The following is a 57,425-nucleotide window of genomic DNA, read 5'->3' as shown; positions in this document are numbered from 1 at the left end:
TTTAAGTTTTTCTTTGACAATAGTTCTTCCGGTCATATCGGTAATGATGTAACTTACTGTATCCTGAATATTTCTCAGGTAAATGTTATCTTCTGCAGGATTAGGAAAGATTGCTGTTTCAGTGGCTGTCTCTTTTTCAGAAGTTGAAAGTGCCTGGTTACACAATCCATTGTAAACATCACCTGAGATAGTCCAGCCTTTATCATTGATTAAATAATTCCTTGCGGCTACTGCATCAGCATGAGAATAAATCAATGGTGCGGTACTTGATAAGTTAATATTAGTGGGTGTTAATGAGTTCTGGCTCCATCCGTAAAGTGTTTTATCATAATTCAGACAGCTCATGGCAGAATTGAGAAACATACTGGTAGCTGTTGTTAATGAACTTAGATTCCATCTTCCTATATTTTGGTTAAAAGCAGTGTTACGGAACATTTCGTTCATATTGGTGACACTTCCCGTATTCCAGTTTTGAATATCCTGGTTGAAGTTTCCTGAATCATGAAACATGTGCTCCATGGTAGTAACCTTAGCCGTGTTCCATTTACTTAAAGATTGGTTGAATCCTGTATAGTCAAACATGTAAGACATATCTGTAACATTCGAAGTATCCCAGTCTCCCAGGGGCTGGTTGAAGAAATAGTCATCCCCGAACATATAATACATATCTGTAATGGTAGAGGTATTCCATGTGTTGAAAGAGGCGTTTCCGATGAGTGAAATACATAAATAAAACATCTGACGCATACTGGTGACCATGCTGAGGTCTGGAACATCAGTGGCTGTTACATCCATATTATCACAATATACAAAAGCATTGTCAAAGCTTTTCCATTTTATATTTCCCCATTGGGTAATCTGGATGATTTTTGAGCGGTCTGAAGCATTATAAGTGGGAGTTAATGTATTGTCGAAGAATCTCACCTGATCAAAACTTCCGTTACCATCACTGATTTTGATCCTGTAGCTGGCCTGAGATGCTACAGGATGTAATGGTGCTCCTAAGTTGATGATGAATTCCGTAGTAGAAGTTACGCTATTCATTGTTCCATTGTGTTGAGGATATCCTACTTCTTCCCAATACACCTTAAAATTGGTTCCTCTTCCGGGAAACTTTATACTTTGGGTATTCTGGGTTTTCCAGATGGTGATAAACTCATTTTGTGCTTTTGCTATACCTATCAGCAAAAGGAAAATGAATACAGAGATTTTTTTAAAAATCATGTTTATTGTTTTATGGTATTAGTTTTTAAGTAAGAATAGAAATGTTTGTATTTTTTTAAATATATCTCTATTTTATGATATAAATATAATTAAATTTTAAATTATTAATAATATTTTTCATTATTGTTTTGAATATTGTTTATTTTAAACAAACAAAAAACTCTCCGTTTTGGAGAGTTTTACTTTATTCCTGAAGCATATTATCACGGGTATTTTTCTGGACTGCAATGGCTCCGAAGAGCGCGAGCAGAAAGGCAAAGGCATAAAACCCTTTTTCGCTTGGAAGGATGGTGGCATTCCAAAGTCCGATGGCCAGTAGTACAATAGATGATAAGGTGGCAAACCAGCAGATTCCATAATAAATATCTGTTACCTGGATGTTTTCCAACCTGTCACGTACTGCTTTCTGTAGCGAAACTACAGCAAATAAGCCATAAAGCAGGATAGTGAAATAATATCCCTTTTCATTCAGCAGCATTTCAGCTCTTGCAAGACCGACAATGAAGCCAATCATTCCAGCTCCCAATGCTACCCATGATGCAGCGACAAATGCATTTGATACTCTTTGTTTTTTCATAGATTACTGTTTTATTTAAGAGGGCTAAGATATTCATTTTTTAGAAATAGAGCTCTAGCAGAGGGAAAATATAGGTAAAACCCGGAGCAGATATATTATTGATTTAAGTTTGGGCTAAAGCCGGTGAATTTTTCCATTTTATAAAACGGACTAAAGTCCGTTCCTATTGAATCTTTACAAAGTGATCCGAAATTGACATTTTGTGATAGTCCATATCACTGCATAAAAAAATCCCACTATCTTAGAAATAGTGGGATAATATCATATTTAAAATCTTAGTATCTGTAGTATTCAGGCTTGAATGGCCCTTTTACGTCTACTCCGATATATTCAGCCTGCTCAGGAGAAAGAGTTTCAAGCTCTACGCTTAATTTCTTAAGGTGTAAAGCAGCTACTTTTTCATCTAAGTGCTTAGGAAGCATATATACTTCGTTTTTGTAAGCAGCAGAGTTGTTCCATAATTCGATCTGAGCCAGAGTCTGGTTAGAGAAAGAATTAGACATTACGAAACTTGGGTGACCTGTAGCACATCCTAAGTTTACCAATCTACCTTCTGCAAGGATGATTACTTCTTTTCCTTCAATAGTATAGATATCAACCTGAGGCTTCACTTCAGATTTAGTGTGACCATAGTTCTTGTTTAACCAAGCCATATCGATTTCGTTGTCGAAGTGACCGATGTTACAAACGATCGCTTTATCTTTCATTTTAAGGAAGTGCTCTCCTCTTACGATATTGAAGTTACCTGTTGTTGTGATGATGATATCAGCATTGTCAACTACTGTATCTAATCTTTTTACTTCGTAACCGTCCATAGCAGCCTGAAGCGCACAGATTGGGTCAATTTCCGTAACGGTAACGATAGAACCGGCTCCTCTGAATGAAGCGGCAGTACCTTTACCTACGTCTCCGTATCCGCAAACTACCACTCTTTTTCCGGCTAACATTACGTCTGTAGCTCTTCTTACCGCATCTACAGCAGATTCTTTACACCCGTATTTATTGTCGAATTTAGACTTAGTAACAGAATCATTTACATTGATTGCAGGCATTACCAAAGTTCCGTTCTTCATTCTTTCGTACAGTCTGTGTACGCCTGTAGTAGTTTCTTCAGAAAGACCTTTGATATCTTTTGTGAATTCAGGGTATTTATCAAAAACCATGTTTGTTAAATCTCCACCATCATCCAAAATCATGTTTAATGGCTTTCTGTCTTCACCAAAGAATAAAGTCTGCTCAATACACCAGTCAAATTCTTCTTCATTTAAACCTTTCCATGCGTACACCGGAATTCCTGCAGCAGCAATAGCAGCAGCAGCGTGGTCCTGTGTAGAGAAAATATTACAAGATGACCAGGTCACTTCAGCTCCTAAAGCTACCAGAGTCTCGATAAGCACAGCCGTCTGGATTGTCATGTGAAGACATCCTGCGATTCTTGCTCCTTTTAGTGGCTGAGACGGTCCGTATTCTTCACGGATAGCCATCAAACCAGGCATTTCTGCTTCTGCAAGGGTAATTTCTTTTCTACCCCATTCTGCAAGGGAGATATCCTTAACTTTATAAGGAACGTATTGTGTTGTAGTACTCATATGTAATGAATAATTTTTAAATTCAATTGATAACGAAAGGCAAAATTACGATTAATAATTAAGATATAAAAACGGCAGATCAAGTTCTGGTTTATGAGATTAAACATGACTTAATATTATTTAGTCTTAATATAAATAATTAATTTTAGCAGATAAATATATAATATGAATCAAACCCATACAGAAAAGAAAGCCAGACCAGTTGCTCCAAAAGTAAAAGAACTGATCAATGCTTCTAAAAGTATTATCCTGGCTACTGTAGATGCGGAAGGAAACCCGAATTCCAGTTATGCTCCTTTTATACAGGTAGATCACACATTTTATATTCTGGTGTCTTTCATGGCAAAACATACTAAAAATCTTGCTGACGGAAGAAAAACATCCATCATGTTTATTGAAGATGAGTCTGCCACCAAACAGATCTATGCCCGTGAACGTCTTACGATTGAAGCGGCCACTTCTCAGATTGAAAGAGATTCTGAAATCTGGACTTATGTTGTTGCCCAACTTAAAGAGGCTCACGGAAAAGTAGTAGATGTAATTGCTGAAATGGGAGATTTTATTTTAATTGCCTTACAGCCTGTGAAAGGATCTTATGTAAACGGATTCGGAAGCGCTTATTTCGTAGATTCGAATCTTGAAATTGTAGCGCACAGAAATGATGTGAACCATCAGGCTAAATAGATAAGCTGGAGGCTGGGAGCGGGAAGCCGGCGGTTTGTAAAGATTAAGGAAACAAAGAATCAGTTTTTTATAAACCATTTTTAATTTAATCTGAATTTGTTTTTATAACGAATAGTAACTTCCATCTTCCGGCTCCGAGCTTCCTTTCCTCATTCCTTTTTTCATCGACGCATTCTTCTAACTTTATTTATCTGTTGTTTTTATAACGAATAGTAACTTCCATCTTCCGGCTCCCAGCTTCCATCTTTTTGAAAATGGTTTCTTTTTAGTATTTTTGTCCAATAAAAAAACAATGCCCCTTTACCGAGATTTTTCAGATGATAATGCTACGATCCTTGTTTGGAAGTATGATGAAAGTGAAGAGCTGGATATCAATGAACTTCTGGAACCGGAAAATGCTGAGAAGGTAAAAGATTATCATCCTAAAAAATTACTGGAAGTCCTGATGGTTCGTAAGCTTCTGAAAGGATTAAAGCCAGGTTCTAAAATTTTGTATAAAGAAAGAGAACCTTTTCTTTCCCCCAACGATGCAGAAATTTCCATTACGCATTCTTTTCCCTTTGCTGCCATTGCTATTTCTAAAAATAAAATAGGAATTGATGTCGAAAAGTTCAATCCCAAAATTTTAAGGGTAATTGATAAATTCACCTATGAAAATGAGCGCGGATTTATTACTGAAGACAAAGCCGATACTTTTTATACTATTATATGGAGTGTAAAAGAAAGTATGTACAAAATCCATCACTCTAAATACTGGTCTTTAAAGAAAAATTATGAAGTGAAGCCTTTCGAGCTGAAGCATCTTCATAAAATAAGCTGCCGTGTGTATGACGAACAGTTTTCAGATGAGTTCAAAGCCCGGGTAGAGTTTTTCGACGACTACTGTTTTACGATTGTAGAGGAGTAGGGGCTGGCTCAGTTTCGCTTTTATACTTTTCAATCACTTTTCTCTGTTCTTTTGCTACATCATAGATCAGTTCCAGAATATCATGGATGTTTTTCAGCTCTGTCAGGTGTGATATCTTATCAGGATCTCTTCTGTCTACGATCTCATTTTCCTCAATCTCAGTTTTTCTCTTGAGGAGCATATCTTCAATGGAAGAATCTTCCGGTTCAAGGCGGCTTTCCATTTTCAAGGTTTCGTTTACATCATTTCCGTTGAGAAGGGCAGAGGTTTGCTGCATTTCAGCTTCAATTTTCCTGCTCCAGCTTTCTGCATCTATTTCAGGATATTGCTCATTACTCTTGGCGTATTGAGATAGAGAAGCGGTATATGCCGTAATCAGATGGGATGTAGCCACGAATTGGTGAACAACTTCCAGCTTTTTCTGCTGATTTTTAGGGTCAGAAATCATTCTCTGAAAATTATCGGAAAGATTGGCCAGAGAAATAATTGCATTTTTTCGCTTTACTTTATAATCTTCAAGGTCAAAATTTCCCTGTAAGAATTTTGAAATTACACTCTGGAAATAGATAAGATTGTCTGCTGCAGACTTTTTCATCAGATCCAGGTTTTGGGTATGTTCCCACACGGGCAGTACAATATATGAAACGCCAAAAGCAATGATTCCGGCAATGGCTGTATCAACAATTCTGTCTTTAAAAATAATATTGACTTTCCCGGGGTTTAAAAAATTAAAACTCAGGAAAACATAGATCGTCATGAATAATACCGCCCAGAAATACCGCCCTTTCAAAAAGCTGAAACACATAATCATACTGATAAGCAAAATCGAGAATAAAATCCCGTTAATGTGTACAAAATACAGAATGGCATACGCAATACTTGCCCCTGCAATCGTCCCATAGAGACGAAGAAGGTTTCTCTGCTTTGTAATAGAGTAGGCTGGTTTTAAAATGGCTGTAATGGTAATTAATATCCAATAGGTGTGTCCTAATCCCAGAAAATCGAACATTGAGAAAAGATAACCCAGCAATAAAGCTGTTGTAATTCTTATGGCATGGCGGAAATGGGAAGAGGATAAAGAAATATTATTCCTTAAAACTTTTGCATTAAGTTTAGGCTCATTAGGCATAAATTTTTTCAAATCTAATCCTGTGGATAAACTCTTTGCCAGTTTTATGTCCTGCGAAAATACTTTATAAATCTCATTAATCTCTTTAGTGATCTCATAGATACGCATCAGGATCTGCCGCAGGATCATGAAATTTTCAAGATTGTCGGAAGAGAGCTGTTTATTTCTGAGTTCGAAATAATTATAATTTAAGTTCTTTAATTCCTGTTCCAGGTTAAATATCGGTTTTGCTCTGGTACCGCTTTGAAGCGCAATTCCGATATTGGTGATCTCTTCTGCCAAAAGATTGAGATAATCATGAATGTTGACCAGGATCATACTGTCTTCAAAGCTCTGCTGCAGCTTTTGATAATCACTTTCAGAAGTCATTAGTTTCTCATGAAGGTCCATGGAATTCAGGAACATCAGCATCAATAAACGGCTGGTGGTTGTAGATTCATTGACGATCGTTCTCGTTTTAAAAACGGTTTCCCGGGTATCTTCCTGGAGGTTTTTTATTTCAATCTGTTTGGCAATAACATGAGTGGTCAGTTTATTAAAATCCGGATTTTTCTGATAATAATTGGCTTTAATCTTTAAAAATTCAGCCAGCTGAAGGTAGTTTTCTCCAATCATCTGGCTCGCCAGTTTATAGGGGCGAATTGTCGTTACAACAAGGAATATGAGTAAAAACCATATACAGCCGGAAGCAAAAATCAACAGACTTTTAAAGATATTGCTTCCCGTAAGATGGCCGTCGATAAAGATGGCGAGTACCACAAGTGATAATGAGCCTACAGCTGCTAACCGCTGACCGTAAACCCCAATCAGGGAAAAAAACATCCCGAAGACAATGATTTCCAGAAGGACCAGTACTTTGAAATTCATTACAAGACTTGCAATGAGCGCAACAAATACGAAGCAGCATATTGCAAAAGTAAGGGCATTTCTCCTTCGGATGAAAGGTCCCGGCTGATCTGTAAGCGCTACAAAGCTGGTGCCGAGAGGGAAAAGGAAATATTCCTTCAAAATCCCAAAATGGGCAAGGACTAAACAGGGCAGAACAGTAGCTAATGTAATTCTGATTGCAGAATATACATACTGACTGGTTACAAATTTTTTTAGCTCCGCCGAATAGTTCATATTACAAAAATAGCTATTGAATTTAAGAAAATCGCCATAAAAAAGAGACTTTTGTAAACTTAATATTATATTTTTTTAAAGTGAGCTGTTATACCATTTAAAACAAATCTATAAATGATCATGATTGACGAAAGACGATTCTCTTTTAACATTTTTCAAAGGTCAATAGTGAATTTTTGCTTCGCAAAGTGAATGGTGAGTGGTTGTCAGTTGTAATATGTAAAAATAAATTGACAAGCGAAGCAGATTGACTATTCACGAATCAAAAGTGAATTTTTACTTCGCAAAGTGAATGGTGAGTGGTTGTAATATGTAAAAATAAATTGACAAGCGAAGCGGATTGACGATTGACAATTGACATAAAAAAGCCTCAATACAATAATGTATGAGGCATTTTATATCGCTTTTTCTTTTATTAACGATCGTTGTTGGATGTTTCTTCTCCGATGTTCCAGGTAAGACCGAAACGAAGGGTATTATCCAAAGCACTGTTGATCTTAGACATATTGATCAGGTAAGAAAGATCAAGCCCGAAAGAACGGTATCTTAACCCAACACCCGCTGTAGCAAACTGTCTTGCGCCCTGCTCTTCACTTTCATGGAAGTAACCTCCTCTTACAGAAAATGCATTGTCATAAGAATATTCTAAAGCACCACTGTACATGATGCTGTTTTTATTTTTGAAAGATTTTCCGATACCAGCCATTGGTCCCACATTCGGGATCTGGTAAATAGGCTGTCTTGTATTCGGGTCTATTCCTGCATACTCAGATCCGGGAACTAAAAGTTTTGAACCTTCTACAGAAATTCCTACTCTGTTCATGTCATCCAGGTACATGTCATATCCAACCCCTAATCTTGCCATGGTAGGAAGATAAGATCTTGATTCTTCATTTCCTGTATAATCCAGTTTCGGACCTAAGTTCTGAATAGCCAAACCTGCATTGATCTTACCATCATATCCACCGATACTGGAGAATCTTGGAGAGGTATAGTATCCTGAAACGTCTACTGCAAAACTGTTGGCCGCTTTAAGTGTAGTATCTGTATTGAATCCTCCGGCTAAGTCTGAACGGATAAATCTACCGGTAACGGCTCCGGAGAATGAATCAGAAAGCTTCAAAGCGTAGGCAACGTCAATTGAGAATTCGTTTGGTTTTGATGTACCCATTGATGCAATTTCTGTACCTACCAGCTGAGTCAGGTCTACCTGCCCCATATTGAAATAATAGATACTTGCAGAGATTGTAGATCTTTCTTCCTGCCCCAGAAACTTATGGAACGAAGCATATAATAAGAATACATCATTGGTAAGTTTTCCCATGTAAGGCGTATAGTTAAGACCTACGGAAGAACTTGTCCTGCTGAAAGGGTATTTAGCCGCATTCCAGAATTGTGAAAATGCATCCGGAGAGGTTACCACCCCCTGGTCTCCCATACCTCCCGATCTTGCATCAGGTGCAATTCTTAAGAAAGGAGCTCCGGTAAGAACTGGGTTTACTTTACCTAAATCTTGCGAATAGCCTAAAAAACCAGCACTCAAACCAAATCCTAAAAGCAGTTTAGTAGTTAAATTCATATGTTGTCTTTTATATATTATCAGTTTTTTATTAATATTATTGTCTATGTTTTATTTTATTATTTCAAAAGTACCATTTTTTCTACAGCTGTAGCACTTCCTTTGCATTTTTCTTGATTTTGACTTTTTGCAAATATCTTAAAAATATACGTACCTTTTGCTACTGTAGACCCAAAATCATCTCTTCCGTCCCATTCTATTGCCTGACGTGGGGTTCTGAAGCCCTGTAGGAACGGTTCTGCAACCACTGGCTGCGATAAAGTCCTTACTAATCTTCCGGTTATCGTATAAATTTGTACGTTCACATCCAGAATATCATCACAATTGTGCTCAAACTGAATATAGGTTTTATTCGTAAATGGATTTGGCCAGTTCAGCGGGCGGTTAATCGTCAGGTGCTGGTCAGATTCATCTTTAACTTCAAAATTTAACGTAGCAGTTGTCGAATTATTGTTTATATCCCAAACTTTAAATGTTAATTGATGCTGCCCTACTGCCAGATTTCTGAAAGGATAGGTTACATTCCCTTTTTGATACTCGGCAAGGCTTGGATTTAAACATCCGTTTCCTTCTCCTGCGGCATAAAAATCATTCAAAACAACGGTATTGATAATCTGTCCGTCAAGATAGACTGTAATATCATGGCCCACCCCTGATCCTGTAGAGTTGATTCCTGTATCATCGGTAAGACAGGCAAGCAGCATAGGATTCTGATTGGTAATTCCGCCATCCGCAAAGTTGGTGTTATTCATATACAGCTTTACTTTTGGAGGTTGGTTGTCATTGATTCCGTTTGGATTGATATCACCTACCTGTACAGCCTGGTTGTTGAAAACATCCGTTGATTTATTGTCTGCATAAGCTAGTATCCTTCCTTGTCCAACAGCATAGTTAATGTCTTTAGGAACATAGAATTCAGCAGTGAAAACTCCGTTTACAGCAGTTCCGGCAGATTTTACAATAGCACTTCCTTCTTCAGTATAATCTAAAACGGGAGTTAAAACTCCACTGTTATTTAAGGTTTTCTTGTTTAATCTCTTATCAAAAATATTGATGCTGACTTTTCCGTTGAAGGTATTGTTCAATGTTCCGTTGGAATTATTGATGTGTCCCTTTATTTTTACAAAATCCAGCCCTCTGATCAGTCCCGGAACCGGAGTTTCGATATTATCAATGACCAGAAGTCTTTGTGGCCTGCTTAATTTCATAGCAGGATCACCCAGGAAGTTTACTTTTAGGTGGTTGTTGTTGGGGCCCTTTTGTTTCTTAGCAAGTAAGTGGGCATTTCCTAATGAATTAAAATCATCATTGGTTAGTTTAAAAATATTCTGTGTGAATGTATTGGTGAAATCACGTCCGTAATCTACTCCAATAGCACGGCTGGAAGTAATCATTGTTGAGGCTCCTCCCTGTTTCAGTTTAATAAACTGTTCCCCTACAGAATTGGTGGAAGGCTCATCCCATAATGTAAATTCACAGGTGATGGTAGATACAAAAGGGAATCTGCTGTATACATTTGAGAAGTTATTGGCATTCTGTACTTCGGTGCTTGTAAGAACTCTTTCCTGTGCCCAGCCATTGACTCCTCCGTGTCCGAAATAGAACAGATACAAACTGTTTCCGATGGCATTGGAAATAGCCTGATTTACCTGCGGGTATCTTCTCCCTCCAGATGTACTCTGAGCGGTAAAGGCATCCATGTATAATTTTTTAACATTATATTCTTTAAGCTCCAGCTGACCCGGCTGTTCAAATATACTGGCCAGAGAGCTGTTCATCACATCATGGAAAGGGCTTCCTCCTTCATTGTTATCATCCACTACAAAATCAAGCCGCATACGCCAGTCGCCGAAAGGAGTCGACTGCCCTTGAAGTGAATTATAATAAGCCAGCGTTTTATTAATCATATCCCCGGCTTCACTTGCATTGGCAGCAGGAATTCTTCCCACAGGAAGATCCGGTAAATTGTTTTCAATTAATAATGTATTCTGCGGTTTGGTCATTACAATATAATCATCCGTCACAAATGATGATACATAATCTGAAGACTGCTCACTCTGGTAGCTGGCAACAACGTTTGTATTATTCGGAACCCTGTTTTTATAATCATATGAGGCATCCCCGAGAATAAATACATACTGAAGTCTGCCCAGAGGAGTATTAAGCTTGGTAACGAAATCTCTTACCGCGGTAAGGTCTTTACTTCCGCTGCCATATTCCTCATAAACTTTATTGATGTCAACAATTTCTACCTTATAATTATGGTGGGTCTGATGATAGCTGGCAAGTCTCTGTGCCTGGCCCATCATCTCAGGTACGGTAAGGATAAGATAATCTACGTTTTGTATGGCAGAAAGATTCTGATTGGAAATTCTTCCTACAAACTGCGGGCTGAATGCTGCATCAGCACGGAAAGCCACAAATTCATTGTTGAAATTCTGATCAGCAGCAGTATAGGCAAAATTGAAAGATCCTGCTCCTGCTTTATTCACTCTCCTGTTGGCATTGGTAATATCCGTTACATCCCATACCTGTTCTATAGTAGCTGCATTACTGATGCTGAAGCCATAGTCTGTATTACTTCCGCTTACGATAGAATAATCCCTGAAATTCATCTGCGAACCATTGAATGCAAGATTTTCCTTGTACTGAACTTCCACATAATCAAAATAGAAAGTTCCGTTAGGATTCTTGGAAATATCAGGATTATAAACCATCGTAATCTGATTTCCTGTAAGGTTGGTAAGCGTTCCGGTGTACGTTACAGGATAGAAGGTATACTGATAGCTCGAAGTATCTGAAGGAATGGTCTGCAGCGGATGCGGATTTAAATTGTTAATCTTGAAGTCAATCGAATTCTGTTGGGAATTATATGCTACCACCTGAGTCCTGTACCGTATCACGTCATTAGCCTGTATAGGAGAATTGGTCGTAAGCGTTACTGTTTTTTCATTAGTAAAAGGAGTGTCTTCTACCCATGTTCTTCCTACTTTTAACAGGTTTTTCTGATCTTTGTTGATCACCTGGTAATTGTCATATCTTGTGATCAGCTGGGCAGGAAGATTTCCGTCAACCGTTGGAACTCTTTTTCCGGTACCTTTGTCAAAATTGATATAATAATAAGAGAAATCTTCGTATATATTTTTGACATTATTGCTTCTTTCACTGAATCGGGTATCGTGTCTTTTAAAACCATTTCCATTGGAAGTGTCATACAGGTTATACCCGTCTGGACCCTGCGCATAGAAAAGAGCATAATCATTATCATTCCATACACCGTCATCTTCACCTACCACCTGAATAGCATTCTCCTGCAACGCTCCGTATCTCGGATCCTGGTTGTACTCAGGAAGCATTACCCCTCCGTTTCCATAAATCCTGAAGTTTTTAGGATTTACAGAGCCCGGATTGATTCCGTTATCTTTCAAAAACTGTGAAGTAATTTTGAATACTCCGGATTTGTCTACCTTTATTTTATAAAAATTACCACTTGACAAAGGATTGGCAGTGGTTCCTATTTTGTTAACAGTTCCTGTCGTATTGACAAATGAAGCCGCTTCTGTAACATTAAATGAAGATAATCTCTGAACACGGCCTTTTACATTTTTAAACAGCGCAATACTGATACTGGCGTAGCTGTCCCCATCTAAAGTATAATATGAAACATCGGCTACATCATAATCCGGAAGCCTGCCTTTATCCAGTTCAAATAAATCCTGATTGGAAACGTTTTCCCAGACAAGGTCCGAGATTTTTAATTGCTTTTCTCCGATTTTTTGCTTGGTTACTATAAGAACATTATTTTGGCTGAAAGAAAAACCTTCATTTTTAAAATTGGGGAGATTTAATTTTGTGTCACCAAAATCCTGAATTTTAGAACCATTCCATTCAATGGTGTTTCTTTGGGCGTAAAGTGTTGATGCAAAAGCGATTAAGGATAAAAGCGTAATTTTTCGTCTCATGTTTACTATTGAAATTGCTAAATTACAAAATAAATGAAAATTTTAGAATTAAATTGTGATACAATAAAATTAATTTGTTAACGTTTTTTCAAAAAAATCAAATGTTTACTTGATTTATTGAATAATTTATTTTTTCTTTGTACTTTGAAAATATTTATATCGACTATGAAAAAACTAAAGTTGTTTTCATTAATAGCATTAAGTTCTACACTTGCATTAACCAGCTGTGGCGGATCGGGAACCAGCAAAGGTGGCGGTACCAAAAAATTTGTCAGCAAAACGGGTTGGAAACCAAACGAAAAACAGGGTTGGTTTTTTGCAGGAAAGCAACAGAAGCAGAAGGGTTGGCCTGGGATGGTATATGTAGAAGGTGGAACTTTTACAATGGGATTAGTGAAAGATGATGTTATGCATGATTGGAATAACACACCTCGCAGAATGCAGGTAAGTTCATTCTTTATCGGAGAAACAGAAATTACTAACTACGAATACCGCGAATACCTTACATGGTTGAAGTATGTATTCCCACCAAGTGACCCGAGTTTTAAGGAGATCTACAACGGTGCTTTACCGGATACCTTATTATGGGACAACAAATTATCTAGAAACGATTATAATGAAACGTATCTGCGTTCTCCGGAATTTGATTACTATCCGGTAGTAGGAGTTTCCTGGACTCAGGCAAACAGATACTGTGAATGGCTGACAGACAGAGCGAATGAAAAAGCTTTGATGCAGTCTGGTATTATTGCCAAAGATTTATATATCAACGAATCCAACAACCAGGGAGGAACTGCATTCAACATGGATAAATTCAAATCGAATGATCCTGAAATGCAGGGATATATCAATGAGAAAAGAATGCAGCAAAAAACAGGTATGAAAACTACCAACCAAAGATTGCTTGCTGCTAACAGAGCTCCTAATGCTGCAATGGTACAGAAGTTCAGACTTCCTACCGAAGTGGAGTGGGAATATGCAGCTCTTGGTATGGCAAAAACCAGAGAATATAACCAATACCTGGGTAAAAAACCTGAAATCGAAAGATTAAGAGGCAATAAAGGAAGAGACAGAGGAATGTTCCTTGAAAACTTTAAAATGGGTAAAGGTGACTATTCCGGTATTGCAGGATGGAAAAACGACGGGTCAGCACAAACTTCTGACGTAAGGCAATATCCATCTAACGACTTAGGAATCTATGGTATGTACGGAAACGTTTCTGAATGGACGGCTGATGTTTACAGACCAATCATTGATGAAGATTTCAGCGATTTCAACTACTATAGAGGAAACATGCCTCAGGCTATCGTAAGAAACGGTGACGGAACTTATAAAATGATCGACGAAGGCACTATCAAGTATGATACGTTAGCTGACGGAAGATTAGTTTACAAAGGACTTCCGGGACAGTTCGAAAGACAAACTATCGCTGACTACAGAAACTACAGAGATGGTGACAGACAGTCTTCTTTAGAATATTACAGAGCTTCTGATTCTGCTGCAGGATTTGATATGTACAACGCTCCTAAGAAAAGCTTTGTTGTAGATGCGAGCGGTAGAGTAAAACTACAGAAAGATACCAAAGACAGAACTTCCGGAATTTCTAATGAGGTTAGAGTTGTAAAAGGTGGTTCCTGGCAGGATACAGCATATTGGCTGGATCCGGGACAAAGAAGATATAAAAACCAAAATAAAGCTTATGGTTGGGTTGGGTTCCGTGTTGCACAGGATGCCAGAACTAACGATAAGAGTAGAACTAGAAGATAATATTTATCAAAAAATACTTATACAAAACCTTCCGGATTTTCGGAAGGTTTTTTTATTTTTGAACTATGAAATCGCTTTAGCTGAAAAGTCCTGGAAACACTTGTATAAATTTGGTGATTGCATATGACTTCTAAAAAAAAATAGATATTTCCACATGAATATAGAACAGTTTTATCCTTTATTTCTGCAGGCCGCAAAAGTGACCATTGACAGCAGAAAAATAGCAGAGAATGATATTTTCTTTGCATTTTCCGGTGAAAATTTCAACGCGGCTACCCTGGCAGAAAAAGCCATTGATGACGGAGCACTGGCAGTGATTGTTGAACTTCCGGAATTTGAAAACAGAGATAAAAATATTTTCTATGTTCCATCTACCCTTGAGTTTTTACAACAGCTGGCACTTTATCACAGGAGTAAGCTTGCCGTTCCTTTTATAGGACTTACAGGCAGTAACGGAAAGACAACGACAAAAGAGCTTATTCATGCTGTGCTTTCAGAAAAGTTTAATGTTCAGTATACTTCCGGGAATTTGAATAACCATATTGGCGTTCCATTGACAATTCTTTCTATTAAGCCGGAACATGAAATGGCGGTGATTGAAATGGGAGCCAACCATCAGAAAGAAATTGAATTTCTATGTACCATTTCGCAGCCTGACCTCGGATATATTACCAATTTTGGGAAAGCCCACTTAGAAGGGTTCGGAGGTTTTGAAGGAGTGATTAAAGGAAAGTCTGAGCTGTATGATTATCTTAAAAATAATAACAGGATTATTGTTGTTAATGAAAATGATCCTATTCAGGTAGTGAAAACTGAAAATTATTCCCCTAAAATTACTTTTGGAACAGAATCTTCCGATTACAATTTTGAATCTTTTTCAGAAGAACATTTTGTAGGATTGGCTTATCAGGGAGTAAAAGCTGTTTCAAAACTGACAGGAGAGTATAATTTTACCAATCTTTGTGCAGCTGCAAGCTTAGGACTTCATTTTGGAATCAGCTTTGAAAAAATAAAGCATGCGCTGGAACTGTATACACCTACCAATATGAGATCCCAGATCGTGAAAAAAGAGGGAAGGACTTTGGTTCTGGACACTTACAATGCGAATCCAAGTTCTATGACTGCTTCCCTGAATAATTTCATCAGTTTTGAAGGGACTAAAACCATTATTATCGGAGATATGCTGGAATTAGGTGATGAGAGCGAGAAAGAACATCAGAACATCTTAAAACTGGCCCAAGACCTTCATTTCAATGAAATTATCACTGTCGGAAAATATTTTAAAGCCGTTAGTTCTTCAGACCATTCTTTTGAAAATACAGCTGCATTAATAGAATACCTGAAACAGAACAAAATTCAGTCTGAAAATATATTACTGAAAGGATCCAGAGGAATTGCTCTGGAGAAAGTGATTGACTTTATTTAGAAAGGAAGCTGGAGGCTGGGAGAGGGAAGTTGCCGATGACAAGCGAAGAGTTGTTCTATTTTTATTCAACTTTATAAATTTTCATTGTTTTAAACAATCATCTAAAAAAGTAAAGGGCCGGATAGTAACTTCCGGCTTCACTCTTCCAGCTTCCAGCCCTGCTATTTATTTTTCCAGTCCCAGAATTCTTTTACAATCAGTATAATATTTTTAAACGTACTTGGGAAAACCTCATTTTCAATTTCTGATGTCGTTTTCCAGGCAACTTCAGTAATGCCTTCTTCTATTTGCGGTTTGGAAGTGTCTTCTCCATCAAAATTCATCTCAAACCAATGCGTACATTTTAGGATTTTCTCACCATTTCTTTCTACGTAGATATGATAAGTGGTATTGATGAATTTTAGGAGTTCCACATCACTCAAACCAGTTTCTTCCTCTATTTCCCGCACTGCAGATTCTTCTCTGGATTCTCCTTTTTCCATCTTACCTTTAGGAAGATCCCATTTTCCCAGCCTTCTGATGAAAAGAATCTTACCTTCAGGATTATTAACGAGACCTCCTGCAGCCTCTATAATTCTGAAAAGCTTTTGAAACTCCTGCCAGATTTCGTCCAAATTCTCTCCATATACATTAAGTTCCTGCACAGAAGTATTCTCCAGAAGATCCAATGCGATCTCTAAAGTGGTATAATTTTCATATCTAAGCTTTTTTTCAGGTTCTTCGGGATGCTTAGATATCAATAATTTTTTTTCGTTGACAAAAACTTTATACATTTGTAATAGTTAAGAATTTAAATACAAAAATAAAAAATGAATTTAGAAGGACGAAAGATTATTGTCAATAAATCATCTAAAGAGCTTACCGAACTGCTGAAATCACCCGAAAATTATAAAGATTTTATGCCGGATGGTCTTCAGAAGTTTGAAACCAAAGATAACGGATTTAAATTTGGATTACAGGGAATGCCGGAAATCGCATTAAAAATAGATGAAGTGGATGATCACAAGGCTGTTTTAAGATCTGCAAGTTCAAGTTTGGATTTCTCATTAACCGCTACATTAAACCCGATCAGTGAAAACCAGACTGAGGTTCAGATGCTGTTCGAAGGTAAATTTAATCCATTCATCAAAATGATGGTAGAAAAGCCGTTACAGAACTTTATCAATACGCTTACCGATAAAATCGAAGCCTATAAATAGTAAAAAACCTTCAACAATGAAGGTTTTTTTATTTTATGTATTGTCTCGCCCTGAAATAGCGATACACAAAAAAATTAATTTTATTCTATTGTTTGAACATTATTTGTCATTATAAAATGTAGTGTTTGATATAGGCCATTGTAAGGTAATCCTTGTTCTATTTTACAAGTGAAAAATTGATTATTTCTTGTTTTAAGCTTTAATCTTGTAAATTTTTCTTTATCCATTATTTTATCTTTAAACTCTTCTTGTATTGCAGGTTGGACTTCAATAATATCAGTATTTTTTAAATTTGAACTTGCACCTTCACTACAAAATAAAATTCTTAAGTTTGTAAGTAAAAACCAATTTTGCATATTTTCAAAAAAAATAATTAGGGGTGTTTCATTATTTTCTAATCCAAAAAATAGACTTTCATATTGTTTTCTATTATTATCATTGATAATTTTTGTTTTTAATCCCTCACCTCCTTTTCTCTTAAAAATTGATATATATAGATGATTTGTCATTCATATTATTTATTTTAAAATTTTTTGTAAAATTACTCCACTTCCTGATTGCTCAAAAGTATAACCAAAACGTGCTGCTATATTTGGATAAGAAAACCTTTATTTATTACCGAGGAGCCATAAATTGAAATTTTACTAGCACCAGCTCCTAATGCTTCTTTTTCCATACTTCCAACTAAAGATCTTAATCCAGATAAACTCTTACTTCCAGAGGCTTCTAATAAGAAAATATTTCGATTGAAAGTATTTCCTACTAATCCTTTAGTACCATAAATAGTATACCCTCCCACATTTTCTGCACCTTTCATTAACGCTTGTGAAAATGTTTCTTCGGTAAGATTAACTATTGCTTTGCTCTCTGCTTTTACAATTCCTGCTTCTGCCTTAATAATTCCTGGTGCAGCTCTACCTCCTGATGTTAAAATAGCTAAAGCAGCAAGTCCTAAGGCTGCCTCTCTGTTCTCGGGTTTGGCATTTGATGCTACTATTCCTACTACATCCCACATGCTGTCCATCATCACGACACCATGATCAGAACAATGTCCACAAAATGGAGGTAATGACTATATCTGTGGCGGCGGAAGGTTAACCTGGTAGCCTCCGCTTGCATAGCACATGGTACAATTCGATGGAAATAGAGAGTTATTATTAGCATTATAATAATTTTCTATCTGCCACAATGTATGATAATTACTGCTGCCACCCGGTCTTTTCTTCTATGCCGGCTATTCACAATATTATTTTAAATTGAGGATTCTATTCATATTTTAAAAATTAGAGTATTGGTTTACAATACTCTAATTTGTTACCAACACGTTTGGAACATTACCATCTTATCCATCAGCATATAATTAAGAAATTATTATATTAAAATATCTTGTTTGAATAAATCAATTAATTTATTTAAATATTTATAAGAAGTTAAATCTTCCCATTTTCCATCTTTTATAAACTTTTCAGCAATACTGATAAAATCAGCTCTATCTTTCCATTTATGCAGATTACGTCTATTCAATGTAATAAAGTTAAATTTATATAGGTCTTCTTCATCATTAGATGTTAATACTCCCATAAATATGTAATCATGAACATCTTCTATAATTTCTTCATCTACAATACATTTTCTATTTTCAGGTTTAACACTATAAAAATATTGTTTAGCTAATTCAATGGCTTTTTTTCCAAAAGAATGTTTATTTAAACAATTAATGTGAAATACAGAATCATTGAATTGATATAAAGGATCTTTAATATTTTGAATGAAAGATGGAAATGAAAAGATACTCTCCAAATCAGTAATTTTTTCATTACACAGTCCACATTCTGTTTGATTTATAAATGCTATAGCCATATTTAAATATTTTAAGGTCTAATTAAAGTTGTTTCACCCCCATGGAAAATATATTGTTTTGTTTGGTTTAATTTTTTTAAAGCTGTAAAGTCAGCAGCACTCGGAGGAGCTGATGTTGGATGCGTATGCCCAAAAAGAGTTTTTATTTGCCCCATTTCAAAACTGATTCCGCCTGGACCACCACTAACAATCGCCTTCTCACCATTAGCTAATCTTACAACTGCATGCTCATTTCCTGTTGACCAAGTTAATCCTTTTATATCATTAATAATGTCAATAACTTTTGTTCCTTGTGGTATGATTTTTTGAATAGTCATTGGTAAGGTTTCACCTCCACCGCTACTAGCTACCTTAAGAGCTTTATTGGCCTGAGCAGCTAAAATTCTTCCAATACCACTAACTCTCCATCCCGCAGCTAAAAGTTCTCCACCAGCTAACAAGTGATTTTATGTAACCAGGTTTAAGATTTATAGCGTTAATGCTCACTTCAGATTCTTTAGTTACACTCTGATTATTAGCATAAAACTCCTTCTCTGTTTGAATTGTTTTTAAAATATAAGAGCGTTTACCGGAAATATGTTCTGAAATGTTTACTGAAGTTTCTGGAGTAATCTTAAAATCATACTGGCTGCCAAAGTATTGATCAAAGAAATAATTAGTTTCCTTTTGAGAAAGCAGTCTGTTCTGATCATCATACACTTCTTCCCTGAACGGTAAACCCCACCTTGTGATATCATAATAAGGCCAGGAATAATAATAATTAACATATATTTGGTTGGTCAAATATTTTGGATAATCATTAGGAGTAATAAATGTTTTTTGGGTATATCCTTTACCGGTTTCCCATACTTTCACATTTTTATAGAGGATATAAGAAACCTGTTTTTGCTCGTTATATTCATCTATTTCTCCATAATATTTATATCCTGATGATGATGTTGTCCCAAAAAGACTATAATCATAGTTGATGGTTATTTCTGGAGTAATATCAATACTGTTTTTATAATAGTTGATGACTTTCACTCTCTTTGCTATATTTCCAGCTGCGGAAGCAGAATTGGTATAAACGCGATCTTCATACTTATATTCCACAACCCCTCCCGCAGGTGTCGTTATTTTTTCCAGTATTCCTTCCTGATTTCCTGACTGCGTACTATTTTCATAACCAAAAACAGTCTGCTCTATTTTGAGATTATTTTTATCGTTTTTTCTTATGAAGTTTAAAATGCGTTTTCTTCCCCATACATCAGACGAGGGAAAAGCAGATATATAACTGTTCATTACATAAGAATACTGCACTTCACCTGAAGGATTTTTGAGTGTAATTTCTTTTAGCCAGTAAGGATCATTAACGGTGTTTTCTAAACTCTCATCATAAATAAATGTAAAGTTAACTTCTCCTTTGACCGTTTTTATTGACTTTAGTTTACAGTATTGCTGAGCCATCTGGCTCGGAACGTTTTTATTTTGTAACTGATAATCAAAAGTTGCCACTTCAACACCTGTGGGACTAAAAATTTTTACCAGATAATAAGTAGATGCAACTCCGCTGGGTTTTGGATAATTATTGCATTTAAATTGGTAATTATCAATATTATTAAAACTTTATCTATAACCATTATTAGTTATTATGGCTAATTCTAACCCAGTTGCCATAATAGAATTATTAATTTCTATTGTGATATTATTATTGGGATTTAAATTGACAACCTTATAACCATTGGTATCCTTTTTAACAGTAAACTTTCCGGATAAATCAAATACATTGTAATAATAAGTGCTTTCGTACGGATCGGACTGATTATTAATTCTATCACACTCGACTTCAACACTTTGTACATCTCTATAAATAATACTTGTTCCAAATAATGACCATCCCTGGCCAATATCACTGACTCCCCGGATGTTATTATAATTTCTGACATTATATCGTAAACTGATAGGATAATTGATGTTATTATCAGCCATAGGTATACTGAGTAGGGGAATATTTATATTAGGAATTCCTGAAGCCTCATTTACAGGCATATCAATATAATTGGATAGTGATGCAATAGACTTTTCTAATGCCACTCCATTCTGTGCATATCCCTGCTGTATTCCTAATATCAGAAAGACTAGCGGGACAAAAAAATCTGGATATATTTTCTTCATCATATTTATTTTTTAATAAGTTTTGCAGATGTTATCTTGCCTGTGTCTGTTTTTACAGAAATCAGATAAGCCCCCTGCACCAAAGCCTGAGTATTAATCTTTGTTACTTTGTTCTTAGTTTTTATATTGAAGCTGTCTTCCGCTCATATCATACAAAAGTATATCTGCATCCTTAAAATCAAAACCAATTTCAACATAAGCATAATCTGAAATAGGGTTCGGATAAATTTTAATGTCGTATTTTTCTATTAACTGATCAACCTGTTTGTCTCCCAGTTTGATAATCTTCCAGTTCTCTTTACCTAATTCTTCTGTACTGGTTCCTGCCAATACAATAGAACCATCTCTGTTCAGCTTTAAATCAGAAAGTCTTTCTTCCTTTTTTCTGGATTCTCCTCTGACATGCTTTCTCCACTGCTCATTTCCGTTCTGATCAAGATAGAGCATCCAGAAGGATTCATCATCGGTTTCTATTCTTCCTTCAGCTTGTGTATAGCCTCCTAATAGAATTCCTTTGGCAGATTGATCATCTGCAGAATGAATTATACTCATTCCCATTAAAATATCTCTGTTTTTGAAATTGTAGGATTTTTGCCATTGTTCATCGCCTCTTTCGTTTAGGACAATCAGCCAAAGGTCTGTTCCTTCTTCAATTCCTACGGTTTTATTACCTGAACTTTCTGATCTGGATTCTCCACCAATAATAAAACCATTTGAAGTTAATACCAGTGTTCTGATATGATCATCACCTTTCCCTCCGAAGTTCTTTTCCCATTCCACTTTTCCGTTTTTGTCGAGTTTTACGACCCAATAGTCGCCTTCACCGGAGTTGCTGCTGACTTTGGAATAAGAGTCGATCTTCACACCACTTCCAGCCTCCAGCTTCCCGCTTCCCGCCTTTATTTCAGAACTCCTCGAATGAATTCCCAATAAAGCTCCTCCGTCTTTCGTTGGAATCATCTTTTCCACTTCGTCTAACCCTTTTCCACCTAAAATCAATTGGGAGAGTTCTTTTCCGTCTTTGTCTAATCTGGTAATTAAAACATCTTTTGAACCGTAGCCTTTTAAATTCTGAGCTTGTCGAAGGGCTGTAACATTACCTGCAACAAAAAATCCTAAATCGGTAGTTTGAATAACCGCTCTGGCTTCTTTATCAGAAGAACTTCCCAAGGTTTTTTGTCATAGTTCATCTCCAAATTTCATTGATTTTGATTAGCCAGATATCTGAGTTTCCTTTGGAGTCCTCTTTTTTATCCAGTCCTTTTCCTGAATAAGAAGTTCCTGCTAAAAGAAATCCACCATCCTGTGTAGTAACAGTAGCAGAAAGGTAATCATGATTTTGTCCTGCAAAGTATTTTTCCCAAACTTCTTCTCCCTGCTGGTTCAGTTTTACCAAATGGAAATCATAACCGTTGTTTTGCTTACTTCCAGCCTCCAGCCTCCCGCTTCCTGACTGTATAGAACTTCCTGTGATCAGATATTGTTGATCAATAGTTGTTGTAATCTGGCTTAGAAAGTTCTGCGTACCGGACCTGAAATCCTTTTGCCAGAGAATATCCTGGGCAGATATTTCCAGTATTGTACATAAGGTTAATGCACAGAGATAAATTTTTTTCATAAGCTTGCGTTGTATTTGATGGTTAAAAGTATTATTTATAACCTACTTTTATATTGCGTAAAAGCCAATATTCTATTAATTTTTCTTAATATATATAGCTTTTTTATAACATTAAAGTTGTTTACTCTTTTTCTGACTACGACAACCGTATTAGTTTTAATTAAAACTAATCATTCATTTTGTATAAGTGAAATGTATTGAAGAAATATAAGATCTTAGAGTTAAGGGAAGAATACATGTTGAATTATGTAATCGAACAACAATATTCTGTGAAAAAAGACTTTCACAAACGGAACTTGCTATGATGATAGGGAAGGATAGACAGTATCTCTATAAAGTAGAAAAGGAAAGGTTACTTCCAGTATTTTCACTATTTCTGTTATAGCCTATGCGCTTGATATCTCCTTAGCTGAGCTGATCAGTGAAATAAAAGTATAAAGCATCTATGCTATGACTCCTGAAGAGTGGTCATAGGAACTTCCTGTAGCAGATGACAGCACATTGATCTCATTGTTCATTTTTAAAACGCCCATAAAGGCAAAGATCAGAGCTTCTTTATAATTGATGATCTTCTTTTCAGGAATGATCACTTCGGCTTTAGTTTTTGCTCTTATTTTTTCAATTAAAAACGTGTTGTAGGCACCTCCACCGGTGATAAGAATATCTTTTAAACTATATTGATTGATTACATTGCAAATCTGCTGGGCTGCATGTTCCGTAAAGGTAGCCAGCGCATCTAGTGCTTCAATATTTTCAAGAACCGGAAATATATGCTGATTACACCATTCTACACCTAATGATTTAGGATGGGAATGTTGATAGAAGTCTAACGCATTGAGCTGGTTAAGCAGACTTTCATTTACTGTTCCTTTTTCTGCAAGCGCTCCGTTTTCATCAAAACTTTTATGGAGCTGTTGAGCCAGGTGATTCAAAACAATATTCACCGGAGCAATATCAAAAGCAATTCTTTTATCTCCGGATTGTAAAGAAATATTGGAAAATCCACCCAGGTTGAGACAAGCACTGTATTGGGCGAAAAGTAATTCATCCCCTATGGGAACCAGTGGCGCTCCGTTTCCTTGTAACAAAACGTCCTGACTTCTGAAATCATAGATGACAGGTAATCCGGTTTCCAGCTTAATTGCTCTGCCATCGCCAATCTGAAGGGTAAATTTTCTTTTGGGCTGATGAAAAACCGTATGGCCATGAGAAGCGATCAGGCTGATCCCTTCAACCCGGTGTTTATGAATAAATTCTTTAACCTGCTGTCCAAGGTAAAAACCATATTCTGAATGCAGTTCTAATAAATCTTCAGCAGAAAGATGAATAGAGTTTCTAAGCTTGTTTTCCCAATCCTCAGAATAGGAGAGTGTTTCAGACTTCAGGATTTGAAAAGCCCATTTGTCCTGTTTTTCAAATTCGGCAAGACAGATATCCAAACCGTCCAGGCTTGTCCCGGACATCAGACCAATAGCCAGCGCTTTCATTATTTTTGGATTTATTTTTTACTTTCAGAAATTCTTTTCGAACTGAAATCTCCTGAGTTGTTATAGAAAGTGTATTCGGAGAAATCATCTTTGGCAGTCATCCCATTGGCTCCTACCAGTGTAGAACCGTCTTCCATAGTAACATATACCGTATCTTTGGTATAGATTCTGTTTTTTCTCTGATCCCAATAAATACTCTGCATAGCAAATCGCTGCCCTTCATTGGTTCTGATCCTTACATCGCCTTTGGCTTCATAGAATTTTTTATATTCAAAAATTCGGGCATATTTAGCCGTAATTCTTCCCGGAACTTTAGGTTTCTTTTTATCAAAAAATTCAATATCAATTCCTTTTCGGGCTACTACATAAGGACTGTCGATCAGTTCGTATTTTTCAATGATAGGTGCTTTCGCTTTTAATGTCACAAAACCGGAGTCTCGCTGTATAATATTGGCGTTATTAATGATTTGTGAAGGGAAATTCTTACTCTGGCTGCCATTAGCTTTCGTAAGATCCTCCTCACAGGATGTCAATATAAAAAATATAGCACAACTAAAAAGGCATGCTATATTTTTATATGATATTTTTTTTGAAAAATTCATTCTAGTTATAAAGAGTCTTTCTGAACCACTTATCGGCAAAATTAAAGCCGATTCTCAGGTTGATGAAATTCTGGTTGATCAGGTTGTTTTGAAGAGTTCCTCTCTTACCAACTTCCAATCCTATTTCAAGACCGCTCATTCTTGTGATACTGCTGTTTTTGAATGGCAGCATTACCCCTGCAGAAATACCGAATTTATTAATACTGTTTCCTTCCAGCTTAAGGTTTCCTCTTTCGTAGAAAGCTCCATATCTATAAATTACTCTTGAGAAATAACTTCTGAAGTTATTATAGTTAGGAAGGTACCATCCACCTGCAGAGATTCTGTAAGTATCCTGGAAATCAAAAGTTTTACCGAAATAAGAGATGTCTTCTCCTTTTTTGTAATCTACCTGCCCGGATACAAACCAATGGTTCTCACTTCCATATCCAACTCCTAACGAGGCCTGTAATGGAAGAAGGTTTTTGGATTTTGTTTCCTTTTGTTCTATGATGGTTTCTGATCCGGTAAGCTTGGTGGTTTCCTGAGCATCAGAATATCTGTAGGTACTGTTGGTGTACTCAGTAGTCATATTACTTGTATTACCAAAAGTAGCAGTAGCTCCCACCGTAAACTTCTTATCCGTACGGGTATTTAAAGTCTGGTAGCTTGTACCCAGCGTAAAATTAAAGTTTCTGATTCTGTTTTTAGTCTCATATCCATTAACATATTCCCCTACATAAGTACCAAGGTTACTGTTGTAAGCACGGAATTCATTAAGATCATTAAGATCCCCGAAATAAAGATTAGCTTTTGCCCCCACGGATAATTCCTGATTGATCTTATAAGAAACAGCCACCTGTGCAGTGTTTAACGTTCCGCTTCCTTTAAAGCTGTTTTTGTAAAGAGGAGTTTTATCTGCGGCAAACTGTTCAGTTACGATGTCGTAGCTTTTAGAACTGTATGGCTGATAAGAGATTCCCATTTTTACTTTTGAGGATAAAGGAAATGCAATCGAAATATTGGAAAGATACGTAGAATGCTTTGTAGATTTCATATCGTTATAGTTCGATTTGAAATAATTGTTTTCGTTGGTAGCTTCCAATCTGATACTCGTAAGCTCGAAATTGGCGTTGTTTGCCGGGTTGGCAAAATTGAAACTACTGGTAAAGTCACTTATAAAAGCAGTAGATATACCTCCCATAGAAGTAGTTTCGATCGTATTATCATATTTCACATCTCCGATTCCATAAGTTGCATAAGGAGAGTTGCTTAGACTCTGTGCATTCAGAAAATATCCGACTGATATGAATGATACTACAAAGATTTTTTTCATTCTTTATTTTTAAAACAATGCGCAAATATCTTAAATATTAATGAATTGTAAAAATTATATGTGGTTAAAGTTTGTTAAGGGCCTTTCTTTAAAAGAAAAATGCAAATTTTCAACAATAGAAAATGTCAATTTTGCTATGAAGAAATAGTTGTTCTGTAGTGAACAGTCTTTATGTATATTCTTATTTCTTAAGTTTCATATTTATTTTTTTTTTGAGTTGTAAAAACCTTTATTTGTTGCTTGGGTAAAAGGATTTTTTATTATAAGTATTCCAGCAATTTTATTTTAAGCAGACTTAATTTTATGAAATGAAATAAGATTTTTTATCTTTGAAACATGAATTGGGAGAACATCGCCGGACAGACGAATCTGAAAAAACTTCTTAGAGAAAGCATTGCTGAAAACAGAGTGAGCCATGCCCAACTTTTTGTAGGAAAGGAGGGATACGGAACACTTCCTATGGTTTTGGCCTATGCAAGGGAAATTTTCAGCCGGGAAAATGAACATGCTGCTGCGAAAGTAGAACACCTCAATCACCTGGATCTGCATTTCAGTTTTCCGGTTTTTACGGATAATAAAAACTCGTTAAGCAAGAATAAATTTGATGAGTTCAGAGAAATGATCCTGGCTTCTCCTTATGCAAGCTACGATGACTGGACAGCTTTTTTGGAATCAGAGAATAAGCAGCTGTTTATTTCAGCAGATGAAATTGATGATCAGAACCAGAAATTTTCTTTAAAAAGTTTTGAAGGAGGAACCAAAATTCTTATTGTTTGGAGAGCCGATAAAATGAATGTTGCGGCTTCCAATAAGTTTTTGAAATTTCTGGAAGAACCTCCGGCAAAAACAGTCATTCTTCTTACTGCCGAAAGCACCAATGATATCCTTCCTACCATACTTTCCCGAACACAGATTGTAGAGATCCCGAGAATTAATGATGAAGATATTGAAAATCACCTTAAAAAGAATTTCTCGGTTTCTGAGGAGAGAATAAGGGAGATTGTGCATGAAGCGCAGGGTGATCTCAATGATGCTATAAAACTATTGAATTCGGGAGATAAGACCAATGAGTTTGAAAAACTCTTTGTACAGTGGGTAAGAGATGCATTTATGGTAAAAAAGAAACCCGAGTACCTCAGAAGCATCATTTTCTGGGCGAGAGAAATTGCTGGCTGGAACAGAGAAAAGCAGAAAAACTTCCTGAACTATTGCTCTGAAATTTTCAGATTGGCATTACTTCAGAATTATCAGTCCGAAAATCTGGTGTACAAAAAGATCAATGCAAATGGTTTCAACTGGACTGGATTTTCAAAATTTATCAGCGGGGCGAATATTGAAAGTATCCTGGAAGAAATCAACACTGCTGATCTCCACCTGACAAGAAACGGAAACCCTAAAATTGTCTGGACTGACCTTGGGATAAAGCTGTCAAGATATATTCATAAAAGTGACTAGTCCTGAAATAATGATACAAATTAAAGGATAAAAATAAATAATTAAACCAGAGTAAATTTATTTTTGCTTTGGTTTTTTGTTTTATAAGTTTTCATTTTTAATTTGGACTGTTCATGCATTTGATTTGGTGTTAAATAATGATTTGAAAAATGTGGTCTGAACTCATTATAGATGCTAATGGATTGCTCCACAATTTTTCTTCTCATTGAAGTCTCAATATCATATTTATCAATATCGAATTCCTGTTTTAAAATACCATTTACTCTCTCTGCAATAGCATTTTCATAAGGATCAGAGTTCTGTGTCATACTGCATTTTATCTTATGCTTTATCAATATTTTCTGATACTCATTTGAGCAATATTGCAATCCCCTGTCAGAGTGATGAATCAATGATTCTTTATCAGTTTTATTGTTCTTTAATGCCTTTTTCAATGCCATCAGGCTACTTTCCGTATTGAGATTATCTGCAACATAGTGACCTACAATTTTCTTAGAATAAGCATCAGTTATCAGACTTAAGTAACTCGGTTTTTTCCTGTTTCCAATATAGGTAATATCTGCTACCCACACCTGGTTGGGTTTGTTGATACAGTACTCCAAAATCAGATTTTTATGTTTTCTGAATCTATGATGAGAATTGGTTGTGATATGATAGCTTCTCTTTGATGTGATCAATAAATGATTAGCTCTCAAAATATCAAAGAACTTATCCCTTCCTATTTTCAGAGATCTTAAAGGTTCCCTCAAAATAAAATATAGCTTTCGACCTCCTAATTTTGGCATTTTTATGCGGATATCTTCTACGAGGGTTATTACTTTTAATGCTTTGCTTTGTGAGCGTTTATATCCTCGGATACTTCTGTAATAGACTTGTCTATCCAACCCGAACAATTCGCAGGTAAAAACTATGGTTTCTTTTTCTTCACTGCGGAAGTTGGTGATTGTTCGGGTGATGAGTTTTTTCTGATATCAATATCATATTCTTTCTCAGCAAGATTTATCATCATATCAAAAAATATAGCTTTTTTATCAGCAATGTAAGCCTGTTTCTCTAAAAATGCTTTCTGTTTTTCAAGCACTTTAACTTCTGCCTCTAATTCCATGATACGCTGTTCAGGAGTCTTTTTCATGGTAAATGGTGTTTGGTATTCCCAATCAAAGGTACCATATTTTCTCAACCAACTAACAATTGTTGAGCGTGCTTGTATACCATATTTTTTCCGACTGTCTGTAATTCCTGATTTTCCCGTTTCTATTTCTCTTACAATTTGAAGTTTCAAATTCAAACTGTAATCTTTCTGGGTACGCTTGACATAGCGCGTTTCTAAGTTTTCTTCCATAACGATTGTTTTTTTGTGTATCGCTATTTCAGGACGGGACAAAGTACATAAAATAAAAGCTCAGGTAATGTTACCTGAGCTTTTATTTTCTATTACAAGGAAAGTGTATTAAGCTTTTTTTACTTTTACAGCCTTTTTATCTGTTGTTTTAGGAGTATTTTCTGCTGTTTTTGTTTTCATACCACAATCTTTGTGATGAGTATCAGCACATGCTTTTTTATCTTTTACCGAACACTCTTTTTTGTCTTTCCCGGCGCAGCATCCAGCTTCTTTGGTTTTTCCTGGGCATATCCTAAAGTGAACAACATTACTGCTACAATTGAAATTATTTTTTTCATGATCTAAAATTTTGAAGTGGATAAATGTAATACTTTTTTTGATACGTATTGAAATTTTAAATATATCCCATGAATATTGAGATTTCTCCATAAACGAAGAATTAAATAGAAGTTTCGCATTGTATTATAGAAGTCGTCTTTTGTTTCCAATAAATTAAATCTATATTAAAAAATCAATCAATCGTTTGATTTGTGTTAAAACTTGTGTAAATTTGCGCCCTGAAAAATAAACACTAGCATGATTTCAAAAGAAGAAAATATACTATTCGCAGCCGAAAAGCTCTTTGCCGAAAAAGGGTTCGAAGGAACTTCCACCCGGGAAATTGCAAAGGCAGCTAATGTAAATATCTCTATGATCTCATATTATTTTGGCTCTAAAGAAAAACTTTATGAGAAATTAGTGGAATACAGAATGAATGAAGGACAGTTTTTTTCAAAAGATCTTTTGGGAAGAACAGATATCAACGAATGGCAGAAGATTGAAAAAGTGATTGATCAGTTTTCTAACAAGATACGGACTCAAAAATGCTTTTACAGGATCATGCAGAGAGAGCAGCTGCACACCAAAAATCCTCAGATTGTAGAATTTTTGAAACAAACCAAAATGGGATTCCTTTCTATGTACTCACAAATATTGGAAAGTGGTCTTAAAAATGGAATTTTCACGAAAAATCCACCCATTTATCTCCTTCATTCCACGGTAAGCGGAACCTTATTTTATGCATTCAATGCGAAGGAAATGTATAAAGAGTTCCTGAATGAAACAGAAGATGAGGAAGCTTTTGATGAAAAATACTATACAGAACTTAATAAACATATTAAATATTTACTAAAAGACCTTTTAGGTTATGAAGAGAATAAATAACTCAGTGATTGCATTATCACTATTCGTAGGAATAGCAAATGCAAATGCTCAGGAGAAAAAAACACTTTCTCTTGACGAAGCCGTACAGCTGGGAATCCAGAACAGTAAGAATCTCAAGATCGATGCAGCCAAGATCGAAGAGGCTACAGCTGATCTTTTGGAAGCTAAAAACAGGCAGTTACCGGAATTGAAAGTATCCGGCAGCTATATGTATCTTCCGATAAAACCAAATGTGGATATCAAACTTCCAGGTCTTTCAGGCGGAGCAGGAGGTCCGGAAGTTCATCAGGTACTTTACGGTTCTGCTAACCTTAGCGTTCCGATCTACAGCGGCGGAAGAATCAAATATGGTATTCAGTCGGCTAAATATCTGGTAGAAGCTTCCAAACTAAGTACTGAGAACGATAAAATTGCTATTGCTTATAACGTTGCCCAGGCTTATAACAACCTGTTTAAAGCTAACCAGTCGATCAAAGTTTTTGAAGAAAACCTTGCCGCTTCCCAAAAAAGAGACGAAACATTCCTTAAAATGGAAAATAACGGCTTGATCGCAAGAAATGACAGATTAAAGGCAAACCTTCAGACTTCAAATATTGAACTTCAGCTATTGGAAGCTAAAAACAACTACAATATCGCCAATATCAATATGGATCTGTTGTTAGGACTTCCTGAAACTACAGAGCTTGAAGTGGATGAAAACTATATTGAAGAAGGAGCAGAGGTAAAGCCTGTCGATTTTTATGTTAATGAAGCCAGAGAAAACCGTAAAGATTTACAGGCTTTGGCACAACAGAGAAAAGCTGCAGAACTGGGATCAAAAGCTGCAAAAGCAGAAAACCTTCCTTCCATCGCATTTACCGGAGGTTATGTTGCGGCAGATATTCCTAAGTTTCTTACCGTATATAATGCCATCAATGTAGGAATCGGGGTTTCTTATAACTTATCCAACCTGTGGAAAGAAAATTCTTCATTAAAGCAATCGCAGGCAAGAGAAAAACAGCTTGCAGCTACCGATGAATTATTGAATGATAATATTAAGCTTGATGTCAACAGAGAATATCAGAATACAGATTATTCCAAAAAGAGAATTGCTGTTTTCGAAAAATCTGCTGAGCAGGCTAATGAAAATTACAGAATTACAAAAAATAAATACGACAACGGTCTTGCAACCATGACAGAATTACTGGATGCAGATGCCGCTCAGATTGCTGCCAACGTGGGCGTGATCAATGCCAAGGCAGATGCTGCACTGGCGTACAGAAAACTATTACAGACAACAGGAACTTTAACAATTAAATAATCAGATCGAAACCAAAATGGAAAATAATAATACACAGGCAGCTGAACCTAAAAAGAAAAAAAGTTTAGTTTTTCCTATCATTTTAGCGGCAGTAGTAATCGGAGGAGGAATCTACGGTTACAGAGCTTATACCTACGGACAGTATCACGAAGAGACTGACGATGCTCAGATTACTTCCAATATGGCACCGGTAATCTCAAAAATATCAGGATATGTAGCTGAGGTAAAAGTAAAAGACAACCAGTTTGTAAAGAAAGGAGATACGTTGGTGATTTTGGATAACAGAGATCAGAAAATGGCTCTTGAACAGGCGCAGGCAGCTTTATCTACAGCAAAAAGCAATATTTCAAATGCAGAAGCTACCACTACGGCTACTTCAAAAAATATCGGTTCTTCAGAGGCAGCAGTAGTAACTGCCAATGCTCAGATAGAAGCTGCTAAAGTAAATGTTTGGAAAACTTCTCAGGATTTGAAGAGATATGCTAATCTTGTAAAAGACCATTCTATTACAGAACAGCAGTATGAGCAGGCTTTGGCAGCCAAACAATCTGCAGACAAGCAGCTGCAGGTTTTAGTTGACCAGAGAAATCAGATTGCTCAGCAAACCCATATTGCTTCATCGCAGACCGCTGCAAGCTCACAACAAATCAGCGTTGCGGGGTCAGTGGCCAAACAAAGAGAAGTAGATGTGGAAAATGCAAAATTGAATTTGTCATATACCGTAATTCTTGCACCGGAAGACGGATACGTAGGAAAAGTATCTACCCAGGCAGGACAGTATCTGCAGGCAGGAGCACAATTGTTTGCTCTGGTTAAGAATGATCAGAAATGGGTTGTGGCCAACTTTAAGGAAACACAGGTAGATAAAATGGTAGAAGGCCAGAAAGTGAAAATTGAGATTGATGCTTTCCCTGATAAAGAATTTGAAGGAGTGGTAAGCTCATTCTCTCCGGCTACAGGAGCTACTTTCTCTATTCTTCCTCCGGATAATGCGAGCGGAAACTTCGTAAAAGTAGTTCAGAGACTTCCTGTAAAAATTGATTTTGTAAATCTTGACAAGAATATTGCAAAAAGATTGAGAACAGGAATGAACGTGAAGGCAGAGGTAGCTTTGAAATAGTATTTATGTACTTACGTAAAATGTATTCATGATGAATTGAAAATCATTAATACATCCTACATTTTACATTAATACAATTATTCGAATAAAAATTATGCAAGACTCATTAGTAGAATATGGAGCGCGGAGAGTGATCATTACGATTACGGCTATCCTTTGTGCCCTTCTTGAAATTGTAGACTCCACGATTGTCAATGTTGCCTTGAATGAAATGAAGGGGAATCTTGGAGCTACGCTTTCAGAAGTAGGCTGGGTGATTACAGCGTATGCCATCGGGAACGTTATTATTGTTCCCATGACAAGCTGGCTGTCACAGCAGTTTGGTCGTAGAAATTACTTTGCGGCGTCCATCATTATATTTACCGTATTTTCATTCTTATGTGGAAATGCAACCAATATCTGGGAACTTGTGTTCTTCAGATTGATGCAGGGAATCGGGGGAGGTGCCTTATTGGTAACTTCACAAACGATCATTACGGAATCTTATCCGATTGAAAAAAGAAGTATGGCTCAGGCTATTTATGGTCTGGGAGTAATTATTGGGCCTACCTTAGGTCCGCCTCTTGGTGGGTATATCGTAGATAACTTCAGCTGGCCATATATTTTCTATATTAATATTCCGATTGGGATTGCAGCGACATTGATGACGCTTCAGTTTGTAAGAAGTCCGAAATATGCTGAAAAGCGTAAAGTTTCTGATGTCGACTGGATTGGGATTGGTCTACTGGCAGTAACAGTAGGTTCATTACAGTTTATTCTGGAAAGAGGTCATGAAGAAGATTGGTTTGAAAGCGGAATGATTGTAGCCTTTACAATAGCTGCTGTTCTAGGATTTATATTATTCCTCTGGCGGGAACTTACCTTTAAGTATCCTATCGTTGAGCTAAGGGTACTTAAAAACAGTAACCTGAGAATCGGAACCATGATGTCATTCGTGCTTGGATTTGGGCTTTATGGCTCTACATTTATCGTCCCGCTGTATACACAGAGTATTTTGGGATGGACGGCACTTCAGTCAGGAGCACTGATGATTCCGGCAGCATTGACAACGGCCTTTATGATGCCTATTATCGGCAGATTGCTGGCAAAAGGAGCAAAACAGCAGATCCTGGTTTCTCTGGGGCTATTCATCTTCTTTGTCTATAGTTTCTGGGGATACAAAATTCTGACACCGGATACCAGCAAAGATGCATTCTTCTGGATGCTGATCGTAAGAGGAGCAGGTTTGGGATTATTGTTTATTCCAATCACCTCTTTGTCATTAAGTACTTTAAAAGGACAAGAGATTGGTCAGGGAGCAGCCTTTACAGGAATGATGAGACAGCTGGGAGGATCTTTCGGGATCGCAGCCATCACAACCTTTATCGCCAATGCAGGCCAGAAATACAGGAATAACTTAATTTCCCACCTGGACGAAAACAGTTTTGAGGTTCAGCAGAGACTCGCCGCTCTTAAAGCCAATTTTATAGCAAAAGGAATGACCCCTGATGCAGCAATGAATGCAGCGTATAAAATGCTTGACTTATCCGTAACGAAACAGGCAACTGTATTATCTTATATGGATGTATTTCTTTACCTTGGAATCGTATTCCTGATATGTATTCCGTTTATCTTACTCGTAAAAGAAAGAAAGAGCAAAGAAAAAATAGATTTGAGTGAAGCCATGCACTAAATTTTAAATAAAAAAAACCTTCGAAATTTTCGAAGGTTTTTTTATTGTTTTTGTTGTAAGATAGTAACAGACAATAACTTTCAGTTTTAAATTCGTTCAATAAAAAATAATATCACTTATTGGAGAGTTTATTTATTTTTTTTAGTTTTACATTACCAAATGAAAAAATATGAATAGATTCCCTCATTCTTCAGATGCCTTTTTAAGAAAGGGTTTACCAATATAATATCAGATTTTATCCGAATATCAGTTATTAATATCAACTGACCGACTCACTTTGTGCTTTATTTTTATATCTGTAAAGACAAAGTTCTAATTTAAGAGAGCTTTATAATACTGCCTTTCGATTCATTATTCAACTCAATCATGATTTCAAAACACTAATAACTTATTAACTATGAATCAAATTCAACTGCCGGAAACCTACGTGGCATTATCAGATTTTAGAAAAAATGATGTTTATCCTCCTGAGATGAATCAGGTTCAGATTATTGCAGACTTCTTTCCCGCAACCTTTACAGAGCTTACCCAGCGGCTCTCAGATATCACAGGAGCTTTTTATGGCGGAATGCTCAAGCAGGTTGAAAAACTCTATGGAGCAGAAGCAATAGAACCGCTTTCCAGTAACTTTATGTATGATCTCGGATCAAGAATGGCACTAAGGAACCTTGAAGCAAAACCTGGTCTGCAGCCTGGGATTCCGGCTGTGGCAAAAATACTGATAGGAGCAGTTTTTACATCCAGTCCTGAATATAATTTCGAGTTTAAAGAATTAAATGACTATAAATGCGAATTGCTGATCAAAGGAGTAGACCGTTACCATAAAATCACCCAAAGCCTGCAGATCGCGGGTCTGCTGAAATGGCCGGTCATCAAACCTTTTATACAAGGCGTTTGCGATACTATGGGACTGGATATTTTACTTGAAATAAAAGTACTCAAGCTCGATCCGGACAGCTCTTGCAGTTATCATATCATTATCTCAGAAAAGTAACATCAAATATCAATAAAAGCGGACTTTAGTCCGCTTTTTCTGTAAATGAATAGCTATGATTTTAACCAAAATGTAAGCATCTCGCAGATTTTTCTGATCTTAATTTTAATAGAATCATAATCATAGAGAAAATTCAATAGGAATGAGCTTTAGCCCTTTACAAAAGAATAATACCTTCCAACTGGTTTTAGCCAAAACATAAAAATGTTAAAATAATAAGTTCCAATTCTACAACCCTTGAATCCCGAAACTCCTATTCAATCCTCTCTATCCACTCAATACCACTTACATCAATCAGTTTCAGAGCATCAATTTCACTTTTCTGAAGAATATCATCAATATTCAGAGTTATATCAGCTTTTGCTCCAAGAGGAATTACCAGACTGTGTTTTCCAGGTTTTACTTTGGCAACATAATGATTCTGGATATTTTCTTTAGAAATTCCGGCGAGCTCTTTATGATCAAATTCCTTTAAAATCCTTCCGTTTTTGTCGAGAATATGAATGCCTATCAGAAAAGAGCCATATACATCGGCACCTTCAGTTCTGTATATCTGAAACTTCAGATCCGAATTGTTATGAGAAACATTTGAAATTTCCAGTTTGGGTTTTACTGATTTATTATGGAGGGTTCCCCATACGCCGCCATGGAAATATTGATTGGTGAAAAGCGTTAATCCAAATATGATCAACGAACCTGTCAATACAAAAACCTTAGGGTTTGAGATCTGAAAATTTCCGGAGCCCAGCCATTGAAACCATTTTTTTTGAGTAAATTTTTTGTGATTCTTGATGAAATGATAATCCAGAGAATAAAATCCGCTTCCTGTAAGAAACAGTACAAATCCACCTGCAACACCTAAAACACCGATCTGCCATTCATCAAGGCAGGTTGTTCCCAGCCATCCGGAACCTAATAAAATTCCGAGAGCAAGACTGAAGATGCCGATGCTCATTAAGCGGGTAAAAAATCCGAGAATGATACATAACCCAACGACTGCCTCAACAATGGTGAAGATCAACATAGATCGCTGCAAAGCATCGGGATGGGTAACCAGATATTCAATGATAGGTTTTATTCCGAGTGCATTAGGTAAAAAATGATTGAATTTTTCCCCGATGTATCCCTGTTCATCAGGAATAAGTTTGTTTTCAAGGATAAGTCTGCGCCAGAACGCTGAAAAATAAGTCCATCCGATAACCATTCGGAGGGATAAAGTATATAATCCGGCCATGTCCGAAGACTGGCTGTTTACGGTATGTTTCATTGAAATTAATATTGTATTGTAAAAAACTGATTTTTAATAATCTGACTTAAAAAAGTTTAAACCAGATTAAGCTTGAGCTTTTTAAATAGAATATACTTCGGAGGACTGTTTTCTGTGGAATGTCCGGAATAGTTATTGGAGAAAATCTTTTCTTCAACGGAGTTGGCAGTAGTTGAATAAAACCCGGAAAAAGAATCTTTATATCGGCATTGAACTTTAGTTTTTGCAACCGCAATTGCTGAGGAAGCAGATGCCGCATCACAGCTGAAGGAAATAGATGAGGTGGTTTTTACCTTATTCAGTCCACTGATGAACTGAATATCAAACATATCAAGAACATTTCTTTTGACAGAGCACGGAGATAAAGAAAATACCAATATAAGCATCGTGATGATGGCTTTATAGGTTTTCATATGGATTCCTGAACTGGACATGATTACAAAACTACACTTTATTTCAATGTAAGCTTAATGAATTGTAAAAAATTGTTCTGCTGATCAATCAATATATTATGGACTTTTGAGATTTTCATAGGTTTTAGAATATAAATTTTGTACTTCAATGGTATTGAGTATATAATAAAAGCAGGAAAATAGTGGTTTCATGATATTATTTAGAACCATTAAACTACCAGATATTCTCTTGAATGAAATAAAATTGATTCGGATTATAATTAAATTAAAAAATAAAAAGACTACTGACGGACTGTTGTCACAATCCTGATTTATCTTTACATTCCGGAAGTTTAAAAAACAGAAAATATAGTAAAATGAGTTATTGTTTAGCAATAGAAGGAATGCAGCCTGAAAGCAGAAAAGAACTGCATAAAAATTATCATGACAATTATTATGGGTTTCCTATTCATAATGACAATGAGTTGTTTGGAAGGCTGATTCTGGAAATCAATCAGGCTGGCCTAAGCTGGGAAACGGTTCTCAAAAAAGAACAAAACTTCAGAGAGGCTTATCATAATTTTGATATTCGCAAAATAGCTGCTTATACGGAAGAAGACCGTGAAAGATTGTTGAGCGATCCGGGAATTATCCGAAATAAGCTAAAAGTAAATGCTGCCATTGAAAATGCTAAAGCAATCATTGAATTGCAGGCAGAATTTGGATCATTCGAGAAATGGCTGGAGCATCATCATCCTAAAACATTACAGGAATGGATGAAGCTGTTCAAAAAAACATTTAAATTCACAGGTGGAGAGATTGTCAACGAATTTCTCATGAGCACCGGATATCTAAGCGGAGCCCATCATGAAACCTGCCCGGTTCACTCAAAAGTATTGGCTCAAAAGCCTTTGTGGAAGAGAAACCTGGATAAATAATAAACGGGGATTTCTACGGAATGGCAAATAGAATTATTTGGAACAATGCCCACTCCGTCATTCCATAGAAATCCGATTATTTAATCATTCTTTGAAGTTTTACCCATCAGATCTTTGTGTTCATTTCCCCATTTTTCAAACTCAAGGATAATGGGTTTCAGTTTGTATCCTATTTCTGTAAGTTCATATTCTACCCTTGGCGGAACTTCAGCATAGACTGTTCTGGTAATGATTTTGTCTTGTTCCAGCCTGCGGAGCTGAAGGGTAAGCATGCGCTCAGTAATATTGTGAAGTTTTTTCTTAAGTTCCCCAAACCGCATTTTTCCATTAATCAGATAACAGCAGATCGCCAATGCCCACTGGCCTCCGATAATATTGGATGCATAGATTTCCGGACATTCATCAGCAAGCGCTTTTTTATTGGCAAAATTGGTTGAAGTTTCCTTTATTTTAGTCATTACTTACATTTTTTATAGTACCATACAATAGGTTGCTAATGTACGAAATGTGGGTTATGTGTAGTAATTTTGTAACAGAAATTTAAACGTAATGAAGACCTTAGTAGTGGTAATACACCCCGATATTGAAAAATCTGTGATCAATAAAAAATGGATTGATGAACTGAAAAAGTATCCGGAAAAATATACCGTCCATCAATTGTATGAAGCTTATCCAGACGGAAAAATTAATGTGGTTCAGGAACAGAAAATGATGGAAGCTTATGATAAAATTGTATTTCAGTTTCCATTTTACTGGTTCAGCAGCCCGCCGCTTTTAAAACAATGGCTGGATGAAGTGGTTTTGTATGGCTGGGCTTATGGAAGCAACAGCGGTTTCAAACTGGCCGGAAAGAAAATGTCACTGGCCGTAACGGCAGGAATAGATGAAGAAGGATACAGTGCATCCGGGGAATATAAATATACCATGAAGGAACTTTTCAGACCTTATGAACTGACTTTTGATTATATAAAAGCCGATTACAGAGAGCCTTTCGTCTACTACGGAATTGAAAGAGATTCTTCCGATGAATGGATCAATAGAAGTGTTCCGTTGTATCTGGAGTTTCTGGATAATTTATAACAATATGAAAGTAAGTTGGGCTATTGAATTAAAATGGTTCAACTTACTTTTGTATATATTCAAACGGTTCGATATTCCAGTCCTGAACATATTTTTTTATTGTATTACTGTCAATATTAAAAGGGACATCCTTATATTTCCAGCCATTGGCGGGAACTTTTACATCTATGAGATAGTTCTCAATAGAGTAGATATCAAGTATTGCCGAATTATCAGGTTTTATAGAATCAAAAATAATAAGAAATTTGTCTCCTTTCTGATAAGAGACGTTGGCAGTTTTAGAATATGTAATACTATTAACATGATATTTATAGTCTATTCCTACACCATTAGCGTTTTTGTGATGCCAGTCTGAGGTGGCTTCTCCAATTGTGTATTTAGGGCTTTTGAGTATGTCATTAATTCCTAAATTGGCACTAATTAAACAAAATATAATAAAAATTAAAGTGAGTATTAAAAGAATAATGTGAAACTTCTCTGAGATCAATTTTTTCATGCTTTACCAATATATTTTTCATTAAACTTCTGCAGATCTACCAACTGTTCCTGGAAATGCTCTTTAAATTTATCTGAAAGATTTTTTTCTTTAAACTTTACAATCGTATACCCGCTATCAAAAGCAATAATCTCTAAAATACTTTCCTTAATAAAAAAATGATTAGGTTCCCAAACGAGGGAATCTTCAGCAGATAAATTGGAGATGAAGGAAGTATCGGGTTTGAGATTATTTGGAACAGCTGATATTATTCCCCAAATAATTTGAGGACTGCTCTTATAAAGCTGTTCAAACTGTTGATGATTTAAAATGAAAAAATCCTGGTCATAATTGATAGGGATTGGCTGACCATTAGGCGTAAATTCTAGATCAGCCAGAATCCAGTGATAAACACCCAGATTATCCCATATTGGCTTCAAAACTTCCTGAAGGTTCGTATGGAATTTTACCTTTTTTGTAGTTCTGATAATCCAGTTCATTTATTCTTTATTCAACAATTAAATTATTAAAATCCTTATCCCACCGTAGGCGTATCCTCTTCCTTCAGAATTTTCTTATCCTTCATCGTAAGCATCATTCTTTCATACTTATATTTTTCCCAGTCGAATCCATTGAGAAAATCAAGGGCAGCCTGAAAACCTCTGTTGAAAAGTTCTTCCTTTTCATCTTTTTTCATGAAGAAATTCAGCCAGCTGCTGGTTCCGCAGTTAACAGTCTGTATGCTGTACAGTTTATAGAAAGTATGTTTGGTAAGAAATGTTTTGTCATTAAATCCTTTCAGCGTGCTGATGATATTTCCGGCATAGCTGAAAGGTGTTTTGAGGATTTCCTCACTGGTTTTTCCTTTTTCTGAGAGGAGGGAAGAATCATTTGTCAGCTGTACTCCAAAAAGGGGCATTCTCGGATAAAAAACTTCATCGGCATGAAACAGGTCAATAGGAAAGTTGGAAATACTGCCGCCATCAATGAAAACACCTGCCGGATTAATATCTTCTGGTTGGGTATTCATCCAGTACCTCCAGGCATATTTTACAGAATCATCGTCCCTATTAATTTGTTTCTGAAAAGGTTCAAAGAAAAAAGGAACAGCCATAGAAGCTCTTACAAATTCGGCGGGGCTGATGTGTTTCAGTTCCTCTTCAGACCAATAGAGATTGGCCATTGTAGGAAGTTCCACTTTAATTTTAGCATTGATATCAGTGGTAATAACTACATACTCAGATTTAAGAAGGTAAAACGGGTTGTTTTTATAATAATCGTTATTGACGGAACTCTCGTAGAAAATTCTGTACCGCGTCTGATCAATGTGTATCTGATTTTTGATTTTAATCTTTTCTATGCTTTGCAGGGCCATCTGATAATATTCCTGCCCGTTTCCGTAGCGGTAGTTAATGTTGAGATCTCTTTCTTTCTGAATGAATTTTTTATTGAGATCGGCAACTGTTTTTATTCCAAACTGATCCAGTGCATTTTGCATGGTGTTTTGAAAAGTATTTCCGGGATTCAGTCCGCTGTTTTCTTTCCTAAAATTGTTGTAAAGCTTTTTGATACAGAAAAAGAGGATGACAGCCGGAATCAGAGGAATCAGAAACATCAGTTTCGCATTCAGGATCGTTGTTGAAGGAGCCAGAAAAGGAATGCTGATCAGTATAATAAAGAGAATAGCAGCAATAACAGCATTAATTTTAAAAAAATCTTTGTTGTTCAGCATGGCATGGAGGGTCGTTTTTACATAGGTTTTCCCATCCATAAAATCTGAAAAATCCCAGCTGAAGAGAATATTTTTGATAAGCTCGCTTTTCGGTTCTTCTTTGGTTTTACAGGCGGCAATAAGCATGGTATTAATGGCTCCGGCACTCGTTCCTGCTACTTTCAGAAAACGGATGCCAAATATTTCCAATCCATACAGATAGCCTACCAGCGCACTTCCCCAGACACCGCCTCCTTCCTGTACAAACTCTACATACTGATTACCCAACTGATCCAGGAGGTCAGAAAATTCTTTGGCAGAAATATTCTCGTGTAAAGCAAGCAGTTTATCTTTGGATGCCTGTGAAAGAGAACGGTCTTCCAGAAGTTTGTTGAGGTTTTCAGTAGTCATAGTATTTTGTTTTAATGGTGTATGGTCGATTTTATTCCCGGTTAAGTCACCATTGTCTTCGTCTGACATATATAAACGTACTGATGACAACCGTAGCCATAGCACCCAGCGTTATAAAATATCCGTACTTATGATGAAGCTCGGGCATATTATCGAAGTTCATTCCATAAACCCCGGCAATAAAGGTGATTGGTAAGAAATACACCGAATAAATAGCCAAAACCTTCATAACCTGGTTAGCCTTCTGATCCGAAAGGGCCAGGAACATAGAAATAAGGTTGGTAATCTGAATATTTAAATGGTCAAAGTCGGCAACCACATCTTTATGTTTATCTTTTAAATCGACAATCTCGGAGTCCCGTAAGTTCAACAGCTTAAATTTATCAATAGCATCGGTAGAAATCACCAATACGCGTGAGTTCAGTCCTGATTTTCGTTTCAGCTTATAAAGACGGCGGATCTGGCTGGTATGGTTGGTGTTTTTGAGGAAAATCTCATTCTCTATATTGTCCATCGTTTCGAACAGACTCAAAGATTCATCATCAAAACTCTTCATAATCAGTATGGCAATCATTAGAGTGATCTGCTGGGGAGTAACATCTTCCTGAATCAAAGAAACTTTTTTCCTGGTTTCAGAGATGCTTCTGGTTTTCATCCTGTGAATGGTAATAATGGTATTTTCAACCAGAAAAATTCCAATCTTGGTGCTGATGTCACTGATGGTATTCAGGTTCTTCCTTTCCAGCTCTGTACTTTCACGGAGCAAGAAGAATTTTACATTCCCGTCTTCTTCATATTTGGGAAGGTGGTTAGGATCCATCGTATCTTCCAGAAGAAGATTATTGATTTCATATCTTTCATGAAGAAATTTCAGGTCTTCTGCAGTAGGAGCCTCTACATCTACCCATTCGCAGTGGGAGGTTCTGTATATCGTATCAATTGGCATAAAGTAAAAATACTAATATTTTGAAAAACTATGTGTTAAATAAGCTTTATCTTTGCTAAAATTAAAAAACTATATGATTAAAAGTACAATAAAAGGTGTGGGATTTTATGTTCCAGATAATGTTGTTACAAATGATGATTTAGCAAAACTAATGGCTACCAATGACGAATGGATTACAGAAAGAACAGGGATCAGGGAAAGAAGACACAGAAAAAACAGAAACGACTCTCAGGAAACCACAGCTTATCTGGGTTTTAAAGCCGCGGAAAAAGCCATTCTGAATGCTGGTCTTACCTCAAAAGATATCGACTATATTGTTTTTGCAACGCTTTCACCGGATTATTATTTTCCAGGATGCGGCGTATTGCTTCAGGATATGTTGGGATGTGATACGATCGGGGCTTTGGATGTGAGAAATCAATGTTCAGGATTTGTCTATTCTATGAGTGTTGCGAATGCATTTATCAAATCAGGAACCTATAAAAATATTCTGGTGGTAGGAGCTGAGGTTCACTCTTTCGGATTGGATTTTTCTGATGAAGGAAGAGGAGTTTCTGTCATTTTCGGAGATGGGGCAGGAGCAATAGTTCTTTCTGCTTCAGAAGATGAAAATGCAGGAGATATTTTAGCCATGAACATGCATTCAGAAGGAAAATATGCAGATGAGCTTTGTACTCAGTTTCCAGGTTCAAAATTCGGATGGAGTGACAGAATGCGAAAAGATCCTGAACATGTGACCAACAAAGAAGTATATCCGATCATGAACGGCAACTTTGTGTTTAAACATGCCGTAACAAGATTCCCTGAAACAATGATGGAAGCATTAAACAAAGCAGGAAAAACAGTTGAAGATCTTGATATGTTCATTCCACATCAGGCCAACCTTAGAATTGCTCAGTTTGTACAGGAAAGATTCGGATTACCGAACGAAAAAGTCTTCAACAATATTCAGAAATACGGAAATACAACAGCTGCTTCTATTCCTATTGCCCTAAGTGAAGCGATCGAACAGGGAAAAATAAAAAGAGGAGATCTTGTACTTCTTTCAGCATTCGGAAGCGGATTCACATGGGGGAGTGTATTGTTTAATTTTTAATTCTTTTCATCATTTAATGGATTAAACAGTTTTTTTAAATCATTTATGTTATTTAGTATACCATAACAAATATAAAAATAAGTCAGAAAACCATGAACTTTAGTTTATGGTTTTTTGTTTTTATAATGCGTATTGATTTACGCAAAATAGTGTGAATTTATCATTAAATAAACAATATAAATAATTCAAAATTGTCTTGCTTTTATTGAGTTATTAGTTAATTATCATTCAATATAGAATAAATTCTATATTTTTTTATATTGTGTTTTTGTATTTTTAATATAATTTTACAGCATTGTATTTTATGAGAACGTAAATGATGAAAAAACAATTAAATAAGGATTATTATCTTTCTTTTCTCCTATTTTTCGTGCGCAAATAAAACTGGTTTTCTATTGTCAGAAATATCTGAACAGTTCATAACAGAGTAATGAAGTGGATGTTTATGTTGCATAATCTCCAAGTATATCCGGAAAAGAGTAAGATGTTAAATAGAAATAAGCAATTTAATACTCTTTTTATATAGAAAATTCATATTAACTGTATTTTTAATTGATTATATTTTATTCTTATCTTTAATAAGTTAAATTTTATTAAAAAAAATAAAAAACAATATGAAAAACAATTTATTACTTTGGATTTTTCTAATTCCTTTAGCTCTGTATGGACAGGTGGGGATTCAAACCTCCACGCCACAGAAAACATTGCATGTTAACGGCTCATTGCAGGTCGTGAATGAATTGAATGTGGGGGGGAATGCCACTACAGCAGGCAGTGCAGGTACACCAGGACAGATCCTGACTTCACAGGGGGCAGGAGCTGCACCGGCCTGGCAAACCTTGAATACAGTAAGTGGAACAATTAATAATGCTTATTATGTACAGGGCACTACTGAAGCAACTGCTACCGCAGGGCAGACAATTGATGTGCCTGGTGCCTCGGTTACATTAACTGTGCCTACCGGAAGAACTCAAACCTTTTTATTTACTATTTTAGGATATGCATTGGATATCTCTACAGGAACAACTTCTCAGGGTGTTTTTACTCTTATGCAGAATGCAACTAAAATTTCCTCAGCATATGTCTCCAAAGCAGGTATTTTTCCTAATAGCGGCCTGTCGGGAGGATTAGTAAATATGCCGGTTCCGGTAACATTTTTAAAATCGGTCATTCTTCCTTCAGGAACTTATACGTTTAAAGTGCAGTATGTCGCATGGGCAGGAACAGCAAAAGTTAATGTGGTTCCTTCCAGTTTTGGCGGATACAATGGTGATACAGAAGCGATGCTTACTAAAATGCAGGTTCTGGTATATAATAATTAATATTTTTAAAATAAACAAAAAACCACAGAACTTTATCGCTGTGGTTTTTTGTTTTTTAGAGGTATCTGTTAAAGACTTTTCAATAATTTTTCTGTATCAGAAGAATCCTGCCCGCTACTTTTTGCAAGCTCGAGAGACTTTTCAGCCCACATTTTTGCATTTTTCTTATCACCTACCTTATTGTAAAGATTAGCTAACGTATCTGTATTGGCAAAGTTCTGATCTTTTTTTACCGATTCCTGTGCCCATGCAATTGCTTTTTCCAGTGAACTTTTATTGCTTACATTTTCAAAGAAATTCCATGCAAGAGAATTCAGTTCTTCAGAGCCCGCTGCAGAATAGTCTTTGTAAAGGTCAAGAATTAATTTTTCATACTGAGGAATATCTTTATTCTTTAAAGCCCTGTTGGCTTTCATTCTTTTTAAAATTTTGTCAGCTTCCTCTTTGCTGAGGAATTTCTGAGTTTCAGCCATAAAATAGCTGTCATCCCATGTTTTGGTATCCGGATTGTATGCTTTTTTAGAAATCGTATTCAGCTTGATATTTTTGTTAAACTTTTCATATTTATCTTCCGGAAAGAATTTAATGATATCAGCTTTCTTGTCCTGAAAAATCTTATATAGTGGACTGTCTGTAGTCTGAACTCCTGAAAGAAGCATCTGGATATCTTCCTGATCCAGGCTGGCTTTCTGCTGAAAATAGCGGTTAAGTACTTTCCCCGCAAATTCAGCGTCATTATGAATCGTAAGCTGGGCAAGATTCTTTAAAAACTCAGGATTTTTTTCTCCTTTTTCAAACTGCTGCTTCAGAGAAGTCAGTCTTTTGTTCGGATCTTCAGCATCTTTGGCAAACTGGATAAAGTCTTTTTCTTCTACATATCCTAAAGTTCTGTGCACTGCTTCACCATTTCCGTCAATGAAGAGATAAGTAGGAAATGCTTTTACATTGTATTTTTTTGCGATTTCAATTCCTTCACCTTTTTCCATGTCAATTTTGGCATTGATAAAGTGGGAATTATAGTAGTCACCCACAGACTGAAGAGGGAAAATATTCTTTGCCATCAGCTTACAGGGGCCGCACCACGAGGTATAAGCGTCAACGAAGATAAGTTTGTTTTCTTTTTTTGCTTTGGCTAAAATAGAAGAGAAATTGCCGTCTTCAAATTTAATACCTTGGGCAAAAGTCAGGATTCCTATAAATAAGGAAGAAATGAGAAATAATTTTTTCATAAAGTTCTTTTTATTCAGTACAAATGTAATAAATATGATGACAAATGAGCTGTTCATATTGAAAATAATTATACAGGAAATTTAGCTATAAAACAGATATCGGGGCCATATGAAAGATAATCATATGTTATTTTTATCTTATTATTAAAATTAATATAAATACCTGTTTTAAGGTAAATGATTTAATTTCAATAGAATGTTTTAATAAAAAATAAAATATCACTATTTTTGTAAAAAAACAAAAAGACACCCAAGGAAATAATGATGAATTATTATAAAATAAAAATAATAATTTGTTTTTTTATGTCTAAAAGTCTTCTGAAATTTTTGTTTTTGCTGGCAACAGCAGTCCCCATATTCGCTCAGAAAAAAAACAGCTTTGACCTTATCTGTGAGAGGACCTCTTCCGTTACAGCCTATAAGAATTTGCCCAAAGCCATCAAAACGGCAGACTCTCTCTATATGTCAGCACAAACGCCTTCAGAGAAAATACAATGTCTTGTCCTTTCTTCAGAACTATACCATCATGCAGGTGAACTTAAAAAAGCAATTTGCTACAGTGAAAATGCCCATTCGGTTATCAGCCAGATTAACGATCCGGAGTGGATGGCTGTGGTGACCAGGTTACTTGCGAGACAATATAGACAGGTAGGGTTATACGAAAGGTCTAAAAAATATATTGTAAAAGGCCTGCAGGCTTCCGTCCATATTAGTGATTTTCAGAAAAGTAATGAAGCTGCAGGACTGTTGAATCAGGAAATGGCCTTCTATGAAATGGAAATGGGTAACTATTCCAATGCCATACGATATATTGAGTCTTCTCTGAAATATTTTGAAAAAATAAACAGTGATAATGAAAGCATGACTGCCGCAGCTTCTTATCAGCTGCTGGGAGATGTTTATTTTAAACTGAATGATTATTCTGTTTCTGAAGGGTATTACCGGAAAGCGGAAGGCCTCATTAAAAAGGCAAGCTGTACACTGGGGTTGGTTTATAATGGTTTAGGAGGTATCCGCCTGAAGCAGAAAAACTGGAAAGATGCTGAACTGTATCTTAAAAAAGCAGAGAAAATTGCAGATACATCCCGAAGTCTTAAGCTTAAAAAAGCAGTTTATTCCAATATTAATGATTATTATGAAGGAATGGGGGATAATTTTAAAGCTTCTTTATATGCGGTAAAATATGTACGTGCCTATGACAGTATTGCTGCCCGCAATCAAAGTTTTGCAATGAAAAGTGCTGAGAATCCGAAAACGAAGATCAGTAAAAAAGGCACACATATGAACCTGATGAAGAATGCTGCAATTATCGTTTTGTTGATTTCTCTGGCCGGGCTTCTGGTTTTCTTCAGGACAAAGCAGAAAAAGCAGCGTTCAAAGTTTAGAAATATTATAAGAGCCCAGCTCAATATGATCAGTAACAGGACTCATTATCCTGCAAAACAATCCGGCGATTCCGAGTTTTCCAATATATCCGTGGAGGAGATTGATGAAAAAGATTCTGAAGCAGAGCACAGAAGAAATGATTCCCTGATGACCTCCGAAACGGAATCTAAGCTGCTTGAACTGCTTGAAGATTTTGAAAAAGGCGACCTTTATAACAACAAAGGCATGTCTCTTTCTTTTCTTGCCGGTGAATTGAATACCAATACAAAATATCTGTCTTATGTCATCAATCAACATAAAAGTTCAGATTTTAAAACCTATATCAACCGTTTAAGGATCAACTATATCGTCGATAAACTAATTAATAATGAAAAGTACAGACAATATAAAATAAGTATCCTTGCTGATGAGTGCGGATTTTCTTCCCACAGTAAATTTGCAGCAGTCTTCAAAGCAGTAACAGACTATTCCCCGTCTGCCTATATCAAATATCTTGATGCTGAAAACCCATCAGATAAAAATGTTCATTTTCCTGAAAATGATTAAAAAGAGATCGCTTTTCTAATTCTATCTTGCTGTTTTCATGAAAATGAACAACCTATTGTTTTAAAAGAAATCCATGCTGTCCTATCTTTGTCCCGGTTTCACAGTACATGGTACAATTCTGCTACACCTTACCATTTCCTATTTCATTTCTGAATTAAGCATATAAAATAAACTGCGATTCCCATTTTTAAATTGTAAGGAAAATATTCTGATCAGAATATCTGCCATATCCTATAATCGGGGTTGATTGCCCGGTTTTTTTTCAGTCAAGTTTTTTTAAGTGCAAATCCACAGAAGTCTGTGGATTTGTGATTTTATTTAACCTTGGTACTGTCGGTTTTGGTTTTTGAAGTATCGGCAGCTGCCGGAGCAGGTATAGAATTGGCTACAGCAGAATCTCCCATTTTATTTCTTAAAGAATCTTTATTGTGGGCATCTTTATATTCCTCTCTTTTTTCTTTATTTTGAGCACAGCTTCCAAAGAAAAGGAGTCCAAGAACTGCTCCTATCCATAATTTTTTCATAATAGTTAATTTTTAATTGTTGATGTTAATCAAATATAAGGATTTAATTAAAAAGATAAAAGATAAAAGATAAAAGATAAAAGATGTTGCTGTTAAAAATCTGGATTTCAATAATTTCAATAGGGGTGGGCTTTAGTCCGCCTTAAAAATGTTATATAATTACCGGCTTTTAGCCAAACCTGAAATCAAAAAAAAATCTGCAGCGCTTTCAGCTGCAGATTTTCCATTTTAAGTTAAACGTATATAAATACTATTTGACAGGAGACATTGCCGCAGAATCCTTTTTTATCTTGATAGTGTCAGGATTCGTCATTTTTGTAGCCATTGTATCAGTAGTTGCAGGAGATATACTTTTTTGAGTATTCTCTACTGTTGCTGAATCCCGGCTACTTGTTGACATTGTCGATTCTTTGGTTCCACAGCTCACTGCAAATATTCCTATTCCGATGGCTGTTAGCAAAAACTTTTTCATATTATTTTATTTTGGAGTGTGTAATAGTAAAAATCAATAATTATTCCTAACAGGGTAAAGAAAATCGTAAAATATAGGTAAAGTTTGTTAAAAGGTGTTAGAGAGTAGGAGTTTGAGAGTTTGAGGGTTTGAAAGTTTGAGGGTTTGAAAGTTTGAGAGTTTGAGGGTTTGAGAGTTTGAGGGCATTAAAGTGTTAGAGTGTCAGAGTGTGAGGTGCTGTAGAAATGCTGCTGATTATCTTTAAATTTTAAATGTACACTTTATCTACACCTTAACCTGGAGTTCCCATGCATAATTTCACTCCATAAAAAAATCCCGAAACCTAAATTCCGGGACTGTTAAATCATTTATCAATGATCATTTATTATTGATTATCCCAGATAAGGATATTTATAGTTTTTTGGAGAAACAAAAGTTTCTTTTACGCTTCTTACAGAAACCCATCTTAGAAGATTCATTTTAGAACCTGCCTTATCATTGGTTCCTGAAGCTCTGCCGCCACCGAAAGGCTGTTGTCCTACTACAGCACCCGTTGGCTTGTCATTGATGTAAAAGTTACCGGATGCATTTTCTAAAGCTTTGTATGCTTCATTGATGGCATAACGGTCTTGTGAGAATACAGAACCTGTCAGTGAATAAGGAGATGTAGAATCAACAATTTTCAGTGTTTCTTTCCAGTCCTGATCTTCATATACATAGATTGATAAGATTGGACCAAAGATCTCTTCTACCATACTTTCGTAATGAGGATTTGTAGTTTCGATTACCGTTGGATGTACAAACCATCCTTTAGAATCGTCATATTTTCCGCCGATAGCTACAGTAGCTTCACCGGAAGCATTGGCTCTGTCGATGTATCCTTTACATTTCTCGAAAGAATTTTTGTCGATTACAGCGTTCACAAAGTTAGACGTATCTTCAGGAGAACCGATTTTAATTGTGCTCATCTGTTCTTCCATTACTTTTTTCACATCAGCCCAAAGTGACTTCGGTACATAAGCTCTTGAAGCAGCAGAACATTTTTGTCCCTGGTATTCGAAAGCACCTCTTACCAATGCCGTAGCTACAGCTTCTACGTTAGCAGACGGGTGAGCAATGACAAAGTCTTTACCACCTGTTTCTCCAACGATTCTCGGATATGTTCTGTAGTTGTGGATATTATCACCGATCATTTTCCACATTCCCTGGAATACTTTTGTAGAACCAGTGAAGTGAAGACCTGCAAAATCCGGGTGAGCCAATACTTTTTCAGCAGTTTCTTTTCCATCTGTAAAGATCATGTTGATAACACCTGCAGGAAGACCCGCTTCTGTTAATACATCCATGATTACTTTTGCAGAATATACCTGCTTGTCAGACGGCTTCCAAACCACTACGTTTCCTAACATCGCCATACAAGTCGGAAGGTTTCCTGAAATGGCTGTAAAGTTGAACGGAGTTACTGCAAAACAGAAACCTTCCAACGGTCTGTATTCAACACGGTTCCAGATTCCGTTATCAGAAACCGGCTGCTCAGCATACATTTCTGTCATGAACTCCACGTTGAATCTTAAGAAATCGATGAACTCACAAGCAGCATCAATTTCAGCCTGGTGTACATTTTTAGACTGTCCGATCATCGTTGCAGCATTGATCACATCTCTGTAAGGACCAGCCAGAAGATCAGCTGCCTTTAAGAAAATTGCTGCACGCTGTTCCCAGCCCAGTTCATTCCATTCTTTCTTAGCTGCCAATGCCGCGTTGATAGCGTCATCCACATGCTGCATACCACCCTGGTAGTAAAATCCGAAGTCGTGCGCATGATCCTGTGGAGACTGAAGCTGTACTTTTGTGTCTGTTTTTACTTCTTTTCCGTTGATGATCATTGGGATTTCTACCTTTTCGGCCCACATTTTCTTATAAGTGCTGATAAGGCTTTTCACTTCCGGAGATCCCGGTTCATATGAATTTACCGGCTCGTTTACCGCTAATGGTACTTGCGAAATTGCTTTTGACATATTACGTTTTATTATTTTATTAAAGTTAAATAAGATGTGTATACAAATTTACAATAATTCTAAAGAAAGAAAAAATACAGTCTGTTTTGTCAAATAAATTCCAATGCAGGTCAACTCATACCATATAATCTTTTTCGGGTCGTAAATATTATGAAATCTTAACGTATGTAGCCTGTTTTTTAGTTTTAAGAAAAAAATACTCCAATTTGTTATAATTATAGGAATAGGGACAATAAAGGATTTGTCATAGTTTAAATCCAGCTATTAAATGTTGTAAATAAAGGATTTATAACGGAATGTTAAAATTATATAAATTCTCATTTGTTGCGATTTTGAACATTTTAAATAATGTTTTTGATAGCCGGAGGTTTAAGATTGTTCTAATTTTACATCATTATTAACAGGTATGAAAAAAAGAGTCTTATTTTTCTCTTTTGTGATATTTTTCTCAGCGCTATGTGCAGGCCTTTTTGCACATAAAGGGAAAGTTCAGCCATACTCTGATGTCCTTTCAAAAATTCATCTCCTTCAGCAGAAATCCGATCAGCAGACCCAGCCTGAAATATACAGCTTTTCAGATGTGCAGGATGTACAGGATTCCAATGACTGGGAGAAAGTAAAATTTGATTACTCAATACTTGCACAGCAGTGGTTACACTATTTCTTTGCAGGCTATACTTACAATACACGGGTTGCGGCCGTTCAAAACCGTATTTATATTACAGAACCAAGATACATCCTGTATCACTCCCTGCAGATTGCGGGCTGCTAATCCCTTTTTTAAATTATAATGATCCGCTATGGTTTGTATTGATGTAAATACAGATCCGTAAGAATCATTCCCCATTTTACATTGTTGAACATTTCTATTTGCCTTTATTGAGAAAGGTGAACAGGATATGGTTTGTCTAATTTTAAAATAAAAATACTATGCACTTAACACCAAGAGAAACGGAAAAGCTTATGCTATTTCTGGCAGGTGAACTCGCTCTGAAAAGAAAGGCAAGAGGCCTTAAATTAAACTATCCGGAATCAATAGCACTGATCAGCCATTTTTTGCTTGAAGGCGCAAGAGACGGAAAAAAAGTAGCCGAACTGATGCAGGAAGGTGCTCATCTTCTTACTAAAGAGGATGTGATGCCAGGCGTGGCAGAAATGATCCACGATGTTCAGATTGAAGCAACTTTCCCGGACGGGACAAAGTTGGTAACCGTACACAATCCAATCCGTTAATACATTGATTATGATACCAGGAGAAATTTTTGTAAAAGAAGGTACAATTGTCTGCAATGAAGGCAGAGAAACTGTAAAAATAAGAGTAACAAACACAGGAGACCGTCCTATTCAGGTAGGTTCACACTTCCATTTTTTTGAAGTTAATAAAGCCATGAGCTTTGACCGTGAGAAAGCTTTCGGAAAGAGGCTGAATATTGTAGCAAGTACTGCAGTACGTTTCGAACCGGGAGAAGAAAAAGAAGTGGAACTGGTAGAAATAGGAGGCAGCAAAAAAGCAATGGGCTTCAACAACCTTGTTGACGGACAGGTAGATTCTGAAGAACAGAAAAGAACAAGCCTAGCAAAAGTTGAAGAATTAAACTTTAAAAATCACTAAGATGAGCTTACACGTAGACAGAAAACAATACGCCAATATATTAGGTCCAACAGCCGGAGACAAAATAAGACTGGGAGACACCGAAATTATTATTGAAATCGAAAAAGATTTCACTCATTACGGAGACGAAGCCGTTTTCGGAGGAGGAAAAACCGTACGCGACGGGATGGGACAGAATGTTACCGCCAAAAGAGATAAAGGTGTTCTGGATCTTTGTATAACAGGAGCCGTAATCATTGACCACTGGGGAATTGTAAAAGGAGATATCGGAATCAAAGACGGAAAAATTGTAGGTATCGGAAAAGCAGGAAACCCTGATACGATGGATGGAGTATCTCCTAATATGATTATCGGGGCTTCAACAGAAGTTCATGGAGGAAAAGGCTATATCGTAACTGCCGGAGGTATTGATACCCACATTCACTATATCTGTCCTCAGCAGATCGAAACATCGCTTTACAGCGGCATTACAACAATGATCGGAGGCGGTACAGGTCCTAATGACGGAACCAATGCAACAACGGTTACTCCGGGGAGATTCAACATGCAGAAAATGCTTGAAGCCGCAGAAGAATATCCTATGAACCTTGGTTTCTTCGGAAAAGGCAACTGCTCGGCGGAAGAACCTATCGAAGAACAGGTGGAAGCAGGTGCTTTGGGAGTAAAAATTCATGAAGACTGGGGAGCAACTCCTGCAACCATTGATGCAGCGCTGAAAGTGGCAGATAAATATGACGTTCAGGTGGCCATCCACACCGATACTCTGAATGAAGGAGGATTCCTGGAAGATACCATGAGAGCAATCAACGGCAGGGTAATTCACACTTTCCATACAGAAGGAGCAGGTGGAGGACATGCACCGGATATCATTAAAGCGGCCATGTATCCAAACGTATTGCCGGCTTCTACCAACCCGACACGTCCCTATACGATAAATACAATTGATGAGCATTTAGATATGCTGATGGTTTGCCACCATTTGAGTAAAAATATTCCGGAAGATGTGGCATTTGCAGATTCACGTATCCGTCCTGAAACGATTGCCGCAGAAGATATCCTTCATGATATGGGAGTTTTCAGCATTATGAGTTCAGACTCTCAGGCCATGGGAAGACCGGGAGAAGTGATCACAAGAACATGGCAGACGGCAAGTAAAATGAAGGAGCAAAGAGGAGCTTTGGAAGAAGATCAGAATACAGAAAACGATAACTACCGTGCTAAAAGGTATGTGGCTAAGTACACCATTAACCCGGCTATTGCACATGGTATTTCAGAATATGTAGGATCTGTTGAAGAAGGGAAACTTGCGGATCTGGTGATCTGGAAACCTGCATTATTCGGAGTAAAACCGGAAATGATTGTAAAAGGAGGATTTGTAATTGCTGCAAAAATGGGAGATCCGAATGCATCTATTCCAACACCACAGCCTGTCATTTACAGAAATATGTTCGGAGCCCACGGAAAAGCTAAGTTTGGTACTTGTGCGAACTTTGTTTCGCAGATCTCTATCGATAACGGAACAATTGCTTCTTATAAGTTGGAAAAAATGATCCTTCCGGTGAAAAACTGCAGAAATATTTCCAAAAAAGACCTTATTCACAATGATAAGACTCCTTTAATTGAAGTGAATCCTGAAAACTATAAAGTAACAGTAGATGGAGAATACATCACTTGTGAGCCGGCAGAAAAACTTCCTTTAACACAGCTGTATTATTTGTTCTAAGATAAATTTTATGAATAAAACCTAACAGGTTTCAAAAACCTGTTAGGTTTATTTAACAACAACAAAAGATTGATCAGACCATATTTTAAAACAATTATAGAACTACGTTTAGAATGAAATATTTAAATAAAACAGTTTTTTCTCTTGCCATAGCGGGAATATCTATGCTTTCAGGGAACCTGAGTGCTCAGTTCCTGGGCGGACACAGATTGAAAAGCGATGAAGAAGGGCCAAAAGGGCAGTTTATGGTATACGGTTCATTAGACTATTCTAAAATTACAACACCGTCAAGCAGCAGCAGTACCGTTTCCAGCGCACCGCTTGGAGTAGGGTACTTCATTAATAATAATGATCTTGTCGGAGTCAATTATGCTTACTCGCAGAATACAGTTGACCACAATGTAGTCTACAAACAAAATGAAGCAGGGATCTGGTACAGCCCGTCGGTAATGCTTGGAAAATACTTCGTATTGATCGGTCAGGTAGATGCTCACTATGTTTGGGGACAGCAGCTTTCAACAGCAGCGGATGCAATGCAGAACTTCAATGGATTCCGTCTTCGCGCCTATCCTTTGATCGGAATATTATTAGGAGGAGGCTGGGCGCTGAAATTCAAATTTGCAGAGCTATCCATGCTTCAGACCAAAACAAAAGAAGAAGGCTGGACGAAAAGCTATGTAGCAGGAATCAGTGGTTCCACATTCGGGGTAGGCATTTCTAAAAACTTAGACTTCAGAAAAAAATCTAAAAATGATAATTAATCAAATCATAGGCAATCTAACCGAAAATCCTACGGATAAAACCATAGATTATCTTGATCTGGAATGGTTTGAAACTACCAAAAGAATCCAGCGTAAAAAGACCAGACAGGGAACTGATGTTGCTGTCAAATTTCTCAGGGAAGGACAGCGTTTGCGTGAGGGAGATATTCTTTTTGAGGATGCAGAAAAAATAATTGCGGTAAATGTTCTGGAAACAGAAGCTATCGTGATGTCACCCGCTTCACTGCTGGAAATGGGTACCGTATGTTATGAAATCGGAAACAAACATATTCCGCTTTTCATTCAGAATGATAAAGTTTTGCTCCCTTTTGAAATGCCGATGTTCAGATGGCTGGAAGCAAGCGGTTTCAAACCGGAAAAGCAATCTGTGAAACTGCTGAATCTTCTTAAATCTAATGTAGAACCGCATGGACACGGAAGTCTGGGATCAACAATCTTTACAAAAATTTTAAAAATGGCCGCCCCGAAAGATGAATAATATGAACATCAACTTCCTGTCAGGACTGCTTCATCTTGCAGATCCTACACTTCCCATCGGGGGATATACGCACTCCAACGGACTTGAAACCTATGTCCAGGAAAGAATTGTACATAACCTGGCAACGGCGAAAGAATTTGTGCAGAATATGCTTCAGTACAACCTTAAATTCAATGACGGCGCTTTTGTAAAACTGGCTTATAAAGCAGCCGAAAAAGGAGACTTAGAAGCATTGATACTTCTTGATCATGAATGTAATGCGATAAAATGTCCGAAGGAAATCCGCCAGGCCAGCCAGAAATTAGGCCTCAGATTGATCAAGATCTTCAAAAGAAGAGACCGTTTTCCTTTTATGGAGGCTTTTGAAAAAGCAGTTCAGGATAAAGAAGCGAATTCCCATTACTGTATTGTATTCGGAGTGTATGCTTATTTAATGAAAATTCCTTTGTACGAAGCGCTTTTAGGGTTCTATTATACTTCGGTTGCAGGAATGATCACCAATGCTGTAAAACTGGTTCCTCTTGGACAGCTGGATGGACAGGACATTCTCTTTTCCCTGTATCCTGTCATGGAGAAGACTGTTTTGGAAACCATGGAACTGGACAGAGATATGTTGGGGCTTTGTAATACCGCTTTTGATATCAGGTGTATGCAGCATGAGAGGCTTTATTCAAGGCTTTATATGTCATAAAAAATAAAAATAAAAGACAAAAGGGAGGAAAGGCAAAATGATAAAAGAAGATTGGAAAAGCTAAGGAAGTAAAGAAGCGTAAGACTCAATGAATATGAATGCTTCTTAGCCGAATGAAATGCCTTTGCATCCCTTACAATATTCTCAATTAATAAAAAAATTATACGTGAAATGAGGTGCTCTTTGCTAAGTGAAACGCCCTTGCGATCGTAAAATATTCACAGTAAAGAAAACTTAGCGCTCATAGCGTTAAAAAACAATTAAATCAGAAATGGAAAATAGAAAATACATAAAAGTAGGAGTGGCAGGACCTGTAGGTTCAGGAAAAACGGCATTACTGGAACGGTTAAGCAGAAAATTATTCGGAACCTATGATCTTGGAGTAATTACGAATGATATTTATACCAAAGAAGATGCTGAATTTATGGCAAAAAACAGCCTTCTTCCCCACGACAGAATTATCGGGGTAGAAACAGGAGGATGCCCTCACACTGCCATCCGAGAAGATGCAAGTATGAACCTTGAAGCGGTAGATGAGCTGGCAGCCCGTTTCCCGGAGATCGAACTGGTTCTTATCGAAAGTGGAGGAGATAACCTTTCTGCGACATTCAGTCCGGACCTTGCAGACGTTACCATCTTCATCATTGATGTAGCAGAAGGAGAGAAAATTCCTAGAAAAGGAGGTCCCGGTATTACAAGATCCGACTTATTGATCATCAATAAAATTGACCTTGCCCCGTACGTTGGAGCCAGCCTTGAAGTAATGGAAAATGATGCCAGAAGAATGAGAAAAGGAAATCCTTTTGTGTTTACCAACCTTAAAACAGATGAAGGATTGGATAAAGTAATAGGCTGGATTAAAAAATATGCCCTTCTGGAAGAGATTGAAGAACCGAACTTAGTAAGATAAATGGATAGTCATTTAAAAATTATTGCAGGATTCAAGGGAGGAGAATCCTATGTGAAAGACCTTTATGTCTCGCTTCCTTTCAGGGTAGTCTCTGTAGGACAGCGGAAAAGTGACAAAAAGCTCTATCAGATGGTGATGAGTTCCTCTCCG

General features: G+C 36.6%; 59 protein-coding genes (2 of these 59 running past the window's edge). 26 read left to right on the top strand and 33 right to left on the bottom strand.

All coding sequences use genetic code 11. The annotated features are described in order from the left end of the window. The 3 genes from ACP3T3_RS08475 to ahcY all read right to left on the bottom strand — a co-directional run. Positions 1–1,224, bottom strand: partial view of a BspA family leucine-rich repeat surface protein gene (locus ACP3T3_RS08475; protein WP_426479457.1) — the 5' portion only. 99 nt of this gene lie to the left of the window's left edge; 1,224 of the gene's 1,323 nt are visible here — the first part of the coding sequence; it begins with the start codon at positions 1,222–1,224; the stop codon falls past the left edge of the window. 184 nt (positions 1,225–1,408) lie between these two features. After that, entirely contained in the window at positions 1,409–1,801 is a 393-nt protein-coding gene (gene yiaA / locus ACP3T3_RS08470; protein WP_034699887.1) for an inner membrane protein YiaA, read from the bottom strand. 275 nt (positions 1,802–2,076) lie between these two features. After that, entirely contained in the window at positions 2,077–3,390 is a 1,314-nt protein-coding gene (gene ahcY, locus ACP3T3_RS08465; RefSeq protein WP_123843016.1) for an adenosylhomocysteinase, read from the bottom strand. A gap of 165 nt (positions 3,391–3,555) precedes the next feature. Here ahcY and ACP3T3_RS08460 point away from each other — a divergent pair, with 165 nt between their 5' ends. Next, the gene (locus tag ACP3T3_RS08460; protein ID WP_426479456.1) at positions 3,556–4,074 is read left to right on the top strand and encodes a pyridoxamine 5'-phosphate oxidase family protein; all 519 of its coding nucleotides are present in this window, start codon (positions 3,556–3,558) and stop codon (positions 4,072–4,074) included. A 292-nt stretch (positions 4,075–4,366) separates the two neighbouring features. After that, positions 4,367–4,981 carry a 4'-phosphopantetheinyl transferase superfamily protein gene (locus tag ACP3T3_RS08455; protein WP_426479455.1) on the top strand — a complete coding sequence of 205 codons (615 nt, stop codon included), beginning with the start codon at positions 4,367–4,369 and terminating at the stop codon, positions 4,979–4,981. Here ACP3T3_RS08455 and ACP3T3_RS08450 read toward each other — a convergent pair. The 3 genes from ACP3T3_RS08450 to porU form a co-directional block, all read right to left on the bottom strand. Then, complete coding sequence (locus ACP3T3_RS08450; protein WP_426479454.1) at positions 4,962–7,232, bottom strand: FUSC family membrane protein; 2,271 nt, start codon at positions 7,230–7,232, stop codon at positions 4,962–4,964. The two genes, ACP3T3_RS08455 and ACP3T3_RS08450, sit on opposite strands and share 20 nt — an antisense overlap. Positions 7,233–7,647: 415 nt before the next feature. Continuing rightward, positions 7,648–8,811, bottom strand: a complete 1,164-nt coding sequence (gene porV / locus ACP3T3_RS08445) for a type IX secretion system outer membrane channel protein PorV (protein WP_062674515.1) — start codon at positions 8,809–8,811, stop codon at positions 7,648–7,650. A 59-nt stretch (positions 8,812–8,870) separates the two neighbouring features. Further along, entirely contained in the window at positions 8,871–12,773 is a 3,903-nt protein-coding gene (porU, locus tag ACP3T3_RS08440) for a type IX secretion system sortase PorU (RefSeq protein WP_426479453.1), read from the bottom strand. 165 nt (positions 12,774–12,938) lie between these two features. Here porU and gldJ point away from each other — a divergent pair, with 165 nt between their 5' ends. Both gldJ and ACP3T3_RS08430 read left to right on the top strand, forming a co-directional pair. Continuing rightward, complete coding sequence (gene gldJ / locus ACP3T3_RS08435) at positions 12,939–14,540, top strand: gliding motility lipoprotein GldJ (protein WP_426479452.1); 1,602 nt, start codon at positions 12,939–12,941, stop codon at positions 14,538–14,540. A 154-nt stretch (positions 14,541–14,694) separates the two neighbouring features. Beyond that, positions 14,695–15,966 (top strand): UDP-N-acetylmuramoyl-tripeptide--D-alanyl-D-alanine ligase, encoded by a 1,272-nt coding sequence (locus ACP3T3_RS08430; protein WP_426479451.1) that lies wholly within the window; start codon positions 14,695–14,697, stop codon positions 15,964–15,966. Between the two features lie 161 nt (positions 15,967–16,127). Here the strand turns inward: ACP3T3_RS08430 and ACP3T3_RS08425 are convergent, their stop codons facing one another. Continuing rightward, positions 16,128–16,739 (bottom strand): NUDIX hydrolase, encoded by a 612-nt coding sequence (locus ACP3T3_RS08425; protein ID WP_426479450.1) that lies wholly within the window; start codon positions 16,737–16,739, stop codon positions 16,128–16,130. A 36-nt stretch (positions 16,740–16,775) separates the two neighbouring features. Between ACP3T3_RS08425 and ACP3T3_RS08420 the strand changes: the two genes are divergently transcribed. Next, on the top strand, positions 16,776–17,165 hold the full coding sequence (locus tag ACP3T3_RS08420) for an SRPBCC family protein (protein ID WP_426479449.1): 390 nt from the start codon (positions 16,776–16,778) through the stop codon (positions 17,163–17,165). A gap of 80 nt (positions 17,166–17,245) precedes the next feature. On the opposite strand, the gene ACP3T3_RS08415 is transcribed toward ACP3T3_RS08420, so the two are convergent. The 9 genes from ACP3T3_RS08415 to ACP3T3_RS08375 all read right to left on the bottom strand — a co-directional run bounded on the left by ACP3T3_RS08415 (position 17,246) and on the right by ACP3T3_RS08375 (position 22,797). Next, positions 17,246–17,674, bottom strand: coding sequence for a hypothetical protein (locus tag ACP3T3_RS08415; protein WP_426479448.1), 429 nt, complete (start codon positions 17,672–17,674; stop codon positions 17,246–17,248). Positions 17,675–17,751: 77 nt separating this feature from the next. After that, the gene (locus tag ACP3T3_RS08410) at positions 17,752–18,192 is read right to left on the bottom strand and encodes a hypothetical protein (protein WP_426479447.1); all 441 of its coding nucleotides are present in this window, start codon (positions 18,190–18,192) and stop codon (positions 17,752–17,754) included. 344 nt (positions 18,193–18,536) lie between these two features. Next, positions 18,537–19,025 carry a hypothetical protein gene (locus ACP3T3_RS08405; RefSeq protein WP_426479446.1) on the bottom strand — a complete coding sequence of 163 codons (489 nt, stop codon included), beginning with the start codon at positions 19,023–19,025 and terminating at the stop codon, positions 18,537–18,539. Between the two features lie 11 nt (positions 19,026–19,036). Beyond that, positions 19,037–19,465: a hypothetical protein gene (locus tag ACP3T3_RS08400; RefSeq protein WP_426479445.1), complete on the bottom strand. Its 429-nt coding sequence runs from the start codon at positions 19,463–19,465 to the stop codon at positions 19,037–19,039. Next, complete coding sequence (locus ACP3T3_RS08395) at positions 19,422–20,471, bottom strand: hypothetical protein (RefSeq protein ID WP_426479444.1); 1,050 nt, start codon at positions 20,469–20,471, stop codon at positions 19,422–19,424. The genes ACP3T3_RS08400 and ACP3T3_RS08395 overlap by 44 nt, the downstream gene beginning before the upstream one ends. Before the next feature lie 159 nt (positions 20,472–20,630). Further along, a complete protein-coding gene (locus ACP3T3_RS08390) occupies positions 20,631–21,182 on the bottom strand; it encodes a hypothetical protein (RefSeq protein ID WP_426479443.1) in 552 nt (183 codons plus the stop codon). A gap of 2 nt (positions 21,183–21,184) precedes the next feature. Continuing rightward, positions 21,185–21,259, bottom strand: coding sequence for a hypothetical protein (locus ACP3T3_RS08385; protein WP_426479956.1), 75 nt, complete (start codon positions 21,257–21,259; stop codon positions 21,185–21,187). Between the two features lie 34 nt (positions 21,260–21,293). Further along, complete coding sequence (locus ACP3T3_RS08380; protein ID WP_426479442.1) at positions 21,294–22,349, bottom strand: T9SS type A sorting domain-containing protein; 1,056 nt, start codon at positions 22,347–22,349, stop codon at positions 21,294–21,296. A gap of 16 nt (positions 22,350–22,365) precedes the next feature. Continuing rightward, the gene (locus tag ACP3T3_RS08375; protein ID WP_426479441.1) at positions 22,366–22,797 is read right to left on the bottom strand and encodes a hypothetical protein; all 432 of its coding nucleotides are present in this window, start codon (positions 22,795–22,797) and stop codon (positions 22,366–22,368) included. 301 nt (positions 22,798–23,098) lie between these two features. On the opposite strand from ACP3T3_RS08375, the gene ACP3T3_RS08370 reads away from it, so the two are divergent. Then, complete coding sequence (locus tag ACP3T3_RS08370; protein ID WP_426479955.1) at positions 23,099–23,182, top strand: hypothetical protein; 84 nt, start codon at positions 23,099–23,101, stop codon at positions 23,180–23,182. Positions 23,183–23,240: 58 nt separating this feature from the next. Here ACP3T3_RS08370 and ACP3T3_RS08365 read toward each other — a convergent pair whose 3' ends face one another. Genes ACP3T3_RS08365 through ACP3T3_RS08355 form a run of 3 tightly spaced genes read right to left on the bottom strand, consistent with a single transcriptional unit; the run spans position 23,241 to position 26,201 of the window. Further along, a complete protein-coding gene (locus ACP3T3_RS08365; RefSeq protein WP_426479440.1) occupies positions 23,241–24,284 on the bottom strand; it encodes an anhydro-N-acetylmuramic acid kinase in 1,044 nt (347 codons plus the stop codon). An 11-nt stretch (positions 24,285–24,295) separates the two neighbouring features. Then, positions 24,296–24,886, bottom strand: coding sequence for an LPS export ABC transporter periplasmic protein LptC (gene lptC, locus ACP3T3_RS08360; RefSeq protein ID WP_426479439.1), 591 nt, complete (start codon positions 24,884–24,886; stop codon positions 24,296–24,298). Between the two features lies 1 nt (position 24,887). Next, positions 24,888–26,201 (bottom strand): hypothetical protein, encoded by a 1,314-nt coding sequence (locus ACP3T3_RS08355; RefSeq protein WP_426479438.1) that lies wholly within the window; start codon positions 26,199–26,201, stop codon positions 24,888–24,890. A gap of 336 nt (positions 26,202–26,537) precedes the next feature. On the opposite strand from ACP3T3_RS08355, the gene ACP3T3_RS08350 reads away from it, so the two are divergent. After that, on the top strand, positions 26,538–27,656 hold the full coding sequence (locus ACP3T3_RS08350) for an ATP-binding protein (RefSeq protein WP_426479437.1): 1,119 nt from the start codon (positions 26,538–26,540) through the stop codon (positions 27,654–27,656). A 41-nt stretch (positions 27,657–27,697) separates the two neighbouring features. Here the strand turns inward: ACP3T3_RS08350 and ACP3T3_RS08345 are convergent, their stop codons facing one another. The 3 genes from ACP3T3_RS08345 to ACP3T3_RS08335 all read right to left on the bottom strand — a co-directional run bounded on the left by ACP3T3_RS08345 (position 27,698) and on the right by ACP3T3_RS08335 (position 29,427). Beyond that, positions 27,698–28,540, bottom strand: a complete 843-nt coding sequence (locus ACP3T3_RS08345; RefSeq protein WP_426478579.1) for an IS3 family transposase — start codon at positions 28,538–28,540, stop codon at positions 27,698–27,700. Between the two features lie 23 nt (positions 28,541–28,563). After that, positions 28,564–28,998 carry a transposase gene (locus ACP3T3_RS08340; protein WP_426476642.1) on the bottom strand — a complete coding sequence of 145 codons (435 nt, stop codon included), beginning with the start codon at positions 28,996–28,998 and terminating at the stop codon, positions 28,564–28,566. Positions 28,999–29,106: 108 nt separating this feature from the next. Continuing rightward, positions 29,107–29,427 (bottom strand): hypothetical protein, encoded by a 321-nt coding sequence (locus ACP3T3_RS08335; RefSeq protein WP_426479436.1) that lies wholly within the window; start codon positions 29,425–29,427, stop codon positions 29,107–29,109. A 147-nt stretch (positions 29,428–29,574) separates the two neighbouring features. On the opposite strand from ACP3T3_RS08335, the gene ACP3T3_RS08330 reads away from it, so the two are divergent. From ACP3T3_RS08330 to ACP3T3_RS08310, 5 genes are all read left to right on the top strand, one after another. After that, on the top strand, positions 29,575–30,201 hold the full coding sequence (locus tag ACP3T3_RS08330) for a TetR/AcrR family transcriptional regulator (RefSeq protein ID WP_426479435.1): 627 nt from the start codon (positions 29,575–29,577) through the stop codon (positions 30,199–30,201). Next, a complete protein-coding gene (locus tag ACP3T3_RS08325) occupies positions 30,185–31,501 on the top strand; it encodes a TolC family protein (RefSeq protein WP_426479434.1) in 1,317 nt (438 codons plus the stop codon). Before ACP3T3_RS08330 ends, ACP3T3_RS08325 begins: the two co-directional genes overlap by 17 nt. Before the next feature lie 16 nt (positions 31,502–31,517). Next, the gene (locus tag ACP3T3_RS08320) at positions 31,518–32,621 is read left to right on the top strand and encodes an HlyD family secretion protein (RefSeq protein ID WP_426479433.1); all 1,104 of its coding nucleotides are present in this window, start codon (positions 31,518–31,520) and stop codon (positions 32,619–32,621) included. A gap of 94 nt (positions 32,622–32,715) precedes the next feature. Continuing rightward, positions 32,716–34,293: a DHA2 family efflux MFS transporter permease subunit gene (locus ACP3T3_RS08315; RefSeq protein ID WP_426479432.1), complete on the top strand. Its 1,578-nt coding sequence runs from the start codon at positions 32,716–32,718 to the stop codon at positions 34,291–34,293. A gap of 397 nt (positions 34,294–34,690) precedes the next feature. Then, complete coding sequence (locus ACP3T3_RS08310; RefSeq protein WP_426479431.1) at positions 34,691–35,287, top strand: hypothetical protein; 597 nt, start codon at positions 34,691–34,693, stop codon at positions 35,285–35,287. A 253-nt stretch (positions 35,288–35,540) separates the two neighbouring features. On the opposite strand, the gene ACP3T3_RS08305 is transcribed toward ACP3T3_RS08310, so the two are convergent. Both ACP3T3_RS08305 and ACP3T3_RS08300 read right to left on the bottom strand, forming a co-directional pair. After that, entirely contained in the window at positions 35,541–36,554 is a 1,014-nt protein-coding gene (locus tag ACP3T3_RS08305) for a TQO small subunit DoxD (protein ID WP_426479430.1), read from the bottom strand. Between the two features lie 56 nt (positions 36,555–36,610). Then, positions 36,611–36,988 (bottom strand): hypothetical protein, encoded by a 378-nt coding sequence (locus ACP3T3_RS08300; RefSeq protein WP_426479429.1) that lies wholly within the window; start codon positions 36,986–36,988, stop codon positions 36,611–36,613. A 335-nt stretch (positions 36,989–37,323) separates the two neighbouring features. Here ACP3T3_RS08300 and ACP3T3_RS08295 point away from each other — a divergent pair, with 335 nt between their 5' ends. After that, complete coding sequence (locus tag ACP3T3_RS08295) at positions 37,324–37,884, top strand: DNA-3-methyladenine glycosylase I (RefSeq protein ID WP_426479428.1); 561 nt, start codon at positions 37,324–37,326, stop codon at positions 37,882–37,884. 80 nt (positions 37,885–37,964) lie between these two features. On the opposite strand, the gene ACP3T3_RS08290 is transcribed toward ACP3T3_RS08295, so the two are convergent. Continuing rightward, positions 37,965–38,342: a winged helix-turn-helix transcriptional regulator gene (locus tag ACP3T3_RS08290; RefSeq protein WP_426479427.1), complete on the bottom strand. Its 378-nt coding sequence runs from the start codon at positions 38,340–38,342 to the stop codon at positions 37,965–37,967. Between the two features lie 91 nt (positions 38,343–38,433). On the opposite strand from ACP3T3_RS08290, the gene ACP3T3_RS08285 reads away from it, so the two are divergent. Next, positions 38,434–38,964, top strand: coding sequence for an NAD(P)H-dependent oxidoreductase (locus tag ACP3T3_RS08285; protein ID WP_426479426.1), 531 nt, complete (start codon positions 38,434–38,436; stop codon positions 38,962–38,964). 43 nt (positions 38,965–39,007) lie between these two features. On the opposite strand, the gene ACP3T3_RS08280 is transcribed toward ACP3T3_RS08285, so the two are convergent. The 4 genes from ACP3T3_RS08280 to ACP3T3_RS08265 are packed head-to-tail and all read right to left on the bottom strand — an operon-like array spanning position 39,008 to position 42,507. Further along, the gene (locus ACP3T3_RS08280; protein ID WP_426479425.1) at positions 39,008–39,460 is read right to left on the bottom strand and encodes a hypothetical protein; all 453 of its coding nucleotides are present in this window, start codon (positions 39,458–39,460) and stop codon (positions 39,008–39,010) included. Next, positions 39,457–39,939, bottom strand: a complete 483-nt coding sequence (locus ACP3T3_RS08275; protein ID WP_426479424.1) for a hypothetical protein — start codon at positions 39,937–39,939, stop codon at positions 39,457–39,459. The genes ACP3T3_RS08280 and ACP3T3_RS08275 overlap by 4 nt, the downstream gene beginning before the upstream one ends. Positions 39,940–39,974: 35 nt before the next feature. Continuing rightward, complete coding sequence (locus ACP3T3_RS08270; RefSeq protein ID WP_426479423.1) at positions 39,975–41,630, bottom strand: patatin-like phospholipase family protein; 1,656 nt, start codon at positions 41,628–41,630, stop codon at positions 39,975–39,977. After that, on the bottom strand, positions 41,608–42,507 hold the full coding sequence (locus ACP3T3_RS08265; protein ID WP_426479422.1) for a CorA family divalent cation transporter: 900 nt from the start codon (positions 42,505–42,507) through the stop codon (positions 41,608–41,610). Before ACP3T3_RS08265 ends, ACP3T3_RS08270 begins: the two co-directional genes overlap by 23 nt. A 73-nt stretch (positions 42,508–42,580) precedes the next feature. Here ACP3T3_RS08265 and ACP3T3_RS08260 point away from each other — a divergent pair, with 73 nt between their 5' ends. After that, positions 42,581–43,603: a 3-oxoacyl-ACP synthase III family protein gene (locus ACP3T3_RS08260; RefSeq protein ID WP_426479421.1), complete on the top strand. Its 1,023-nt coding sequence runs from the start codon at positions 42,581–42,583 to the stop codon at positions 43,601–43,603. 614 nt (positions 43,604–44,217) lie between these two features. Continuing rightward, complete coding sequence (locus ACP3T3_RS08255) at positions 44,218–44,925, top strand: hypothetical protein (RefSeq protein ID WP_426479420.1); 708 nt, start codon at positions 44,218–44,220, stop codon at positions 44,923–44,925. 68 nt (positions 44,926–44,993) lie between these two features. On the opposite strand, the gene ACP3T3_RS08250 is transcribed toward ACP3T3_RS08255, so the two are convergent. Next, positions 44,994–46,154: a thioredoxin fold domain-containing protein gene (locus ACP3T3_RS08250; protein WP_426479419.1), complete on the bottom strand. Its 1,161-nt coding sequence runs from the start codon at positions 46,152–46,154 to the stop codon at positions 44,994–44,996. A 303-nt stretch (positions 46,155–46,457) separates the two neighbouring features. On the opposite strand from ACP3T3_RS08250, the gene ACP3T3_RS08245 reads away from it, so the two are divergent. Then, positions 46,458–48,086 carry a tetratricopeptide repeat protein gene (locus ACP3T3_RS08245; RefSeq protein WP_426479418.1) on the top strand — a complete coding sequence of 543 codons (1,629 nt, stop codon included), beginning with the start codon at positions 46,458–46,460 and terminating at the stop codon, positions 48,084–48,086. Between the two features lie 314 nt (positions 48,087–48,400). Here ACP3T3_RS08245 and ACP3T3_RS08240 read toward each other — a convergent pair whose 3' ends face one another. The 3 genes from ACP3T3_RS08240 to pruA form a co-directional block, all read right to left on the bottom strand. Next, a complete protein-coding gene (locus ACP3T3_RS08240) occupies positions 48,401–48,610 on the bottom strand; it encodes a hypothetical protein (protein WP_426479417.1) in 210 nt (69 codons plus the stop codon). A gap of 250 nt (positions 48,611–48,860) precedes the next feature. Further along, positions 48,861–49,082 carry a cytochrome C551 gene (locus tag ACP3T3_RS08235; protein WP_426479416.1) on the bottom strand — a complete coding sequence of 74 codons (222 nt, stop codon included), beginning with the start codon at positions 49,080–49,082 and terminating at the stop codon, positions 48,861–48,863. 371 nt (positions 49,083–49,453) lie between these two features. Beyond that, positions 49,454–51,079, bottom strand: a complete 1,626-nt coding sequence (gene pruA, locus ACP3T3_RS08230) for an L-glutamate gamma-semialdehyde dehydrogenase (RefSeq protein ID WP_426479415.1) — start codon at positions 51,077–51,079, stop codon at positions 49,454–49,456. 406 nt (positions 51,080–51,485) lie between these two features. On the opposite strand from pruA, the gene ACP3T3_RS08225 reads away from it, so the two are divergent. From ACP3T3_RS08225 to ACP3T3_RS08185, 9 genes are all read left to right on the top strand, one after another. Continuing rightward, on the top strand, positions 51,486–51,851 hold the full coding sequence (locus ACP3T3_RS08225; protein ID WP_426479414.1) for a hypothetical protein: 366 nt from the start codon (positions 51,486–51,488) through the stop codon (positions 51,849–51,851). A gap of 158 nt (positions 51,852–52,009) precedes the next feature. Next, a complete protein-coding gene (gene ureA, locus ACP3T3_RS08220; RefSeq protein WP_105680948.1) occupies positions 52,010–52,312 on the top strand; it encodes an urease subunit gamma in 303 nt (100 codons plus the stop codon). Between the two features lie 10 nt (positions 52,313–52,322). Then, the gene (gene ureB, locus ACP3T3_RS08215; RefSeq protein ID WP_426479413.1) at positions 52,323–52,691 is read left to right on the top strand and encodes an urease subunit beta; all 369 of its coding nucleotides are present in this window, start codon (positions 52,323–52,325) and stop codon (positions 52,689–52,691) included. Position 52,692: 1 nt separating this feature from the next. Then, on the top strand, positions 52,693–54,414 hold the full coding sequence (ureC, locus tag ACP3T3_RS08210) for an urease subunit alpha (RefSeq protein ID WP_426479412.1): 1,722 nt from the start codon (positions 52,693–52,695) through the stop codon (positions 54,412–54,414). A 113-nt stretch (positions 54,415–54,527) separates the two neighbouring features. Next, entirely contained in the window at positions 54,528–55,175 is a 648-nt protein-coding gene (locus ACP3T3_RS08205; protein WP_426479411.1) for a hypothetical protein, read from the top strand. Further along, positions 55,165–55,674 (top strand): urease accessory protein UreE, encoded by a 510-nt coding sequence (gene ureE, locus ACP3T3_RS08200; protein ID WP_426479410.1) that lies wholly within the window; start codon positions 55,165–55,167, stop codon positions 55,672–55,674. The genes ACP3T3_RS08205 and ureE overlap by 11 nt, the downstream gene beginning before the upstream one ends. Position 55,675: 1 nt before the next feature. Next, the gene (locus ACP3T3_RS08195; protein ID WP_426479954.1) at positions 55,676–56,365 is read left to right on the top strand and encodes an urease accessory protein UreF; all 690 of its coding nucleotides are present in this window, start codon (positions 55,676–55,678) and stop codon (positions 56,363–56,365) included. A gap of 271 nt (positions 56,366–56,636) precedes the next feature. Continuing rightward, complete coding sequence (gene ureG, locus ACP3T3_RS08190) at positions 56,637–57,275, top strand: urease accessory protein UreG (RefSeq protein ID WP_047094673.1); 639 nt, start codon at positions 56,637–56,639, stop codon at positions 57,273–57,275. Beyond that, positions 57,276–57,425, top strand: the start of a protein-coding gene (locus ACP3T3_RS08185; protein WP_426479409.1) for an urease accessory protein UreD. Its footprint extends 636 nt past the window's final position; only the first 150 of its 786 coding nucleotides appear in the window; its start codon is at positions 57,276–57,278; its stop codon lies beyond the right edge, outside the window.

Origin of the sequence: Chryseobacterium sp. CBSDS_008, assembly GCF_049959325.1 — a bacterium.
GTDB lineage: Bacteria > Bacteroidota > Bacteroidia > Flavobacteriales > Weeksellaceae > Chryseobacterium.
This window is presented reverse-complemented; position numbering and strand designations above follow the sequence as displayed.

What these genes read in the sequence shown, in the direction of transcription:
- yiaA (WP_034699887.1), bottom strand. Translation starts at nt 1,801, where the DNA reads ATGAAAAAACAAAGAGTATCAAATGCATTTGTCGCTGCATCATGGGTA.
- ahcY (WP_123843016.1), bottom strand. Translation starts at nt 3,390, where the DNA reads ATGAGTACTACAACACAATACGTTCCTTATAAAGTTAAGGATATCTCC.
- ACP3T3_RS08460 (WP_426479456.1), top strand. Translation starts at nt 3,556, where the DNA reads ATGAATCAAACCCATACAGAAAAGAAAGCCAGACCAGTTGCTCCAAAA.
- ACP3T3_RS08455 (WP_426479455.1), top strand. Translation starts at nt 4,367, where the DNA reads ATGCCCCTTTACCGAGATTTTTCAGATGATAATGCTACGATCCTTGTT.
- ACP3T3_RS08450 (WP_426479454.1), bottom strand. Translation starts at nt 7,232, where the DNA reads ATGAACTATTCGGCGGAGCTAAAAAAATTTGTAACCAGTCAGTATGTA.
- porV (WP_062674515.1), bottom strand. Translation starts at nt 8,811, where the DNA reads ATGAATTTAACTACTAAACTGCTTTTAGGATTTGGTTTGAGTGCTGGT.
- porU (WP_426479453.1), bottom strand. Translation starts at nt 12,773, where the DNA reads ATGAGACGAAAAATTACGCTTTTATCCTTAATCGCTTTTGCATCAACA.
- gldJ (WP_426479452.1), top strand. Translation starts at nt 12,939, where the DNA reads ATGAAAAAACTAAAGTTGTTTTCATTAATAGCATTAAGTTCTACACTT.
- ACP3T3_RS08430 (WP_426479451.1), top strand. Translation starts at nt 14,695, where the DNA reads ATGAATATAGAACAGTTTTATCCTTTATTTCTGCAGGCCGCAAAAGTG.
- ACP3T3_RS08425 (WP_426479450.1), bottom strand. Translation starts at nt 16,739, where the DNA reads ATGTATAAAGTTTTTGTCAACGAAAAAAAATTATTGATATCTAAGCAT.
- ACP3T3_RS08420 (WP_426479449.1), top strand. Translation starts at nt 16,776, where the DNA reads ATGAATTTAGAAGGACGAAAGATTATTGTCAATAAATCATCTAAAGAG.
- ACP3T3_RS08415 (WP_426479448.1), bottom strand. Translation starts at nt 17,674, where the DNA reads ATGACAAATCATCTATATATATCAATTTTTAAGAGAAAAGGAGGTGAG.
- ACP3T3_RS08410 (WP_426479447.1), bottom strand. Translation starts at nt 18,192, where the DNA reads ATGATGGACAGCATGTGGGATGTAGTAGGAATAGTAGCATCAAATGCC.
- ACP3T3_RS08405 (WP_426479446.1), bottom strand. Translation starts at nt 19,025, where the DNA reads ATGGCTATAGCATTTATAAATCAAACAGAATGTGGACTGTGTAATGAA.
- ACP3T3_RS08395 (WP_426479444.1), bottom strand. Translation starts at nt 20,471, where the DNA reads ATGGCTCAGCAATACTGTAAACTAAAGTCAATAAAAACGGTCAAAGGA.
- ACP3T3_RS08390 (WP_426479443.1), bottom strand. Translation starts at nt 21,182, where the DNA reads ATGATGAAGAAAATATATCCAGATTTTTTTGTCCCGCTAGTCTTTCTG.
- ACP3T3_RS08375 (WP_426479441.1), bottom strand. Translation starts at nt 22,797, where the DNA reads ATGAAAAAAATTTATCTCTGTGCATTAACCTTATGTACAATACTGGAA.
- ACP3T3_RS08370 (WP_426479955.1), top strand. Translation starts at nt 23,099, where the DNA reads ATGATGATAGGGAAGGATAGACAGTATCTCTATAAAGTAGAAAAGGAA.
- ACP3T3_RS08365 (WP_426479440.1), bottom strand. Translation starts at nt 24,284, where the DNA reads ATGAAAGCGCTGGCTATTGGTCTGATGTCCGGGACAAGCCTGGACGGT.
- lptC (WP_426479439.1), bottom strand. Translation starts at nt 24,886, where the DNA reads ATGAATTTTTCAAAAAAAATATCATATAAAAATATAGCATGCCTTTTT.
- ACP3T3_RS08355 (WP_426479438.1), bottom strand. Translation starts at nt 26,201, where the DNA reads ATGAAAAAAATCTTTGTAGTATCATTCATATCAGTCGGATATTTTCTG.
- ACP3T3_RS08350 (WP_426479437.1), top strand. Translation starts at nt 26,538, where the DNA reads ATGAATTGGGAGAACATCGCCGGACAGACGAATCTGAAAAAACTTCTT.
- ACP3T3_RS08340 (WP_426476642.1), bottom strand. Translation starts at nt 28,998, where the DNA reads ATGGAAGAAAACTTAGAAACGCGCTATGTCAAGCGTACCCAGAAAGAT.
- ACP3T3_RS08335 (WP_426479436.1), bottom strand. Translation starts at nt 29,427, where the DNA reads ATGGAGAAATCTCAATATTCATGGGATATATTTAAAATTTCAATACGT.
- ACP3T3_RS08330 (WP_426479435.1), top strand. Translation starts at nt 29,575, where the DNA reads ATGATTTCAAAAGAAGAAAATATACTATTCGCAGCCGAAAAGCTCTTT.
- ACP3T3_RS08325 (WP_426479434.1), top strand. Translation starts at nt 30,185, where the DNA reads ATGAAGAGAATAAATAACTCAGTGATTGCATTATCACTATTCGTAGGA.
- ACP3T3_RS08320 (WP_426479433.1), top strand. Translation starts at nt 31,518, where the DNA reads ATGGAAAATAATAATACACAGGCAGCTGAACCTAAAAAGAAAAAAAGT.
- ACP3T3_RS08315 (WP_426479432.1), top strand. Translation starts at nt 32,716, where the DNA reads ATGCAAGACTCATTAGTAGAATATGGAGCGCGGAGAGTGATCATTACG.
- ACP3T3_RS08310 (WP_426479431.1), top strand. Translation starts at nt 34,691, where the DNA reads ATGAATCAAATTCAACTGCCGGAAACCTACGTGGCATTATCAGATTTT.
- ACP3T3_RS08305 (WP_426479430.1), bottom strand. Translation starts at nt 36,554, where the DNA reads ATGAAACATACCGTAAACAGCCAGTCTTCGGACATGGCCGGATTATAT.
- ACP3T3_RS08300 (WP_426479429.1), bottom strand. Translation starts at nt 36,988, where the DNA reads ATGTCCAGTTCAGGAATCCATATGAAAACCTATAAAGCCATCATCACG.
- ACP3T3_RS08295 (WP_426479428.1), top strand. Translation starts at nt 37,324, where the DNA reads ATGAGTTATTGTTTAGCAATAGAAGGAATGCAGCCTGAAAGCAGAAAA.
- ACP3T3_RS08290 (WP_426479427.1), bottom strand. Translation starts at nt 38,342, where the DNA reads ATGACTAAAATAAAGGAAACTTCAACCAATTTTGCCAATAAAAAAGCG.
- ACP3T3_RS08285 (WP_426479426.1), top strand. Translation starts at nt 38,434, where the DNA reads ATGAAGACCTTAGTAGTGGTAATACACCCCGATATTGAAAAATCTGTG.
- ACP3T3_RS08280 (WP_426479425.1), bottom strand. Translation starts at nt 39,460, where the DNA reads ATGAAAAAATTGATCTCAGAGAAGTTTCACATTATTCTTTTAATACTC.
- ACP3T3_RS08275 (WP_426479424.1), bottom strand. Translation starts at nt 39,939, where the DNA reads ATGAACTGGATTATCAGAACTACAAAAAAGGTAAAATTCCATACGAAC.
- ACP3T3_RS08270 (WP_426479423.1), bottom strand. Translation starts at nt 41,630, where the DNA reads ATGTCAGACGAAGACAATGGTGACTTAACCGGGAATAAAATCGACCAT.
- ACP3T3_RS08265 (WP_426479422.1), bottom strand. Translation starts at nt 42,507, where the DNA reads ATGCCAATTGATACGATATACAGAACCTCCCACTGCGAATGGGTAGAT.
- ACP3T3_RS08260 (WP_426479421.1), top strand. Translation starts at nt 42,581, where the DNA reads ATGATTAAAAGTACAATAAAAGGTGTGGGATTTTATGTTCCAGATAAT.
- ACP3T3_RS08255 (WP_426479420.1), top strand. Translation starts at nt 44,218, where the DNA reads ATGAAAAACAATTTATTACTTTGGATTTTTCTAATTCCTTTAGCTCTG.
- ACP3T3_RS08250 (WP_426479419.1), bottom strand. Translation starts at nt 46,154, where the DNA reads ATGAAAAAATTATTTCTCATTTCTTCCTTATTTATAGGAATCCTGACT.
- ACP3T3_RS08245 (WP_426479418.1), top strand. Translation starts at nt 46,458, where the DNA reads ATGTCTAAAAGTCTTCTGAAATTTTTGTTTTTGCTGGCAACAGCAGTC.
- ACP3T3_RS08240 (WP_426479417.1), bottom strand. Translation starts at nt 48,610, where the DNA reads ATGAAAAAATTATGGATAGGAGCAGTTCTTGGACTCCTTTTCTTTGGA.
- ACP3T3_RS08235 (WP_426479416.1), bottom strand. Translation starts at nt 49,082, where the DNA reads ATGAAAAAGTTTTTGCTAACAGCCATCGGAATAGGAATATTTGCAGTG.
- pruA (WP_426479415.1), bottom strand. Translation starts at nt 51,079, where the DNA reads ATGTCAAAAGCAATTTCGCAAGTACCATTAGCGGTAAACGAGCCGGTA.
- ACP3T3_RS08225 (WP_426479414.1), top strand. Translation starts at nt 51,486, where the DNA reads ATGAAAAAAAGAGTCTTATTTTTCTCTTTTGTGATATTTTTCTCAGCG.
- ureA (WP_105680948.1), top strand. Translation starts at nt 52,010, where the DNA reads ATGCACTTAACACCAAGAGAAACGGAAAAGCTTATGCTATTTCTGGCA.
- ureB (WP_426479413.1), top strand. Translation starts at nt 52,323, where the DNA reads ATGATACCAGGAGAAATTTTTGTAAAAGAAGGTACAATTGTCTGCAAT.
- ureC (WP_426479412.1), top strand. Translation starts at nt 52,693, where the DNA reads ATGAGCTTACACGTAGACAGAAAACAATACGCCAATATATTAGGTCCA.
- ACP3T3_RS08205 (WP_426479411.1), top strand. Translation starts at nt 54,528, where the DNA reads ATGAAATATTTAAATAAAACAGTTTTTTCTCTTGCCATAGCGGGAATA.
- ureE (WP_426479410.1), top strand. Translation starts at nt 55,165, where the DNA reads ATGATAATTAATCAAATCATAGGCAATCTAACCGAAAATCCTACGGAT.
- ACP3T3_RS08195 (WP_426479954.1), top strand. Translation starts at nt 55,676, where the DNA reads ATGAACATCAACTTCCTGTCAGGACTGCTTCATCTTGCAGATCCTACA.
- ureG (WP_047094673.1), top strand. Translation starts at nt 56,637, where the DNA reads ATGGAAAATAGAAAATACATAAAAGTAGGAGTGGCAGGACCTGTAGGT.